Below are 55,155 nucleotides of genomic sequence, written 5' to 3'. Positions count from 1 at the left end.
CGGCCGGCCCCTCCTCAGCGGATCCGGGGCTCCGGTCCCGCCCCGCGCCGCCCGGCGAACAGTTCCGCCTGCCGCTCGGGCGGCAGGTTCCCCAGTGCCACCAGCCCCGGAGCCTGCGCCAGCGCCTGCGCCAGGGTGGCCTGCTTCGCCGCCCACAGGGACCGTACGGTGCCCTGCACGGCCTCCGACGGGAAGCCGGCCAGCGTCTCGGCCGCCCGCAGGGCCGCCGGGAGCAGCGCCTCGGGCTCCGCCAGCTCCGAGACCAGGCCGATCTCGTACGCCCGCCGCGCGGAGAGGCGTTCCGCCGTGCCCATCAGGGACATCCGGGCGGCCTCGCCGAAGGGCATGCGCTGCGCCATGTAGATCGCCTCGTAGGCGCTGACCATTCCGTAGCTGGTGTGCGGGTCGAAGTAGGTCGCGGAGGCGGAGGAGATGATGAACTCCGATTCGCCCAGCAGGTAGAACGCCCCGCCGCAGGCCATGCCGTTGACGGCGGCGACCACCGGCTTCCACAGGTCGTTGGCCTTCGGCCCGATGGCGACGAGCGGGTCGTCCACCGAGTACGGCGAGGAGGGCTGCGGCACCTCCACGCCCCGGTCGATGCCCGTGCAGAAGGCCGCCTGCCCGGCGCCCGTCAGCACGATCGCCCGTACCTCGTCCTCGTAGCGCAACTCCCGCCACACCCGGGCCAGTTCGGCCGCCGTCGCCAGGTCGATCGCGTTGTGCTTGCGCTCCCGGTCCAGGGTGACGACCGCGACCCCGGTGGTCTTGTCCCGCTCCACCCGCAGTCCCGGTGCCCGGTCGGCCGTCATGACTTCTCCAGCACCCAGCGCGGCACCGCCGTCCCGCCGGTCTCGCTGAACACCACCTGGACCCGCGCGCCGATGCGCAGCCGCGCCGGGTCCATCGAGTCCAGCGGGGCGTCGGCGGAGGTGACGAGGTTCCCGACGAGGCGGATCTGCGGGGCGTCGGCCAGCTCCACGAGGATCACGTTGTACGGGGCCTGCACGGCGTACGCGGGCAGCAGCGGCGGGTGCGGCTGTACGTACGACCAGATCCGGCCCCGGCCGCTCATCAGGCGCCATTCGGAGTCGAAGGACCGGCAGTGCGGGCAGCAGGGGCGGGGCGGGAAGCGCAGTTTCCCGCAGGTGGGCGCCGCGCAGGCCTGGACGCGGAGTTCGCCCTGGGCCGCGTACTCCCAGAAGGGGGCCCCGTCCTCGTCGGGGACGGGGAGGAGGAGTTCGTCCGTGGGCGTCGTGGGTGTCGCGGGTGTCGGCGGTGGCGTCGCGGGCGTGGTGGTGGACGTCGTCGTCATCGTATTCTTCAGCTCCTCGGGTCCTCAGGCGCGCAGCAGGATGGCGGACGTCGGGACACCCTCGCCCGCGGTCACCAGGCAGGTCGCGGCGTCGGGCACCTGGGCGGTGGAGATGCCGCGGAGCTGCTTGACGCCCTCGTTGATCAGGTTGAAGCCGTGCACGTAGGCCTCGCTGAGGCCGCCGCCGCCGGTGTTGATGGGGAGCCGGCCGCCGATCTCCAGGGCGCCGCCCTCGGTGAAGGAGGCGCCTTCGCCGCGCCCGCAGAAGCCGTAGCCCTCCAGGGAGAGCGGGATCAGGGGGGTGAAGGCGTCGTAGATCTGGGCGACGTCCACGTCCTGGGGCCCGAAGTCGGCCTGTTTCCACAGGTGTCGGGCGGCGGTCCAGGCGGGGCCGGACAGCGGGTCGTCGTTCCAGTAGTTGACCATGCCGTGGTGCTGGGAGGGCAGGCCCTGGGCGACGGAGTGGACGTAGACGGGCTTCTGCCGGCAGTCGCGGGCGCGCTCGGCGCTCACGATGACGCAGGCCAGCGCGCCGTCGGTCTCCAGGCAGTTGTCGAAGAGGCAGAGCGGGTCGCTGATCATGCGGGCGGTCATGTACATCTCGCGGGTCAGCGGGCGCTCGTACATCATCGCGGCCGGGTTCTCGTTGGCCCGGTTGCGGCAGGCCATCGCGACGTTGAAGAGGTGGTCGCGGGTGGCGCCGTACTCGTGCATGTAGCGGCGGGCCAGCATGCCGATCTCGTCGGCGGGGCGCAGCAGGCCGAAGGGGCGCGTCCACTGGCCGGGGGTGGGGAGCTGGACGGCGGTGTTCTTCCACGGCCGCGGCCCCGAGCCGCGCTTGCGCGAGCGCCAGGCGACGCCGACGCTCGCCTGGCCGGTGGCGACGGCGGCGGCCAGGTGGCCGACGGTGGCGCAGGAGCCGCCGCCGCCGTAGCCGATCTTGGAGAAGAAGGTGACGTCGCCGGCGCCGATGGCTTTGGCGACCTCCACCTCGTCGGTCTCCTCCATCGTGTAGGAGGAGAACGCGTCGACCTCGGACGGGTCTATGCCCGCGTCGTCGAGCGCCGCGAGTATGGCCCGGCAGGCCAGTTCCTTTTCGGACTGCGGCAGTTGTTTGGCAAAGGCGGTCTGCCCGATGCCGACTATCGCCGTAGCGTCCTTGAGTGTTGCCGCCATCGCCACCTCCGGGGTGCACCAGTACTGACAGCCGCGAAGGCTACAGCTAATCTGACGGATAGTCAGCTACTGGTGTTGCAGGGAGGGGCGGACGATGGCCGAGGACGCACACGGGCTCGCCGAGACGACGGGGGCGGGGGCGCCTCCGGCGCCGGGAGCGGGGCGGGGAGGGGGCCCGCGGGCCGGTACCGCCGCTGCGAGCGCCGGTCCCGCAGGCGGGTCCGCAGGCGGCGCCGCCGATCCGGGCGCCGAGTCCCGGCCCGGGACCGTGACCGGCGTCGCCGCCGGGCGGGAGCCGTGGGCCGCACCTGCCCCCAGGGGCGGGTCCGCCCCGGGCTCTGCGTCGGGTTCTGCCCCGGGGTCCGGAAGTGGCCCCGGGGCTGCGGCCGCAGCCGAGGGCCTGACAGGTTCGGCGGGCCCGACGGCCCGGGCCGTCGCCGCGGCCGGGGCCGAGCCCGCCCCGGTGGCCCCGGTGGCCCTGGTGGCCCCGGTGGCCCCGGGGGCCCTGGCCGCCCCCGCCGACTCCGGCCTGGAGCATCGTGGCGACCTCGCCTGGACCAGCATCGGCGGGCTCGTCCGCGATGCCGCCGCGCGCTTCGCCGGGCGTGAGGCCGTCGTCGACGGGCGGGTCCGGATCGACTACGCGCAGCTCGGCGAGCGTGTCGAGCGGGCCGCCGCCGCCTGCATGGCGGCCGGTGTGGAACCGGGGGACCGGGTTGCCGTCTGGGCGCCCAACACCCTCGAGTGGATCGTCTCCGCGCTCGGCGCCGTCTCCGCCGGAGCCGTCCTCGTGCCCCTCAACACCCGTTTCAAGGGCTCCGAAGCCGCCTACGTCCTCGAGCGCAGCCGCGCCCGGCTCCTCTTCGTCACCGGCACCTTCCTCGGTACCTCCTACGTCGCCTCCCTGCGCCGCGCCGCCGCCGAGGGCGAGGGCTCCGGCCCGCTGCCCGGCCTGCCGCACCTGGAGCAGGTCGTCGTCCTGTCCGAGGACGCCCCCAGCTGCTTCCGCACCTGGAAGGAGTTCCTGACCGGCGGCGATTCCATATCCGCCGAGGCCGTCCGCGCCCGCACGGACGCGATCCCCGCCACCGCCCCCTCGGACATCATCTTCACCTCGGGCACGACCGGCAGCCCCAAGGGCGCCGTCATCTCCCACGCCCAGACCCTGCGCTGCTACGAGGTCTGGAGCGAGCTCGCCGGACTGCGCGAGGGCGACCGCTACCTGATCGTGAACCCCTTCTTCCACACCTTCGGCTACAAGGCCGGGGTCATCGCCTGCCTGATGCGCGGGGCCACGATGGTCCCCCAGCCCGTCTTCAACGTGGACACCGTCCTCGCCAACATCGCCGCCGAGCGGATCTCCGTACTCCCCGGCCCGCCCACCCTGCACCAGTCCCTCCTCGACCACCCCCAGCGCGACCACCACGACCTCTCGGCCCTGCGCCTGGTCGTCACCGGCGCCGCCGTGGTCCCCCTCCAGCTCGTCGAACGGCTCCGCGGCGAGCTGCACATCGGCACCGTCCTCACCGCGTACGGACTCTCCGAGGCCAGCGGCATCGTCACGATGTGCCGCCGCGGCGACCCGGCGGAGATCATCGCTTCGACCTCGGGCCGGGCCATCCCCGGGACGGAGGTCAGGATCGTGGACCAGGCCGGCGGGCCGCAGCCCGCCGGCCGGGCCGGGGAGGTGTGGGTACGCGGCCACAACGTGATGCGGGGCTACTTCGAGGACCCGGCCGAAACCGCCGAGGCCATCACCCCCGAGGGCTGGCTCCGCACCGGCGACGTCGGCGTACTCGACGCCGCCGGGAACCTGCGCATCACCGACCGGATCAAGGACATGTTCATCGTCGGCGGCTTCAACGCCTACCCCGCCGAGATCGAGCAACTCCTCGGCCTGCACCCCGACATCGCCGACATCGCGGTGGTCGGCATCCCCGACCCGCGCCTGGGCGAAGTCGGCAAGGCGTACGCGGTGCGCCGCCCCGGCGCGGTCCTCACGGCCGACGACCTGATCGCCTGGTCCCGCCGGGAAATGGCCAACTACAAGGTCCCGAGGGAGGTGGAGTTCGTCTCCGAACTCCCGCGCAACGCGAGCGGAAAGGTCCTCAAACGCGAACTCCGCACCCGCTGAGGCGCCAAACAACGTCTCGGCGGCGCCCAGGAGTTCCGCGTGGCAGGCGTCGAGTCCCCGGCTCAGTCCGCCCCGAGGATGCGGCGCATGCGCCGCTGCGGCTCGCCGGTGGCGAAGCCGGCGCGATGGGAGGACCCGGCGGTGCGCTGCACCTCGCGGAACCCCTGGGCGTACGCCCGGTTCATATGGCGTTTGGTGACCCGGAACGCCGAAGCGTCGTACGTGCCGAACCGCCCGGCGAGCCGCAGCGCCGTGGCGAACAGGTCGATGTCGGGAACGACCTGGTGCAGCAGGCCGTCGCTCAGCGCGTCCTCCGCCGACCACGGCTCACCCGAGATCAGCATCTCCTGCATCAGGGACCGGCCGAGGGCACGCTCCAGGGCGTACCCGGCGTACACCCCGGCCATCCCCAGCCGGAACTGCGGCATCCGCAGCGAGCAGCTCTCGGCCCCGACGCGGTAGTCGCATGCGAGGGCGAGCAGCAGGCCGACACCCATCACATGGCCGTCCAGGGCCGCCACCACCGGTTTGGTGATCTCAAGGGCCGTGACGCACAGGTCGGCGATGTCGTCGCTCCACGCGTCGACCTCCGCACCGCCCACGAAATGCTGCATCTCGTGGAAGTCGCCGCCCACCGAGAAGGAGTACGTCTCGTCGGCGCGCAGCACCACGGCCCGCACTGCCGGGTCGGCCTCCAACTGTTGCAGCAGGTCCCGTAGTTCGCGCATGCGCCGCCGGCTCAGTGCATTCGCGTGGTGCGGGCCCGTCAGCACCACGACCGCCACCGGGCCGTGGCGCTCGCACCGGACCGTGTCCCGGTCGGACCGCACAGCGGGTTCCGTGCGGGGCGTGACCCCGGGCGGTGCGGTCGGGTCACCGGCAGGCATGCGGGCTCCAGGGGGAGAAGGGACGGGGCGGGGCGGTCGGGGACCGGACGATCCGTGCGGGGTCAGCTCCACGCGAGCAGCAGCACACTTCCCAGCGCGAGGACGACCCCGATGTGCTGCACCTTGCGGATGCGCTCCTTGAGCACGATCCGCGCCAGCAGCACCGTGCTGATCGGATACAGCGAAGCCAGCAGCCCGACGATGGCGAGGCTGCCCGACTTGACCGCGACCAGGAACAGGATGCTCGACCCCATGTCCAGCACCCCCGACAGCAGCGCGAGCCGGGCCGGAGTGGCCGGCATGCGGAGCGACGTGCGCCGTACCAGCGCCAGCACCAGCAGCAGGCTCAGCGAAGCACAGCGCGCCCACACCAGCGGCCACAGGCTGGAGTCGCTCGGGGTGTGCGCCAGCAGCACGAAGAACAGCCCGAACCCGGCGCCGGCCAGCAGCGCGAGACCCACGCTGCGGGCCATCTTGCGCCGGTCGGCCGCACCCTCGGAACCGTCCCCGGACAACGACACCATCAGCACCGCCGCGAGGGCGCACAGCACACCGATCACGGCCAGGCCGGTGAGCCGGTCACCCGACAGCACCCCGGCGATCACCGGCAGGGCGGCTGCCGCCGCCGCGGTCGTCGGGGCGACCAGGCTCATCACGCCGTTGGCCAGCGCGTGGTAGAGCAGGATCGCCCCCAGGCTGCCGCACAGTCCCGCGAGCCCGCCCCAGAGGGCCTCAGACCAGCTGGTCCCGCCACGGGAGAGGATCCCGGCGAACGCCAGGGCCGTCAGCAGACCGGCGGTGTTCGACCAGCAGACGACCACCGCCGCGCGGGCGTGTTTCGCCGCCAGACCGCCGACGAAGTCAGCAGAGCCGAGCACCATCGCGGACGCGAGGGCCAGGAACAGATTCACCGGTTACTCCTTGAAAGGTGCGGGAGGCGGTCCCCGGCGGGGGACCGCCTCGGTCAGCGTTCGCAGCGGTCGGCGTTCGCAGCGGTCAGGGTTCGCAGCGGCCGGACGCTACGGACGGCTCGTCAGATATCCGCCCATGGTGCGGAAGAACTCCACCCCGGACAGCTCCCGCCCGTCGTCGGTCCGGACCCGCTCCACCACCACTCCGTACTCCGTGCCACGGCGCGCGTCGGGCCCGCAGACCACGGCGACACCCTCACCCTCCGGCCGGAACACCCGGCCGACGGTTCCGCCGAGACGGAGCTTCGAGACCGAGGCGGCCAGGATCCGGATCCGCTCGCCCTTGTAGTACGCGAAGGCGTTGGGGTAAGGGTCCACTTGCGCCCGGACCAGGTTGCCGATGTCCCGCGCGGACCAGGTCCAGTCGACGCGGCTGTCCTCGATCGACCGCTTGTGGAAGAACGTGGCCTGTGCCGGGTCCTGCCTGGTCCATTCGGTACGGCCGGAACCGATCAGGTCGATGGCCTCCAGCGTCGCCGGCGCGAACAGCTCGACCGTCTTGTGGAACAGGTCCGTGACGGTGTCCTTTTCCTCCACCGCCACCCGCTGCTGCACCACGATGTCGCCGAGGTCGAAGTCCTCGTTCATGAAGTGCACGGTGACACCGACCTCGGACTCACCGTTGACCAGCGCCCAGTTCAACGGCGCGAAACCGCCGTAGCGCGGCAGCAGCGCGTCATGGACGTTGATGGCGCCGTAGGTGGCCAGCCCGTAGATCCGCGGCGCCACCCAGGTGCGCCAGTCCGAGGAGACCAGCAGGTCCGGCCGCAGCCGCTCCAGTTCCTCGGCCACCTCGTCGTCGTTGGCGTACTTCCGCTCCAGTACGGGTATGCCGTGCCGCTCGGCCAGCTGAACGACCGAGTCGTTCCAGATGGTCTCGTACACGTGGCCGCTGGCGGGATGGGTGATGACCAGCGGAACCTCGTGCCCGGAGGCCAGCAGGGCCTCCAGGACGCGGTGCCCCCAGGTCTGGTAACCCATGAAGACGATGCGCATCGGGTTGGCCTCGTTCCTTTCGTTCACAGTCGCGTTCACAGTCGCGGTCACAGTTGCGGTTGCGGTTGCGGTCGCAGTCACGGTCTCGGTCCCGGTCACGGGCGGGTCAGGGGCAGGGACCACACGTACGCGAAGCCCGCGCCCGACTTGTGGTCGAAGGTGTCGCCAGCCTCGTACGTGGCCAGCCGGCCGCTGTAGCGGGAGTTCTCGGAGCGGCGTCCCACCACCGTGGCCGAGCCCTTGTACAGCTCCATCGTGATCTCACCGGTCACCTGGGGCTGCAGCGTCGCGACGAAGCCGTCCAGGGCGCGGCGCAGGTCGGAGAACCAGTAGCCGTAGTAGGCGAGCTCGGAGTAGCGCAGGGCGAGGGACTGCTTGTGGTGGAGGGTCTCGCGGTCGAGGACGATCGCCTCCAGCTCCTCGTGCGCGGCCATCAGCACGGTCGCGGCGGGAGCCTCGTAGATGCCGCGGGTCTTGAAGCCCACGATGCGGCTCTCGACGATGTCGATCCGCCCCACCCCGTGCCGGGCGGCCTGCGCGTTCAGCCGCCGCACCAGCTCCACCAGGTCCAGCTTCTCCCCGTCGAGGGCGACCGGGACCCCGCCCTCGAAGCGGATGGTGACCTGCTCGGCCTGTTCCGGAGCGGACTTGGGGTCGGCGGTGAGCTGCCAGGCGCGCGGCGGGGGAGGCAGCTCGATGTCGTCCAGCTCGCCGCACTCGATGCTGGTGCCCCAGATGTTGGTGTCGATGCTGTACGGGTTCTCCTTGGTGACGGAGACCTCGATGCCGTGCTCGCGTGCGTACTCCAGCTCCGACTCACGGGTGGTCAGCTCCCAGTCGATGACGGGGGCGAGCACCTTCAGCCCGGAGTCGAGGGCGGTGACGCTGGTGTGGAAGCGCACCTGGTCGTTGCCCTTGCCGGTGGCGCCGTGCGCCACGGCGTCGGCGCCCTCGGCATGCGCGATCTCCACCATCCGCTGGGCGATCAGCGGCCGGGACAGCGGTGCGGCCACCAGGTACTTGTTCTCGTACCGGGCGTGCGCCTGCAGGGCCGGAAGGGCGAAGTCGGTCAGGAAACGCTCGGCGAGCGGCTCCATGTACACCTTCGACGCCCCGGTGCGCAGGGCGCGTTCCTTGACGGCTTCCAGGGATTCGAGCTGGCCGATGTCCGCGCAGAAGGCGATGATCTCGGCGTCGTACCGCTCCTTGAGCCAGTGCAGGGCCACGGAGGTGTCGAGGCCTCCGGAGTAGGCGAGAACGATCTTCATGGGTACTCCGTGGTGTGGTGTGTGATGTGGGCCGGGGACGCCGGGTCGGCCCCCGGGGACGGCCGGGGGACGCCGGGTCGACCCGGGGACGGCCCGGGGGCGGGGGCAGTGGGCCGGCCGAGCTGCCCCCGGACCGGAGCGGGTCAGCGCTGCTCGGTCAGCGGCAGGTCGGCGGTGACGGTGTCCAGGACCTTGGCGAAGTCCGCGCCGCCGGCGATCTCCCGGGCCGCCCGGAGGGTGGCGGCGTGTGCGGTGTCCAGCTTGCCGCGGGTGCTCTCCAGCCACTCCGCGTGCCCCTCCACTGCCTGCCGCAGCTCGGCGCGGACCGCCTCGACGCTCTGCGGGGAGGTCCCGCCGGGGCTGGTGTAGCTGGTCACCGCGTTGCGCGGGGCGAACAGCCCGGTGAGTGTCTGCGCGTCGACCGGGTGGCCGAGTTCGGCGAGGATCTCCGCGCCCGCCGCGGTGTCCCGCAGCGTCGCGCCGCGCTTGAGCAGGGCCCCGACCAGCGAACCGGCCACGTGGTGCGCCTCACGGAAGGGAAGGCCGCGGTCGGACACCAGGTAGTTGGCAAGCTCGGTCGCGGTGGAGAAGTTGTCCCAGCACAGGTCCTCGCCGCGCGCGCTGTTGAACCGCAGCCCCTTGGTCTGCCCGGCGACGATCCGCAGCGTCGACAGGTAGGTGTCGATGGCGTTCCACAGGTACGGCTTGTCGTCCTGCAGGTCGCAGCTGTAGCCGAGGGTGACGCCCTTCGCCATGGTGAGCAGCTGGACGAGGGTTCCGGCGGTACGGCCCGCCCGGCCCCGGGTGAGCTCGGCTACGACCGGGTTCTTCTTCTGCGGCATGATCGAGCTGCCGGTGGCGTACGCGTCGGGGACCTCGACCAGGCTGTACTCGTGCCCGCTCCACAGCACGATCTCCTCGGCCATCCGGGAGAGGTTGTTCCCGCCGATCGCGAAGGCCGCCGCGCTCTCGATCAGGTGGTCGCGGGCGCTGGTGGCGTCCAGCGCGTGGCTGAGCACCCCCCGGAAACCGAGCAGCCGGGCGGTCAGTTCCCGGTCCAGCGGGAAGGAGGTGCCGGCCAGTGCGCACGCGCCGAGCGCGGACTCGTCGGTCCGGTCGAAGACGCCGCGCAGTCGCCGTACGTCACGCAGCAGCATGCTCGCGTGCGCGGTCTTCCAGAAGCCCACCGAGACCGGCTGGGCCGCCTGGCTGTGCGTATAGCCGGGGAGGATCGCGAGGAGGTCCTCCTCCGGGAAGGACAGCAGTACGTCGACGAGCGCCAGGTTCGCGGCGACCGCGTCGAGCTGGACGCGGCGCAGGTACATGCGGGCATCGGTGGACACCTGGTCGTTGCGGGACCGGGCCGTGTGCATGTGGCCGCCGACCTCGCGGCCGAGCTCCTCGATGACCATCTGCTCGATGTTGAAGTGCACGTCCTCCAGCTCGGGACGCAGCCGCAGCTCACCTCGCTCGTGCCGCTCCCACAGCCCCAGCAGCGCGCCGAGGATGGCCCGTGCGTTCTCGACGGGGATGATCTCGCGGCGGCCGAGCATCAGAACGTGGGCGATGTCCTGCCACAGGTCGGCGAAGACGAGCCGTACATCGACATCGGTGGTGAGCGTGTAGTCGAGCACATCGGGGGTGATGTCCTCGTCGAACCGGCCGCCCCACAACTTGTCAGTCACTGTTGTCCCTTTACATACGTCACATACGTGAATGTCCGGGCCGGCCGCTCCGGCCGCTACGGCCGTGCCAGCTGTTCCAGCCGTCCGGGCGGCGCCGGAGGAACGGCCCGTACGGGGGTTCCTCCGGCGCTCAGCATCTCCGCCGACGGCTGCCCTGATTCTTGACGGGGTGACAACAGGCTGTCCACGGCGGTCCACTGGCCATGACCTGCCGTGTCCGCCTCCGGACAGTCACCAGCGCCTGGTCGGGGCCGGTGGGGCTGGGTGGGGAGTGGCCGGTTCCGGGCGGTCTGGGGGGCAACGGAGCGTGATTCAGACTGGTTTCGCCGGGGCGGGCCGGGCAGCATGGCCGCATCCGGCCATGGCCCTTTCTGGACGCCGACAGCCCTTTCGCCGGCCCGCCGCGAACGGCCAGCATCGGATCGCTACCGAAACGACCGCCTGGTGCGCTAACGCAAACACCAACCGAACCGACCGAACCGACCGAACCATGGGGGACACATGCGAGACGAGACGATCCACACCAGCCGGACCCACCGCACGCGGGGCGGCCGGTTCGCCACGCTCCTGGCGGGGGCGGCTCTGCTCGCGGCCCTGGCCGCCGTCGGCGCACAGACCACCGGCGGCGCCGGCGCCCACACCGTCACGGCCGCCGCCGAGGGCGACCTCGCCTGGGGCTGATCGGCAGCGGCACACCGGGACAGAGCGGGTCATCGCGCAGCCGGTGGCCCGCTCCGCTGTGCCCATCGGCACTTTGACCGCGACCCCGAAGCCATTTCACTGCATGAATGTGCGATAGTCTGCATGATTATGAAGGCTGACGGAATCCGGAAGCCGGAAGGCCGGGAGGGATGGATCGCGTGGGCTCCTCATGCTGACCGACCAGAGCCACCGTCTGCTGCGCCTGCTGCTCAGCGACACCTCGCTGGACCCGCGCGCCGCCGGTAGGGAGCTCGGCCTGTTCGAGGACGAACTCGACGGCGCCCTGCGCCAGCTGAGCAGTGCCGGACTGGTACGCCGACTGGCCGGCCACGGCGACGTGGTCATGCTCAGCCCCGACGCCGCCCTCGCCCGGATGGTCGCCCTCCAGGAGGAGGACGCCCGCGCACGCCTCGCCGAACTGGAGCGTGCCCAGGCCACCATGTCGGTACTCAGCGACTCGCTGATGCGACTGCACGCCGGAGGCGCCGGCACGTCCGTCGCCCACCGGCTCGTCGGGCAGCGCGAGATCTCGGTCGCCCTGGAAGGCAGCGCGGCCCAGGCCCGTACGGAAGTGCTGAGCATGCACCCCGGCTCGCCCCTCCCCTACACCATGCTGAAGGACAGCATGAAACGGAACCGCGAGGTGATCGACCGGGGCGTCACCATGCGCTCCATCCACCTGAGCACCATGCTCAAGGTCCCGCACGGCCGGGCCCACCTCGAGGAACTCCGCGAGGCGGGCGCCGAGGTGCGGGTGGCCTCCGTGCTGCCGTTCCGGCTGATCGTGGTCGACCGGGCGGTGGCCTACGTACCGGCCGGCACCGCGGATCCCGGCACGGAACCCGACCCGGACACCGTGACGGCCCTGGAGGTCCGCGACCCGGACCTGCTCGGCCTGTTCTCGTCGGTCTTCGAGTTCTGCTGGATCCACGGTGCCACCACCTCGGCGGCTGCCCAGCCGAGCGTCGAGGGCCCCAACGAGGACCTCGACGGCCGGGAGCTGTCCCTGGTGCGGATGCTCAGCCAGGGCATGAAGGACGACGCCATCGCCCGGTCCCTCGGAATCTCCTCACGGACCCTGCGCCGGATCATGATGGACCTCATGTACAAACTCAAGGCCGACTCCCGCTTCCAGGCCGGCGCCCACGCCGTAGCCCGGGGCTGGCTCAACCCCTGACCACGGGCGCTTGAGTCCCGCTACTCCAGTGGCCGTCTGCCGTCTGCCGTCTGCCGTCTGCCGCCTGTCATCTGCCGTCTGCCGTCTCCGGTCAGAGCCAGCCGCGCTGCGCCGCGCGCAGACCTGCCTCGAAGCGGCTGCGCGCGCCGAGCCGTTCCATCAGGGCCGCCATCGACCGGCGGACCGTGCTCAGCGAGACCCCCAGCTGGTGCGCGGCCGCCTGGTCGGTCATGCCCCGGCTCAGAAGCCGCAGCAATTCCCTCTCGGGCGGGGTCAGGCCGGTGGCCTCGTCGCGCGGCCGGTCGCAGCCCAGGGGCAGTGACGCCTCCCAGACCTGCTCGAAGAGCGCGGTCAGCGCGGCGACCGCGCCCGGCAGGCGCAGTACGACGGCTCCCGCCCGGGTGTCGGCCGGGTCCAGGGGCACCAGGGCGTGGGCCCGGTCGACGAGGATCATGCGCAGCGGGAGCGCGGGTACGGTCCGTACGCCGCCGCCGTTGTCGCTCAGCCAGCGGGCGTAGCCGAGGGTCGGCGGGTTTGCGCGGACACTGTCGAGGCAGACCGTGCGGACACCGACGCCCCGCCCGAGTAATCGGGAGTCGTTCTCCCGGGCCGCCTCGATGGCGGGAGCGGACTGGGCGCCGCCCGGCATGAAGGTGCAGATCTCCGACACGGCCTGGTCCGCGATGAGTTCGAGGTGCGCCTGGACGGCGTCGATGCCGATCAGCCGTTCCCCGCCGCCGCCCTCTCCGCCGTCGGTGGCCGGGCTCGGGCTCGGGCTCGGTCCGCGGCGCAGGTCGGAGATCATCCGGGACACCGCCTCGTGGGTCTCGGCGATCTCCCGCTGACGCCGGTCCAGGTCCTCCTGGTGCCGGCGGAGCATCAGCTGCATCCCGAGCTCCGGGCTGACCGCCCGCCAGGTCCCCGGTACCGCCCGCGATCTGCGCAGCAGCGAGGCCTCGGCGAGCCGGTCCAGGGCCGCGCGCACATCCGTCTCCGTGCTTCCGAGGTGCGCGGCGATCTGGTCGACTCCCCAGCCTTCCGGGCGGGTGGCCATCAGCTGGTAGACGGCTTCGGTGGACGGATCGAGCCCGAGCGTGGCGAACAAGATGATCCTCCGTGCGGAGAGGGCAGCGTGGGCCGAGCGTGACAAGCGGGTGCGCCCCTGTCTTGTCGAAATCGGCACGCGGCCGCCGCCGCGTTCGTGACAACAAGCGTTCAGGACAACTTGCTCTCACCCGGTACGTCTTCCGTGAGGATCCGCTCGCCGACGATGCTTCTGCTGCGGCCGGAGCGCAGGCCGGGAGCGGCGCACCTAGGCCGTCTAGGCACCGCGGAACCACGAGAGAACGAAGAGAAAGGGAGTGGCCCGCCATGTTCTTCGCCTTCTTCGGCCTGATCTGGGACTGACGCCCCCGTGTACCTAGCGATGGCGGCGGTGGAACTGACGGCGAGTCCGCAGGCCCCGCACCAGCGTCTCGACCAGCACGTGCTGACCGATGTGCTGTGGGCCTGCGCCGAACCGGCGGACAGACCCGAGCACGTGACCGTACTGGCCGGGGACGGACGGGCCGATCTGGTCCTCTACTCCCTCGCCGACTCCGAGCGAGCGGCCGGCGCCGCCGCACTGCAGGGCGTCATGCGCGCCCTCGCCACCTCCCCGATGCTGTCCGGCTGGACGGCCCGGGAGATCCCCCTCGACATGACCGGCGGCTTCGGCCCGACCGACCCGCCCGGTACGGAAGGGAACACCAGGCCGTGATGTGGACGAAGTTTTCGACCGAGCACCTGTCGGGCACCGATCGGTACGACTTCTGGGACGCCATGGTCTCGTCGTCGCTGTTCCGCACCACGGTGGCCTGCGATCACCGCGAGGACTTCGCGGCCGGCTCCGCGGCGCTGGACCTGGGCGACGTACAGACCTTCGCGCAGTACTACCCGTCGATGAAGGTGTCGAGGTCCCCGCTGCTGGTCCGGCAGCACGATCCCGAAGTGGTGCACCTCTGGCTCACGGTGCGCGGCAGGATCGGGATGACCCAGTCGGGCCGGGAGGTGGAGGTCGGCGAGGGCGACCTCCTGTTCTACGACTCGTCGAAGCCGTGGCAGGGCTGGACGGATGCCATGAACCGGCCCGATGTGTCCTCGCTGATCGTGCAAGTGCCGCGCACCGCACTGCCGTTGCATTCGAACACCCTGGACCGTCTCATCCATGCGCGCATCCCGGGACGGACGGGCATCGGGGGACTGCTGCGCCGCTACCTGACGGGTCTGATGGACCACGCGTCCGAGTACGAGGCCTGCGACGCACCGCGCCTGGCCCACACCACCCTGGACCTGCTCAGCGCGATGCTCGCCGAAGCCGCCCGAGCCCGGGAAGGGCTGTCCCCCGAGACGCAGCACAACGTGATGCGCATACGGATCAACGAGTTCATCCGGCGGCGCCTGGGCGACCCCGGCCTCTGCCCGGCAACGATCGCGGCGGCCCACCAGATCTCCCTGCGCACCCTGTACCGGTTGTTCCAGCAGCAGGGCACGACGGTGGCGGCTCGGATCCGCCACGAGCGGCTGGAGCGCTGCCGCGCCGATCTGGCCGATCCGCTGATGAGGTCGCGCAGCATCCACGCCATCGCCGCCGGCTGGGGTTTCACCCGTCCCGCCGACTTCACCCGCGCGTTCCGGGCGGCGTACGGGCTGCCCCCCAGCGACTACCGGCACCTCGCGGGCCGCGCTCCGGCGGACCTGCGCGCCCCACGGCCTGGCACGGATCGCCAACTGGTCGGCACGGGATGCCAACGACTTCCCGAACGCCTCCCCGCAGGCTGATGAGCGGGCGCACACAGCCCTTCACCAGGCCTCGACCAGGCCCGTTCAGGGGAGCAGCAGGATGCAGAAAATCCTTGCCAAGGCAGGAATCACGATGGGCGCACTCGCGCTGGCAGTCGGCAGTGTCACCGCCATGGCATCGACCGCGCAGGCGAACGGCGCTTCGGTCATCGCGAGCTTCGAAGGCAAGAAGATCGACCTGTCCAAGGGCTGGGGCGCCGCCCAGGCGTGCAACGTGAAGCGCGACGGCATCACCTGCTTCCGCACCACGGCGGAGAGCGAGGCCCAGGCCGCACGCAAGGCCGGGACCGCGAGCACCTTCGGTGCCCAGGGCTACTGCTCCACCCCGTTGCGCCTGTACGAGCACGGCAACTACAACCCCAACGGGGGCCGGGTGCTGTCCTTCTACGACAGCGGCTACTGGCAGAACCTCGGCGACTGGGGCTTCAACGACCAGACCTCCTCCTACCGGACCGGCAGCTGCGCCACCACCTTCGCCGAGCACAACTGGGGTGGCGGGGCCCAGGCGTACGTCGGTGCGTGGGTGAGCGACCCGGCCATGGGCAGCGGCTGGTGGAACGACAAGGTCAGTTCCATCTGGCTCCACTGACCCGAGTCCGCCGCGTAGCCGTGGAGGGGTGCCGCCGGGCCACCGGGCGGCACCCCTCTTCGGCGCGGCCCGAGCGGGCTGCCTCCCGACCCCGGCTGGTCCCCCGGCTGGTCCCCCAGCTGGTCCGATCGGTCGGATCTGCCGGTGGGTCGCGCCGGGACGCTCCGGGCGGCGCCGGAGCCGAGGTTATGAATGGTTCATCCGACCATCCATGAGCCCCAACCTCAGGAGCCACCCGATGCGCCCCATGCGCCCCATCAGAGCAGCCTGTCTCGGCACGGCCACCGCCCTGGTCAGCCTCCTCGCCTGCACCCCCGTCGCGGCCGCCGCGACGGACACCGGTTCCGCCCAGGCCAGGGACAAGGCCCGGATCATCACAGTCCTGGCCGAGGTGCAGCAGCTGACCCGCTTCCCCGTCACCCCCGGCAGCGTCTCGCAGGGCGATCGGGCCGTCGTCCGCTCGGACCTCTTCGACGAGGCGCACAACAAGGTCGGCGAGACCCACGGCGCCTGCACCACCACCCGGGGCGGCCCCGATGAAGCGCAGCAGTGCCTCGTGACCTACACCCTCCCGGGCGGCCAGCTCACCGTGCAGGGGATGTACTTCAACTACCTCGACCAGGGCCCCTTCGACAACGCGATCACCGGCGGCACCGGGGAGTACGAGAAGGCTCGCGGCTCGGTCCACGCCGACACGATCGCCACGAGCCCCAGGGTCGTGAGGCGCTTCACGATCGACCTGAAGCGCTGACCGAGGGGCTAAGGGCTGCAGCCCCTGCAGGTCCCGGGCGTCGGACTGCGGAAGGCGCGTTCGCACTTCGTGCAGATCACGAAGGGATCCGGTGGTACGAAGGCCTGCGCGCGGGCAAGCGGCACCAGCGGCGGTGGCAACTGGGCCGTGAGCCGGTGGGCGATGAGCCCGGCCGGATTGCGGAGCGGCTCCGGGAGCCGGGCGGACAAGACGGCGACCAGCGCCTCCACCCCGGCCCCGCGCTCCAGCCAGGCCTCGACCCCACCCGCGAGGTACCGGACGTCCTGCTCCCCGAGCAGCAGCCGCGGATCGGCCCGCCGCAACTCCGCCAGCACCTCACAGGCGACCCGCCGCCGCCCCGGGTCGCCCGGCTTCAGGGGCGCGGGCAGCCCAATCCCGGGCGCGACGCCCGCCCCGGCCGGGCTCTCCGCCTCCGGCCGGGGCGCGGGGGCGGGCTCCGCCGGGGACTCCGGCTGCGGCTCCGCCTCGGGTTCCGCCTCGGGTTCTACGTCCGCTCCTACGGCTGCCGCCCCCTCCGGCTCCTTCGGCACGGCGGGCTCCGGGACAGGCTCGGTCTCCGGCGGCGGTGGCACCGACGGGTGGCCCGCGGGAGGGGCGACGTGCCCGTGGCCCCGACGGGCCGCGACGACCAGGGCCGCCCGGGGATGGTTGAAGGACACCGTACGGGTGACGATCCGCCCACCCGGCAGGCTCTCCAGCGACCGGTCCAGGTACCCGAACGCCACCAGCTCCCGAAGCCCGTTGGCGATCGAGGTCTCCCCGAGCGGAAGCTGCTTGACCAGGTCCTTGATGCCGATGGGCGTCCCGGCCGGCAGCGACTGGATGTAGATCCCCAGCATGCGTGCGACCGCCGACATCTCGGGATGCTGAATGAGGTCGTTGCTCACCACGGTGAACCGCCCGGTGAGCTGGACGTTGGCGTGCCGAACCCCGTATGTCGCGCGCGAGGGCGCGGTAAAGTGCACCGAAGCCATGGGGAAGGTTTCGCTTCCTCGTTGGTCAGGCCCTCGATCGGGATTCGCAGTCCCGGCGGGGGCCGTCTCATGTCTGAGTTGTCGGGGCGAGCATATGCCAGCCAACCACCGCGAAATCCACCCCAGTTGGCTGATTCACCCTTGTGGGTGAGAGCCCGCCCGGCGGGAGGCTGGAGGGGTGTGGAAGAGGTTCTTTCCCCAGGTACTTCAGCCAAAAGAAGCTTCGCGCCCCACCGGGACGCGTCCGCACGCGTCCCGGTGGCTCCTGTCTCCAGCACCCGAGTTCGAGTCGCGGGACGGCACCCAGCGGTACTGCTCAGAAGAGGGCGGCGTGCTTGTGGTGCGTGACGTTCGCGAGGATCTCGCGCAGCCACGGGCTGCGGACGGCAGGCAATCGGGCCAGCGTGTGCCGGAAGGTTCCCGAGTCGGCCCGGAACGGGTAGTGGGGGAGCGGTGCGGGCGGGTGGTCGCGGAGTACGCCGTCGGGCATGAGCCCCGACGCGGGGCGGCGTAGGTCCGGCTCGGGGAAGGCCATCCACCTCCACACCCCGAACGGCAGCGGCACCGAGTGTGCCCATGCGTCCGGGGCGGCCGGGCTCCAGAGCTCTCCCGTCTGCGGATGGGCCGGCACGAGGATGATGTCGGCGCCCGTGTCGGGGGCGGGCAGTCCCGGTCCGGCCAGGAGGGCGCGCCTGGCCGGCTGACCCGCGGGCAGCAGGGCGTCCAGGGCGCGTTGGAACACGTCCGCGATCAGGCCGTGCGGGACGGTCACCGGTCTGCCGTCCGAAGCTGCCAGCAGGTGGGCCAGGGCCCGGCCGGCCGCCGCCTCCCACTGCGGGCTCCATGACCACGAGTGGTCCAGCCCGCGCGGCGAGCCCCATCGGGTGACCGGCTCGATCGGGGGTGTGCCCTTCCCCTCCGCCAGCAGTTCCGCCCAGGAGAGCACTGCGTCGCCGTCGTCGACGGGGAGGCGGTGCACGGCATCGGGCGCGAGCCAGACCGCCTGCCACACCGAGCAGTCGTCGATCCGGCTCGCCACGGGCAGACCGCACGCCTCGCAGGCCATGTTGGGGCCGTCACCCCGGCCGAGGCCGCAGCAGTAGCCGTCGCCTGCCTCCGGGACGAGCACGGTGCCGCGGGTGTCCCCGGGTGCGATGACGATGCTGCCGGGCGCGCCGTCGGACAACACGTGGACCGGAGCGTGGACGCCGCGTGCCGCCGCCTCGCCCGGATCGATCTCCTGCCACCTCCGCCACGGCGGCCCCCAGGGTTCCGGTTCCACGGCGAACGTGCCCGACTCCATGAGAGCCGGCAGCTGGATCCCGTTCCCGTACGTCTGATGGGCGTGGGCCGGGAGCGCGACTTGGGACAGCGGGATGGTCAGCCTTGCGCCACAGCCGGCACATGCAAAAACGAACAAATGTCCTCCGCGAGAGCAGCAGAGGAGGCATCGTCGCAGCTCAGCGCCGCCCCGGCCACCGTGTTTCTCACGCGCTCAGTCCGCCCGGCGCGCCAGTACCAGCCGCCAGCGCGGCGTCCCGTCCGGCCGGCGGCCGAAGTGGTCCAGGGGGAGGGTCTCCACCGTGAAGCCGGCCGCGCGCAGGTCGGTGCGTACGCCGCCCAGCGGGAAGGTGCGGTAGTACATGACGAACGGCGGGCGCCAGACGGCATTGCGCACCCGCATCACCGCGTCGAAGCCGGACAGGGCCCACCACGCCGGGCGGCTCGGCGGGATCGGGGCGCCGATCGGGAAGGCGAACACGCCGCCGGGGCGCAGGGCCCCGTAGACCCCGGAGAAGACGGCGGGGCGCTCGGCCGGGAGGAAGTGGCCGAAGGCGCCGAAGCTGACCGCCAGGTCGTACGAGTTCCCGAGCGCGGCGGGCAGGGAGCGCGCGTCGGCCCGCAGGAGGTCCACCCGCTCCTCGGGGTGGGCGAGCCCGGCCTCGGCGAGCATGCCCGAGCTCAGGTCCACTCCGGTCACCCGCCCCCGGCACAGCCGCCGCAGCATGCCGAGGCCGGCGCCCGTACCGCAGCACACGTCGAGTCCGGTGTCGAAGGGGCCCTCGTGGCGGGCGAGCGTCTCCTCGACCGCGTCGAGCATCCGGTCGGGGGTGCGGAAGGGGGTCTGGTCGAACTTCGGGGCCAGCAGGTCGTAGCCCCGCTCGATGGAGGACAGGGCCTGTACGGCCAGTTCGCGGAGGGTCGGACCCTGGGAGGTGAACACACGGTCAGCCTAGTCAGCGAGGGGGCGGGCGGACGGCATTTCGGGCCCTTCGGCCCCGGGCAAAACGGGCATCCCGTGCCGTAGGGTGAATCGATACGTTTTGCCAATCCTTGGGGATTCCGTGGTCAATGCCATACGAAGTGAGGTGCCGGGCCAGGGCGCGCCACAAGGCGTCGGCCGGAGTTCCCGGGCCGGCAGCAGCGCGCTGGAGAAGACCCTGCGGATCACGGAGGCGCTGACCGCGTTCGGCGGGCCGCACCGGCTCGCCGAACTGTCGGCCGCCGCCGGGGTCCCCAAGTCCAGCACGTACCGGATCCTGGTCTCCCTCGTCGAGCAGGGCTACGCCGTCACCGACGGCGAGGGCAGCTACGGGGTGGGCCTGCGGCTGCGCACCCTGGCCGCCGAGGTCTCCGCCGACCGGCCCGAGGGCATCGTCGAGCTGCTCGAATTCCTCCAGAAGTGCACCGGCCAGGCCGTCCACCTGGCCCTGCGCAGCGGCAACGCGCTCACCTACATCCGCACGATCGAGAGCGCCCGGTCCCACCGGACCTCCTCGCGCGTCGGCGCGCGGATCCCCCTGCACGCCACCGCGATCGGCAAGGCCGTCCTCGCGCACCTGCCGCCCGAGGAGGCCGAGGGCATCCTCCGGGCCACCGGGATGCCCGCCCTGACCCGGCAGACCCACACCGACCGGGAGGTCCTCGCGGCCGAACTGCGGACGGTCCGGTTGCGCGGCTACGCCGTCGACGACCAGGAGTACGAGCCCTCGGTCCGCTGCCTGGGCGCGCCGGTCTTCGACCGCGCGGGCGTGCCGGTGGGCGGGGTCAGCCTGACCGCCGCCGCCTTCCTGAGCACGCGGGCGGAGCTGGAGCGGTTCTCGCCGGCGCTGCTGGAGGCCGCGCGGGGCGTACAGCGGCTGCTCCAGCTCGGCGGCTGAGGCGTCCCGCTGGAAACCTGGCCCTCGTCGGCCCTCGTCGGCCCTCGTCGGCCCTCGTCGGCCACGCCGCCCGTACGCGCACGTGCGGCGGCCGCGGTGGTCCCCCTCCTGGCCACCGCGGCCGCCGTTCCCCCGTACCCCCCCATCGGGTCCCCCGTACCCCCGTACCCCCGTGGGTCCCCCGTGGTCGTGTGCCGCCGTTAGGGCAGCGTGCCGGTCGCGTGGTTGTCGAGCGTCACGATCTGCTCGTCCGCCGCGTCCGGTGCCGCCGCGAGCGGTTCGCCCGTGGCGTGGTTGTCCAGCGGCTTGATCTCGATGCCGGTGGCGTGGTTGTCCATCGGCTGCAGGTCGCCGTCGTTCGGCAGGACGTTCTCGTTCGTCGTCATCACGCACTCCTGAAGGTGGATTGGACCCGTTCGGCGATTCCCCCGCGGACCGCCGAACGGGCGGTCCATCCGACCCGCTTGCCCCCGACGTGACGAGTCGATGCACTTACTGTGACCCGGGGCGATAAACGAACGATGAACGTCTCATTCAGCGGACGGGGTCAGGCCGCGATCTCGGCCGCCAACAGTGCCCGCACCTCGGCGAGTTCGGACGAGCCCAGCTGCGCGAAGACCGCCTCCGCGTCCCGCCAGCACACCCGCGCCCGGTCCCGCTGGCCCAGCCGCCGCAGCGCCCGCCCCAGGACCATCAGGACGCATGCCCGCCGCCACTCGCCGCCCATCACGCGCAGTGCGACGGCCTGTTCGGCGTGCGCGGCCGCCAGCGTGGCCCGGCCCGCCGACAGGTGGACCTCCGCCAGCCTGAAGTGGGTGATGCCCTCCCACAGCGGCTGGCGGTTGTCGTGGAACAGCGCCAGCGCGGCGGTCAACTGTTCGAGCGCCTCGGTGGTCAGACCCGCCTGGGTGAGGGCGATGCCCAGCGCGTAGCGGCCGTTGGCCAGGCGCAGGGTGAGTCCCATCCGGTCGTAGATGGCGATGCCCTGCTGGGCCAGGTCTATGGCGCTGGTGAGCCGGCCCAGCTCCACGTGGATGCGGGAGAGGTTGCACAGGGCGCTGGCCTCGCCCACGTAGTTGGCGTCCGCCCGGAAGTTGGCGATGGCCTCCAGCAGGTAGCGCTCGCCGTCCTGGTAGCGGCCCTCGTAGAGGGCGATGATCCCGCGGTCGTTGGGCGCCCAGCAGCTGGGCAGCGGGTCCCCGGCGGCGCGGGCGAGCAGCATGGCCTGGCGGGCCTCGTCGTCGGCCTCGGTGAACCGGCCCGCAACCAGGTGGGTGTTGGTGAGGGTGGTCCGGGCGCGGCCCTCGGCGTACGGGTCCTTCGCAGCGTGCGCGGCCTCGCACAGCGCGGTCGCGGCCGACTCGTACTGCTTGGAGTTGGCGCCGGACTCGGCGAGGTCCTTGGCCGCCCACAGCAGGTCCACGGCCCGGCGCAGCAGGTCCTGGCGCCCGGTCGTTCGCACGGACGCCTGCCGGACGCACGCGAGCAGCGGGTCGGCTTCGGCGTACAGCCAGTCCTGGGCGGAATGCGGCTCGGTGAAGACCAGACCGGGGTGGCGGGTGGCCGACAGGTGGGCCACGAGCCGGTCGCCGGGCCGTTCCAGGCCGTACACCCCGGCGGCGGTGGCCAGGTAGAAGTCCAGCACCCGGTCCAGGGCGGCGTCGCGCGCGCCGGGCGGCTGCTCGTCGCGCTCGGCGCAGGCACGCGCGTAGAGGCGTACGAGGTCGTGGAAGCGGTAGCGGCCGGGCGCGGCCGATTCGAGGAGGGAGCAGTCGACCAAGGCTTCGAGCAGGTCCTCGGTGTCGTGCTCCGGCCGGTCGAGTACGGCCGCTGCGGCCGCGAGGGAGATGTCCGGCCCGTCGGGCAGCCCCAGCAGGCGGAACGCACGCTGCTGCGCGGGCTCCAACTGCCCGTAACCCAGCTCGAAGGTGGCCTTGACGGCGAGGTCGCCGGCCTGGAGCTCGTCCAGGCGGCGGCGCTCGTCGGCGAGCTTCGCGGCGAGCACGGAGACGGTCCAGGTGCGGCGGGCGGCGAGCCGGGAGGCGGCGATGCGGATGGCCAGCGGCAGGAACCCGCAGGCGCCGACCACGTCGAGGGCGGCCTGCCGCTCGGCGCCGACCCGCTCGGCGCCCACGATCCGGGTGAACAGCTGGAGCGCCTCGTCGGGGCTCATCACGTCGAGGTCGACGAGGTGTGCGCCGGCCAGGCCGGCCATCCGGACCCGGCTGGTGACGAGGGCGGCGCAGCCCTCGGTGCCCGGCAGGAGCGGGCGGACCTGGGCCGCGTCGCGGGCGTTGTCGAGGAGGACCAGGACGCGGCGGCCGTCGAGGGTGGAGCGGTAGAGCGCGGCCCGTTCGGCGGGGGAGTCGGGGATGGAGGAGTCGGGGGTCCCGAGGGCGCGCAGGAAGGAGCCGAGGACGGCCTCGGGCTCGGCGGGGCGGGCCTCGGTGCCCTGGAGGTCGACGTAGAGCTGCCCGTCGGGGAAGTGCGGGCGGGCGGCGTGCGCGACGTGCACGGCGAGGGTGGTCTTGCCGACGCCCCCGATGCCGGCGAGGGCGGAGACCGCCATCACTTGGCCCTCGGCGCCCGCGAGGATCTGGCCGAGGTCCCGGACGAAGCTGGACCGGCCCGTGAAGTCGGAGACGGTGGCGGGCAGTTGGGCGGGCTTCACGTGGACGGGCGCGGCGGCGGGTGCCGGGTCTTCGGCGCGGGCCAGTTCGGAGTCGGCCCGCAGGATGCGCTGCTGGAGCCCGGCGAGTTCGGGGCGCGGGTCGACGCCGAGTTCGTCGGCGAGGAGCCGGCGGGTGTCGGCGTACACGGCGAGGGCCTCGGCCTGGCGGCCGCTGCGGTAGAGGGCGAGCATCAGCAGCTCGCGCAGCCGCTCCCGCAGCGGGTGGGCGGCGGTGAGTGCGGTGAGCTCGGAGACGGCCTCGGCGTGGTGGCCGAGCTCCAGGTCCAGGTCGAGGCGGGTCTCCAGCAGCTGGAGGCGCCACTCGGCGAGCCGGGTGCGCTCGGTTTCGGCGTGCGGTCCGGGTACGCCGGCCAGCGGTTCGCCGTCCCAGACGTCCAGGGCGCGGGCCAGCAGCGTACGGGCGAGCGCGCGGTCGCCCTTGCCGGCGGGGGTGCCGGGGGTGCTGGGGGTGCCGGGGCTGCCGGGGGCGCCCTTCCCGGCGCCGCCCCTGTCGCTGCCGCGCTTCGCCGTCCCGGCGCGTGCGGCCTCGGCGTCGGCGGCGAGGGCCCGGGCGATGCCGAGGTCGAGGGCCTCGGGGTGGGGCAGGCGGATCGCGTAGCCGCCGGACTCGCTGACGAGGAGCCCGGGTTCGAGGATCTTGCGCAGGCGGGAGGCGTACGTTCGGATGGTCGCGAGGGCCTGCTGCGGCGGGTCCTCGCCCCAGATGGCGTCGATGAGCTCGGGCGCGGTCGCGGTGCGGCCGTCGCGGAGCAGCAGCACGGCGAGGAGCGCCCGCTGCTGCGGGGTCCCGGAGCTCAGCGCCTCGCCGCCGCGCCAGGCCCGGATGGGCCCGAGCACGGCGAACCGGTTGCCTCCGGCGGTGGAGGGGGACTGGGTCCCGGTGGCGGCTTCGGTCCCGGGCCCCGCGGCGGGCGCTGCTTCGACTCCGGGTCCGGCGGCTGCGGCAATGGCGGTGTCACCGGACTCGGGGTGGTTCCGCTGGTGCGGGATGGCCGGTGTGCCGTCCATCTGGTCTCCCCCCTGCCTTCCCTAGGTGTAAGGGCCAGTCTGCCCTGTGTTGCGCGTACACGTCAGTCCGTAACGGACCCAGTCCTTACGGATCCGGGCCCCGTTGCGCACGGATCCGGGCCCCGGCCCGTACGGATCGGGGATCCCGCCCCGCCCAACTAGCTGACGGTTCGTCAGATTGACGCTACCGTGAGGACATGGAGACCTTCCCGAAGATCATCTCGGTGGACGACCACACGGTTGAGCCCCCCAACGTCTGGCGGGACCGGCTCCCGTCCAAGTACCACGACGTCGGCCCCCGCGTCGTCCGCGCCCCTCTGAAGGAAATGACCTTCCTCGGAGGCAAGTTCGCCCCCGTGATGGGGGCCAAGGGCGACGACGGACCGATAGGCGACTGGTGGGTGTACGAGGACCTGCACCGACCCCTCACCCGCCTCGACACGGCCGTCGGCTACGACCGCGACGAGATCAAGCTCGAAGTCATCACGTACGAGCAGATGCGCCCGGGGTCCTTCTCGGTTCCCGACCGGCTCGCCGACATGGACGTCAACCACGTCCAGTCCGCCCTCTGTTTCCCCACCTTCCCGCGCTTCTGCGGCCAGACCTTCACCGAGGCCAAGGACCGCGAGCTCGGCCTGCTCGGCGTGCGCGCGTACAACGACTGGATGGTGGAGGACTGGTGCGGCCCCGACGCCGGCGGCCGCCTCATCCCGCTCACCCTCATCCCGCTCTGGGACGCCCGTCTGGCCGCCGCCGAGGTCCGCCGCAACGCGGCCCGCGGCGTCCGCGCGGTCGCCTTCTCGGAGATCCCGCCCCACCTCGGGCTCCCCTCCATCCACACGGACGAGTGGGACCCCTTCCTGGAGGCGTGCAACGAGACCGGCACGGTCATCGCCATGCACATCGGCTCCTCCTCGCGCATGCCCTCCACCTCGGCGGACGCCCCGCCGGCCGTCGGCTCCACCATCACCTTCGCCAACTGCTGCTTCTCGATGGTGGACTGGCTGATGAGCGGCAAGTTCGAGCGCTTCCCGAACCTCAAGATCATGTACGCGGAGGGCCAGATCGGCTGGATCCCGTACATCCTGGAGCGCGCGAACGTGGTCTGGGAGGAGAACCGCGGCTGGGGAGGCGTCGCCGACAAGGTGCTGCGCCCGCCGTCGGAGCTCTTCGCGGAGCACGTCTTCGGCTGCTTCTTCGACGACGCCTTCGGCCTGAAGAACCTCGACTCCATCGGCGTCGCCAACGTCCTCTACGAGACCGACTACCCCCACTCCGACTCCACGTGGCCCAAGTCCCGCGAGGTCGGCGAGTCCCAGATGGGCCACCTGGCCCCGGACGTGGTGGACCGCATCGTCCGCGGCAACGCGATCGACCTCCTGGGCCTGACCCCGGAAGGCCTCTGGCCGGGGGCGTAGCGGCCCGAGCCCGCACCAGCGGACAGCCCCGACCGGATTCGCTCCGGCCGGGGCTGCCTGGCATGGACCTGTCTGCAGAAACGATATCTCTTGACGTCGATCTTGATATCGTTTAAGTGGACAGGGGCCGGTCGGCCCCTCGCTGAGGAGGTTCACGATGGCCAGAACCGTGATCGACGTCGACGACGCCCTGCTGGCGGAGGCCGCCGAGCTCTTCGGTACGAAGACGAAGGTGGCGACGGTGAACGCGGCCCTTCAGGACGTGGTCAACCGGCGCAAGAGGGAAGACTTCCTGAACTGGATCGCCGAGGGTGGGCTGCCCGACCTGACGGGTCCGGTCGAGCCGGCCACCGGGACCTTCGCGGATGAGGAGCACGTTCAGGACAGGGCGGCATGACCGAGCGCTTTCTGATCGACAAGTCTGTCCTGGCGCGCTACCCCAAGCCTGCCGTGCACAAGGTCGTCTTTCCGCTCCACGTGGCGGGAGTCCTTGCCGTGTGCGGAGCCGTGGAGCTGGAGGTGATGTACAGCGCCCGCTCGAAGGCCGATGCGGAGCGGGTCCGCAAAGGCATGGGCGCCTTCGACTGGCTCCCCACTCCCGATGAGACGTGGGACCGGGCCTTGAGCGTGCAGAGAAAGCTCATCGAGGGGGGCAACTGGAAGGCGCTCTCCCTCCCCGACCTGATCATCGCGGCGACCGCCGAACGGCACGGAGCCACCGTCCTGCACTACGACGGCGACTACGACATGATCGCCGAGGTCACCGGCCAGCCGACGCGGTGGGTCGTACCGCGGGGAACGGCCGACTGAGGCCGGTCGCCTGAGCCCGGAGCGGCTCCTTCACGTGCTGCGGTGGCGCTCGGCGGTGACCACCGGGCGGACGTGGGTCAGCAGGAGGTCCAGGAAGCGGTCCGGGCGGCTGAACGAGGCGAAGTGGCTGCAGCCCTCGATGAGGGCGAACCGCTTCACCGGGGCCTCGACCTCGTCGAAGAAGGCCCTGGCGGCCGCCGGCGGAGTGAGGACGTCGTGCTCGCCCTGGAAGACGAAGAACGGGATCTCGAAGCGCGTGCCGTCGGCCCGGTCGTCGAGCCCCGCCGTCCCCTCCGTGATCCGCTCCGAGAAGGACTGCCCGCGGAAGAAGTCCCGCAGATCGCGCAGCGAGTGCAGCGGCGACAGCCACATCGAACCCAGGACGACCTTCTTGAGCGCGGTCAGCGTCAGAGGGTCGCTCTGCGCGCTGAGCTTGGCGTACGCCGCCCGCTGCTGCGGGGTCCACGCGTGCGGGTCCGGCCCGATCGCCTCGGCCTGCGCCAGCCGCTTCGCCTTCCCGGCGGCACGCAGCCGCTCCAGTAGGCCGTCGTGGGCGGAAGTGTCGCGGCCGCCGGTCTGGATGTTCTGGTCGGTGCCCACGTACGCGGAGTAGAGCTCGGGGTGGTTTCGGGCCAGCCGCAGCCCGAAGACGCTGCCGTAGGAGTTGGCCAGGAGCGCCACCCGGTCGGCGCCCAGCCGGTCCCGGGCGTGCCGGGTGACCTCCAGGGCGTCCTCGTAGAGCCGCCCGAAGGTGGCCTCGCCCTGGCCCTGCGGGCCGCCGTGGCCGAAGGTCTTGCCGGCGCCGCGCATGTCCCAGCGGACGATCGTGAAGTGCCGCTCCCAACTGCGCGTGCGGGCCGTGTAGATGGAGTTGGCGGCGCCGGGGCCGCCGTGGATCTCGACGAGGACCGGATTGGCCCGGTCCTCGCCGCGGACCGAGATCCACTGGTCGATGCCGCCGATGCGGACGAAGCCCTGCTCGTCGATGCCGTGCGGGGACTCGATCCGCAGGGTCTTGGCGGCCTGCGAGCGGCGCAGGGCGCGGTGGGTCAGGAGGGTGAGGAGGGCGGCCGCGGGGGTGGCGAGGGCGGTGACGGCGGTGACGGCGGCAAAGGTGGCGATCATTCTGCGTCCTCCATAAACTGTATCCAGTGGATACGGAAAAGTGTGGAGGGAGGCCGGGATGGTGTCAACTGTGGGGAGCGGGCACCCCGCGCAGGGGTCCCTCTTGCGGGGTTCCCGCAGGCAAGTCATGCTCCGCCGGAGCACATTGGGGAGGGTCGTCTGTGATGGACAAGCGGGCCGTGGTGACCGCGGTGTTGTGTGCGGTGGCGGCGCTGGGTGCGTCCGCGGCCATGACGAAGGTGGTCCCGGCCGATGACGGCAAGGCCTCCGCGCACGCGCACGCGACACCTCCCGAGACGTCCTCCACGGCCCGCCCGTCGCAGTCGCAGTCGCAGTCGCCGTCGCAATCGCCGAGACAGGCCCGGCCGTCCGATGGGCCGACCCCCGGACCGTCCGTGTCACCTTCCGCGCCGGGCGGGCCCGCGGCCTTCGCCGGGGCGCTGTTCGAGGGCGATGTGACCGGCGATCACTTCTGTACCGCGACCGTCGTGCACAGTCCCGGGCGGAACCTGATCGTCACCGCCGGCCACTGCCTGCGCGCCGGCCGGGCCGGTGAGGGCGCAGCCTCCTTCGCACCCGCGTACACGGACGGGCGGGCCCCGCACGGCACCTGGAAGATCGCGGAGGTCTTCGAGGACCCGCGCTGGTCCGAGGGGACGAACGACGACTACGACCTGGCCTTCGCCCGCCTCGCCCCCGACGCCTCGGGCCGCAACGTCGAGGACGTCACCGGCGCCGCCGTCCTGGACACCACGGGCCGCACGGACGAGCAGGTCACGGTGACGGGCTACCCGTCGGACCGCAAGGTCCCGCGGACCTGCCTGTCCCGCGCGGTGCGGCTGAGCGCCACGGAACAGCGCTTCGACTGCGCGGACTTCCCCGGCGGCACGAGCGGCAGCTCGTGGATCGCCGCCGACGGAAAAATCATCGGCGTCCTGACCGGCGGGGAAACGGACGACGTCTCGACCAGCACGATCCTGGCCGACTACGCGGCGCAGCTGTACGCCCGGGCGGCGGCCGGGGCGACGGGCGGGGCGACGGCTGGGGCGACGGGCGGGGCCACGGCTGGGGCGACGGGCGGGGCCACGGCTGGGGCCACGGCTGGGGGGACCGGCCGGTGAGTCAGTACTACGACCTCGGCGACGAAACGCTCTGGAATCCCTCGAACGGCGCCGCCCGCCTCTTCCACTGCCAAGTGGCCCTCTTTGAGGCGGAACTCGGCGTCCCGTCGGGTATCGGCCCGATGGAGAACGACGAGTGCCAGATCGACCCGGCCGCCCTCGGCTCCTTCGCCGAAGCCCTCGTCGCCCGCTACGGACTCACCGGCCACACCGTGATCCGCGCCCTCTCCGAGGGCTTCGTGGCCACCGTGCTGGTGCTGGCGGAACGGGCGGGGGTGCGGGTGAACTGGCCGCGGCCTCCTGCTGGTTCACCGGAGGGGGCCCGGGACGTCCAGGTCCCGCTCCCGGGCTCCTGCGAGTCCTTGGCGGAGTCCGCGCTGCGCGCGTTCGCCCGGGAGCTGTCCCGGCGGATGCCGCGCTGAGCTCAGGCGATGAGCCCCAAGTGCACCGGCTCGGAGGGGACTTCATCGAGCAGCTCGGCGAGGCGCGGCGGCCACAGGGGTTCGCCGAGGGTGGCGAGGTTCCGCGGGGACAGCCACCGCCAGTGGGCCTCGGGGTACTCCGGTACCGGATCGCGGTGCGGGCCGGAGGTCACGTAGATGTGCTCGTGCTGGCGTACGGGGATGCCCTGGTGGGTGAAGTCGTGCTCCCAGGTGCAGAGCAGCCGCTCCGGCTCCAGGTCCGTCCAGCCCGTCTCTTCCCGCAACTCCCGCCGCACGCACTCCTCGGGCGTCTCCCCGGGATCGATGCCACCGCCGGGCGGCAGCCAGTGGACGCCGACTTCCACGTTGTTCTCGCGGAACAGGAACACGGATCCGGCGGGGTTGAGGACGACGATTCTTGCTGCCTGCCGTGGAGTTCGCATCAGACCAGCGTACGACGGGGGGTGCGCGGGGCGGGAGGGGTTTGATGGGGGCGAGGGCCGGGCGGGGACCGGGGCGTTGGGCCGGCCCGGGGGATCAGAGGCGGCGGGACGCCGGAGGCCCGTCCCAGGCGGGGGAGCGTTTCTGGGTGAAGGCCCGGGCGCCCTCCGTGGCGGCGGTGGTGGCGAACACGGGCGTGCTGAGCGGGTCCTGGACCGAGTAGGCGGCGTGGTCGTCCAGGCCGCGGGTGTTCTGGACGATCTGCTTCGTGAGGTGGACGGCGTCGGGGGAGTGGGCCTGGATGCGGGCGCTCAGCGCGAGGGCCGCTTCGAGGGCCCGGCCCTCGGGGGTGAGGCGGTTGACCAGCCCGTAACGGGCGGCGTCGGCGGCGGACAGGGGAGCGGCCGTCAGGAGCATCTCCATGGCCACGTGGTACGGGAGCCGGCCGGGCAGGCGGATCGCTCCGCCTTCGGCGGCGATGAGTCCGCGGGCCACCTCGGGCAGGGCGAAGAACGCGGTGTCGGCCGCGGTGATGAGGTCGCAGGCGAGGGCCAGTTCGAAGCCCCCGGCGACGGCCGCACCCTCGACGGCGGCGATGAGCGGCTTGCGCAGCCGGGCACGGGTCAGCCCCGCCAGCCCGCGCCCGGCGACGACGGGGACGCCTTCGGTGGGGAAGGCCTTGAGGTCCATGCCCGAGCAGAAGTGGCCCTCCGCACCGGTGAGGATGCCGACGGCCAGCGACGCATCGTCCTCCAGCCGGGTGAGGGCCGCGTCCAGGGCCTCGGCGAGGGGCCGGTCCACGGCGTTGCGGACGCGGGGCCTGTTGAGGGTGATGAGCAGAACGCCCGGGGCGGGTTCGGCCAGGACGACGGGATCGGGAATGTGGGGCATGCGGCTGCACTCCTGTGCTCCTGGGTGGGGAGGCCGGTTCCGGATGGTCAGTTTCGTACGACGGGGAGTGCGGCCAGGCCGCGCATGACCCGGGCCGGCCGCCAGGGGAGTTCTTCGGTGGGCTTGGCCAGCGCGACGCTGCCCAGCCGCCGGAGGAGCAGGGGAAACGCGACGGCACCCTCGAGGCGGGCCAGAGCGGCACCGATGCAGAAGTGCGGCCCGTAGCCGAAGGCGAGATGGTCATTGGGCGTCCGCCCCAGATCGAGCCGGTCCGGCTCGGGGAACCGGAGGCCGTCCCGGTTCGCCGATCCGATCAGGAGGCTGACGATGTCCCCCTCGTCGATCACCTGCCCGTGGAGGGTGATCGATTCTGCTGCGCAGCGGAAGGTCGCGTCGCGCACCGGGGAGTCGTAGCGCAGGAGCTCTTCGACGGCCGTGGTGACGAGCCCCGGTGCGGCGAGCCGGGCCGCCTCGGCGGGGTTGCGGAGCAGGGCGAGCGTGCCGTTGCCGATGAGGTTCATGGTGGTGTCGTGTCCGACCAGCAGCAGGAGGTACGCGGTGGACCGCAGCTCCTCCTCGCTCATCGCGCCGCTTTCGTCGCCGGCCCGTACGAGAGCGCCCAGCAGGTCCACTCCGCTCTGCTCGCCCCCCGTACGTTTCGTGGCGACGAGCCGGTCGAGCAGCGCGTGCAGCGCGTCGTCCACCCGGGCCTGATCCACTCCCGGAGCGGGAGCGATGGTGGCCATCAGGGTGTCCCGGGTCCTTGCGTTGTCCAGTTCCCCGGGGACCCCGAGGATCGCGCAGATCATCCGGAACGTCAGGGGCGCGGCGAAGTCCCCGATCACGTCCACATGCGCATGGCCCTCGACCCGGTCCAGCAGCAGGTGCGCGGTGTCCGTGATGAAAGGTTCCAGCTGGGCGATGCGACGGGGCGCGAAGGCCGTGTTCACCAGGGTCCGCAGCCGGGTGTGATCCGGCGGATCGGAATGGACCAGGTGCCGGTTCAACCCGGCCGGCCCCGCAACATAGCCGGGCACCCGACCCGGGTCCTTGCTCAGCCGCTCGTCGGTGAGCAGCGCCAGCACGTCCTCGTGGCGGGAGATCTGCCACACGGTGGGACGCCCGTCCCGGCGCTCCGCACGGACGGGCGCATGCCGGCGCAGCCAGGCGAAGTAGGGGTACGGGTCCCGGACCCGGGCGGCCAGCAGGTCGGGGGGCGGGGAGGACGGGGAAGGAGCGGGCACAGAAACTCCGGAATCGGCAACCGACAAGGACACCGCTTCAACGGACTGGACATGAGGAAGATGCGGAACGGACGTGGGTTCGATGGGGGGCGACGGCAACTTCTAAGATCTGCGGCATGCCAACAAGACTTGTGCAGATCAACATGAAGGCCCAAGACGACTCCGCGCTCGGCCGGTTCTGGGCGGAGGCACTCGGTTGGGGTGTCGACAGCGAGGGACCCGGCGTCACCAACCTCGAACCCGTGGGCTTCGCCTACCCCGACCCCGTGGCGGTCTGCATCGACCTCGTCGCCCGCCCGGAACCCAAAACGGTCAAGAACCGCGTACACCTTGATCTGGCCACCACCTCGACCGCCCACCAAGCGGAGTTGGTCGCGCGCCTGAAGGATCTCGGCGCGACGCTCGCCGACGTGGGCCAGGGCGACGTCCCCTGGACGGTCATGGCCGACCCGGAGGGCAACGAGTTCTGCGTCCTGGAGCCCCGCCCGATCTACCGGGACACCGGGCCGATCGCCGCGGTAGTGGTCGACTGCACCGACCCACGGGGGATGGCCCGGTTCTGGGATCAGGCGATGGACTGGACGCTGCACGAGGTCACCGACGACCAGGCGACCATGCGATCCGCCGAAGGCGTCGGCCCCTACCTGGAGTTCGTCCGCACCCCCGACACCAAGAGCGTGTGGAACCGCGTCCACCTCGACGTCTGCCCCTACCCCGGTGACGACCTGGAAGCGGAAGAAGCCCGACTGCGCGCCCTGGGCGCCACCGACCCCGGTTTCGACCGGTCCGCAATCTCCTGGACGGTACTGGCCGACCCGGAAGGCAACGAGTTCTGCCTCCTCAGTCCTCGCTGACCTTTCTGACCTGCCCCTTCGGCTGTTGTCAGTAGTCGGGGATAGGTTGTTGGGATGGCAACGACACCGATCGCGGGGAACTCCGGGTACGCCCGGTGGACCTTCCGTCTGCGTGTGTCGTCCACCGCTCTCGGCCTGCTCCTTGCGGAGTGGGACCGGTGCCGGTGGATCTGGAACGAGTGCTGCGCGAAGTCGAAGCAGACGCACCTTTGGAACAAGCGTCGACCCGAGGGTATGGACAAGCGGACGTGTGGTCCGGGGCAGCTCGACAAGATGCTGACCGAGGCCCGCAAGACGAACACCTGGCTCCGTGAGGGCTCCAGCGTTCCGCAGCAGCAGTTGATCCGGGATTTCGGGAAGTCCCGCGCGAAGGCGCAGAAGGACATCAAGGACCGTCTGCCGATGCGGCAGCGGGCGGGGATGCCCAAGTGGAAGAAGAAGCGCGAAACGCGCCCCTCGATGAACTACAACCGCAACGGCTTCCGCCTCAAGGGCGGGAAGCTCCACCTGGCGGGCGGAATCGCCCTGACGGTGGTGTGGTCGCGGGACCTTCCTGCCGACCCGTCCAGCGTGCGTGTCTGTCAGGACAGCCTCGGGCATTGGTATTGCTCCTTCGTCGTTCCCGCCGAGGTGCAGCCGCTCCCGGAGACGGGCGCGGTGATCGGGATCGACTGGGGTGTGAAGGAGACGGCGACTACCACATCAGACGACCACGATCTCCCGCATGCCGAGCACGGCAAGACGGCCGCCGTCAGGCTCGCCCGCTATCAGCGGATGATGGCCCGCCGTAAGCCGCCGAAGGGCAAGCCCGGGTCGAAGGGCTACCAGCGGGCGAAGAAGCTGGCGGCGAAGCTGCACAAGAAAGTGGCCCGGCAGCGGCAGGACACGGGCCGCAAGTGGGGCAAGCGCGTGGTCCGTGATCACGACGCCCTGGCGGTGGAGGACTTCCGGCCGAAGTTCCTCGCCAAGTCCAGCATGGCCCGCAAGGCGGCCGACGCGGCGATCTCCGCGACGAAGGTGGCTCTGGTCGAGATGGGCCGAAAGCACGGGCGGGCCGTGCACCTGGTACACCCCGCGCATACCACCATGGACTGCGCGCAGTGCGGAGCGAGAACCAAGCACGCGCTACCTCTCTCAGAACGAACGTACACCTGCACCGTGTGCGGAGCTGTATCCCCCAGGGATAAGAACTCCGCCCGTGTGATGCTGGTCCGGGCTGGTCTCAACCCGGCTGGTGCTGAGGGTGTAAGACCACCTGGGGCGCTGTCCCAAGTGGCTGCCTGAGCTGGAAATCCCCGATCAGCCCTGGAGGGTGAGGAATCCCCTCCCTTCAGGGAGGGGAGGATTCAAACCGTGATCGTCACCGTGCTTCTCGTTCACCGCACGCGCTTTGGGGTCCCCCAACGCAGCCAGCTCGGCCATCACCTCGGCCAGTACCGTCTCAGCCACCGCAGCCTCCTCTCTCTCACGCACGAGATTCACCCTACGAGGGAATCGGCCGCAGCCACCTCTCCAGATCAGTCACCCCGCTGGATCAGCCACGGACGGCCGGTGGTCGCCAAGCCGAGACTGCGTAGCGATCTGTCGCGCCCACCGACCCCGAGGGCCTTCCTTCACCCTCTCGCTCGGGGTGTCAGTCAAACCCGCAGCTCAGGACCCCCTACCCAGCCTGCAGCGCCAGCGTCGGCGACAGCTTCGCCGCGCGGACCGCCGGGTAGAGGCCCGCCACCGTGCCGATGGCCAGGGTTGCTGCGAAGCCGCCTGTGACGGCCCAGAGGGGGACCACCCAGGGGAGGTCGCCGGCTCGGGCGTACACCGCCGTGGCCGCGCCGCCCAGGGCGATGCCTGCCAGGCCGCCCAGGCCCGACAGGAGCAGGGACTCCGTGACGAACTGGATGCGGATCTGGCCCTTGGTGGCGCCCAGGGAGCGGCGCAGGCCGATCTCGTGGCGGCGTTCCAGGACCGAGATGATCATGGTGTTGGCCACCCCGACCCCGCCCACCAGCAGGGCGATGCCGCCCAGGCCGAGGAGGAGGGTGCTGAAGGCGCCCTCGGTGGCGGCCTTCGCCTGGAGGGCCGCCGACGGGTCCGTGACCGAGACCGTGCTCGGGCTCTCGGGGTTGGCCGTCTTGGCGATGAGGTCCCGGACCTCCCGGACGCGGTCGTCGGCGGAGCGCTCGTAGACGGACGTGGGATGGCCGTCGAAGCCCAGGAGGCTCTGCGCGGCGTCCCAGCCGATCAGCGCCGAGCGTTCGATCTCCGGCGCCAGCGGGATGGGCTCCAGGACGCCGATGACGGTGAAGTACTGCCCGCCGATGAAGACCTGCCCGCCCGGCCCCGTGATGCCCAGGCGCTCGGCGGTGACGTGCCCGAGGACCACGGACGGGTAGCGGCCGGTCGCGTCGTTGAGCCAGCTCCCGCTGTGCATCCGGGCCCTCAGCGTCTTGAGCAGCTCGTCCTTCGCCGCCTTGAGGGCGATGCCGTTCGTCTCCTCCTTCGGGATGTTCTCGCTGCGGCGGACGGACTCCATCACCTCGCCCGTCGTGCCGACCGATTCGACCCCGTCGATCCGGGCGATCATGCCGGGGGCGTCCTTCGGCAGCTTGGTGTCCTGTCCGGAGAACATCGACGGGGCTGGTGTCGCGACCATCATGTTCGTGCCGAGCTTGTCGAGTTCCTGGAGCAGCTTGGCCTGGCTCGACGAGGAGATGCCGACGACCGCGATCATCGTCGCGATGCCGATGGCGATCCCGAGCGCGGACAGGAAGACGCGCATGGGCCGCGAGCGCAGCCCCGCCGATCCGACGTGGAACACGTCGCGGGGGCCCAGCCGGGGCGGTGACAGCTTGCGCGCCTTCTTGCCGGCAGCGCGTGACTTCGTACGGGAACCGGAACCCACTACGCACCCACCCCCAGCGCGTCCGTGTCCGTGTCCACGTTCCACACGTCCGCCACGATCTCGCCGTCGCGGATGCGGACCTGCCGGGGCAGGCTCGCCGCGATCTCGTTGTCGTGGGTGATCACGGCGATGGTGGCCCCGTCCTGGTTGAGCTCGTGCAGCAGTTCCATCACCGACTCGCCGGACGCCGTGTCCAGGGCGCCCGTTGGCTCGTCGGCGAGCAGCAGGTCCGGTTCGCCCGCCACCGCGCGGGCGATCGCCACGCGCTGCTTCTGTCCGCCGGACAGTTCGTGCGGCCGGTGGTCCATGCGGTCGCCGAGGCCGACGCGCTCCAGGGCGCGTTCCGCCCGCCGTCCGCGTTCGGCGCGGGACAGGCCGGAGTACAGCAGTCCCTCGGCGACGTTGGCCCGGGCGCTGATGCCGGGGACCAGGTGGAAGGACTGGAAGACGAAGCCGACGTGGCGGGAGCGCAGGGCGGAGAGGGACCGGTCGGAGAGGCTCGCGATGTCGTACCCGGCGATGGCGACGCGGCCGGCGGTCGGCCGGTCCAGCGTCCCCACGATGTGCAGGAGCGTGGACTTCCCCGATCCCGACGGTCCTACGATGGCGAGGAGTTCGCCGTTCAGGACGGTGAGGTCGACTCCGCGCAGGGCCGCGACCCCGCCGGGGTACTCCTTGGTGACCCCGGTCAGTTCGACGACGGCGTGGGCGTGTTCGTTCATGACGCGGGGACTCCCACGAGCATGCCTTCCTTGAGGGCGTCCCCCTTCACCTCCACCCGGCCCTGGCCGAACATGCCGAGCTCGACCCTGACCTCGCGGACCGTGCCGTCCTCGACGACCTGGACTCCGAAGCCGCCTTCGGCGAGGGCGAGGAGCGAGTTGACCGGTACGGAGAGCACCGCCTTGCGGACCTCGCCCGTCAGGCTCACCGAGACCGGGGACCGGTCGGGGCCCGTGGCCTCGGCGGGGTTGTCGAGGGCGATCTCGACGTCGACCTTCGGCTTCTTGTCCCCGCCACCGCCACCGCCGCCGCCGCCACCACCCCCTCCCCCCGAGGACGGGTCGTCGCCGTTGGCGGTGGCGCCGACCGAGCTGATCTTGCCCTTGGCGGTGCTGCCCCCGCCGGGCAGGCTCACGGTCACCGGGTCGCCGGTCTTGACCTTGCCCGCCTTGGCCACGTCCAGCTGCACGCGGACCATCCGCTCGGTGCCGGTCAGGGTCATGACGGGCTTGCCGGCGGCGGCCTCGTCGCCGACGGCCATGTCGTTCTTCTGGATCCGCTGGGGTCCGGAGGCGAAGGCGATGTCGTCCTTGCCGACCTCGCCCGTCTCCTTCACCTTGTGGGACTTCTGCCAGCGCTTGACGGCGGTGGCCGTCCCGGCGGTGAAGGTGCCGTCCGAGGTGTCCAGGCCGGTGCCGAAGCCGAGGGCCTGGAGGTTCTGCTTGAGCTGTTTGACGTCCTCGCCCTTGTCCCCGGACTTCAGGGACCGGTACACGGGCGTGGCGCCGTACATCAGGCGCACCGGCTTGCCGTTGACCTCGTAGAGCTTGCCGTCGCGCACGACGGAGGATCCGGCGGGTGCCACCCAGGTCAGGGTCGCGGAGCCGGAGCCCGCCCCGCCCGCACCCACCATGTTGAGCTTGCGTTCCTTCGCGAAGCCGAGCGTCCCGTCGACCTTGAACCCGGAGCTCAGGTCTCCGCGCGTGACCGGCGACGTGGCCCCCGGCAGCCCGTCCGTGCGGCCCTGCTTCGAGCCACCGCTGCTCCCGCCGCCGCCGCTCCCGCCGCTCCCACGACTCCCACCACTCCCGCCGTCCGTCCCGGCCTGGGCGACGACCGCGTACCCGCCGCCCGTGACGGCGAGCACGACGGCCAGCGAGCCCAGGAGCCACCTCCCGCGCTTCCTCACTGGTCGGCGCTGCACTTGTTCAGCTGGGCCATGAAGGCGTCCTTGTCGGCCCCCTCGGGTATGGACATCCCGGTCCGCGCGTTGCCGTTGAACTCCGGGTCCGGCATGTCGAAGCCGTTGTCCCGCATGCACTTGGCCTGCTTCAGGGCCTTGTCCTTCTCCGCCTGCGAGACCTCGCCGCCGGAGCCGGGACCCTTCATCCCGCACTTGTCCATGGCCTTCTTCAGGACCTCCTGGTCCGTGCCCGCGCCGAGCGTCATGCCGCGCGGGTCCTCGCCGGGCTTCGGGTCCGGCATGTCGACGCCGTTCTCGCGCAGGCACTTGCGCATCTTGAGGGCGTTGTCGGCGTCCGCACCGCCACCGCCACCGCTGCCGCCCGTACCGCTGGAGTTCGAGGAGTCGTTCTTCTCGTCCTTCTTTCCGTCCGAGCCGCCGGCGCCGCCCGTGCACGCGGTGACGAAGAGGGTGAGGCCGGTGAGGAGCGCGGCCGTGGTCATGGTCATGGTCGTGGATCGCTTCATGGGCCCGAGACTGCGCGAACAGCGGCTTTCGCTTCTCTAACGGCTCGTGCTTACAACGGCGAAATGCCCCTCTCCGGTAAAGAGGACGCCATGCGAGTTCTGGTGGTGGAGGACGAGGAGTTCCTGCGGGAGATGATTGCCGAGGGGCTGCGCGGCGACGCGCTGGCCGTCGACGAGGCGAGCGACGGCCTGGAGGCCCTGAGCCGGCTGCGCCGGGGCGCGTACGACGTCCTGATCCTCGACCGAGACCTGCCCGGCCTGCACGGCGACGAGGTCTGCCGCCAGGTGGTGCGCGAGCGGCTGCTGACCCGCGTGCTGATGCTGACGGCCTCCGGGACCGTACGCGACCGGGTGGAGGGCCTCGGCCTCGGCGCCGACGACTACCTCACCAAGCCCTTCGCCTACGACGAGCTGCTCGCCCGCGTCCTGGCGCTGGGGCGGCGCGCCCAGCCGGCCCTGCCGCCGGTGCTGGAGCGGGCCGGGGTGGCCGTGGACGTCGCGCGGCGCACCGCGACCCGCGAGGGGCGCAGGCTGGCGCTGTCCCGCAAGGAGTTCGCCGTGCTGGAGTCGCTGCTGCGCGCCGAGGGCGCGGTCCTCAGCAGCGACGACCTGATCGAGCAGGTGTGGGAGGAGGACACCTCGTACAGCACCAACGCGGTACGGGTGACCCTGAGCAAGCTGCGGGCCAAGCTGGGGGAGCCGCCGCTGATCGAGACGGTCCCCGGCGCCGGATACCGGATCGGTGATCCACGATGAGAGCAGTGCTCCACTCCGAGCGCGCCCGTCTCACCGTCCTCTACGGCTCGCTGCTGCTCCTCGCGGGCGGCGGCCTCATCGCACTGATCAACATCCTGCTCCGCAACGGTCTCTACAGCCGCATCAGCGGCGCCGTCATGACCACCAGGCCCGGTTATACCGCCCAGCTGCCCAACGTGGTCCCGGGCCAGCGGACCCCCGTACCCGCCGAGAGGTTCGATGCGGGCACTGGCCTCATCCCGGGCCCCGGCACCGGCCCCACGATCAGGCCCAGTGCCGAGCAGCTCAAACAATGGCAGGCCACCCAGAACCTGACCACCGCCGTCGAACAGGCCACCCTCCACGAGCTCCTGATCGTCTCCCTCCTCGCCCTCGCCGTCTTCGCCGTCCTGTCCATCTGGCTGGCCTGGTGGATGGCCGGCCGCGTCCTGCGCCCCGTCGGCGTGATCACCGAGACGGCCCGGCGCCTGTCCGGTGCGAACCTCCACGAGCGGATCGGCCTCCGGGCCCCGCCCGGCGAACTCAAACGGCTGGCGGACACCTTCGACGGGATGCTCGACCGGATGGAGGACCTGGTCGGGGCACAGCGCCGGTTCGCCGCGAACGCCGCCCACGAGCTGCGCACCCCGCTCGCCGTCCAGCGGGCGGCCGCCGAGATCGGGCTGGCGGGGGAGCCGCCGCCGGAGAAGGTGGCCCGGATCCGGTCGAAGCTCATCGAGGTCGCGGACTCCAGTCAGCACCTCGTCGAGTCGCTGCTCCTGCTCGCCGTCTCGGAGGAGGGCCTCGAGGCGACGGAGCCCGTGGACCTGGCGGAGCTCGCGGGGGCGGAGCTGGCGGGCATCGAGGCGACGGCCCCTCAGGACCTGGCGGTCGTACGGGATCTCGCGCCGCTGACCGTCGCGGGCGACCGGACGCTGCTCGGGCACCTCGTACGGAACCTGCTGGCCAATGCCGTACGTCACAACCGCGCGGGCGGCCGCCTGGAGGTGGCGACTTCCCGGGAGGGGGTGCTGACGGTCTCCAACACCGGTCCGGTGATCGAGCCGGGGGACGTGCCGCGGCTGCTGGAGCCCTTCCGGCGGCGGGCGGAGCGGCAGCATACGGCGGGCGAGGGCGCCGGGTTGGGGCTCTCGATCGTCGCGTCGATCGCGCGGGCGCACGGCGCGGCACTGACGGCGCGGGCCAACCCGGCGCCCGGCGGCGGGCTGACGGTCCGGGTCTGGTTCCCGGCCGAGTCGCCGGCGCCCCCGGCGGCGCGACCCGCCGATGAAACGCCGGGAGCTTGACCGGTCAACAAAAATGAAGATCGGCTGTGTACGGTCGGGTCAATGAGCAAGCACGCCCGAGCCGGCTCCCGCGCGTCCCGTCCGTCCCGCACACCCGGGGCGTCCCGCCCGACCCCGCGCTCCCGCGCCGGAGGTGCGCGGCGCGCCGGCGGTGTCCCGCGCGGTTCCCGCGCTTCCCGGGGGTCCCGCGGCTCGCGCCCGCTCGCCTTCGCGGCCGCCCTGGGACTGCTCGGCTTCGGCGCGGGCTGGGCGTACCTCGCCCAGGACCCGCCGGCCAACGCCGCGGCCCTGGCCGCCTCCGACGCCCGGCCCCCGGCCGAGGAGCGGGCCGGGCGGGCCGCCGAGCGCGACCCCTTCCAGGGCCTGCCCGAGGTCAGCGAGCAGACCCGGGCGAAGATCCCCGCGGACGCCCGCCAGCTGATCCTGGTCACCGGCAAGGCCAAGGGTTCGTCGGAGTCCACCGCGGCCCTGTACACCCGCCCGGCGACCGGCGCCGACTGGCTGAAGAGCGACAGCTGGCCCGCGCGCAACGGAGCCAAGGGCTGGTCCACGGAGCGTACGTACGGGGACCTGACCTCCCCCGAGGGCGTGTTCGCGCTGACCGACGCGGGCGGGCTGCTGGCGAAGCCGGCGGGCACCAAGTTCCCGTACGACCAGGACGGCTCCTTCGTGGCGACGGGCCGCGGGGTCAACGGCGAGTCGCTGCGCGGCTCCTTCGACTACGTCGTCGCCATCGACTTCAACCGCAAGACCGGGGTGAGTCCCCTCGACCCGACGAAGCCGGAGGGCGAGGAGAAGGGCGGCAACATCTGGCTCCACGTGGACCACGACGGCCCCTCGCAGGGCTGCGTGGGCATCCCGAAGGCCGCGATGCAGAAGGTCCTGGCGACCCTCGACCCGGCGGCGAAGCCGGTCATCGTGATGGGGCCGCGGGGCTTCTGAGGTCCGCCTTCCCGAGGTCCGCCTCCCCGCCCGCCGGGTTCCCGGCCAGCAGCGCGATGTACGCGAGATCGAAGACGGCGCACAGCAGCCCCAGCCCGAGGATGAACGGCGCGTCCTCCATGACCCCGAAGAGGAAGGTCGGCGCGAGCGTGCCGAGCCATTTGGCGACCGCGATGACGAGGGACTGTCCGAGCGGGCCGCGCCGGCTCGCGTAGAGGGCGATGAACAGCCCGGACATCAGCAGGTTCTGCAGGAACGCCGAGTACCGGCTCGCGTCGTGCGCGCCGAAGTGGGCGAGGAAGAGCCACTGCACGGCGAAGGCGCTCGCGAAGACGAGCACGCTCCAGAAGGCGAACAGCGGCCGGGTCACGAAGCGGGGCAGCTCGGCCCGCCCGTAGCGCAGGTATGTGTACACGATGACGATGTCGGCGACGGCCCACACCACGTTGACGACGCCCTGGGCCGAAAGGCCGGTACGGAACTCGTTGACGGCGTAGGTCGATTCCCACGCGAAGTTCAGCGCGAGCGCCGCGACCGGCATCGCGTACGTCCGGTCCCGCAGCCCCACCCGGATCGCCTCGACGTACACGAGGGTCCACGCCACTCCGCTGACCAGGGTCAGAAACAGTTCCACGCGCGGCACCCTAGCGGTCGGCCCCGCGTACGGACATCCCTTCGTGCGCCGCTTTCCGCGGCTCCGCCGTCAGGCCCTGACGCCGCTGGCCCACGGGTCCCGGCGGAAACAGGCCAGGGCTAGAATCCACACACTCGAATCCGCGTTCCAGGGGGGCCGGCTCCTGCGGGCCTATGCGAACGCGGCTGTTCCACACACATCCGGGGGGATCTGTGACCCTTTCCGTTCCGCGCGCCGTCCGCGGCGCGCTCCTCGCCGCCGCCACGGCGCTCGCCACCACCGCAGGCCTGCTGGGCGGCGCCTCGGCCGCGCAGGCGGCCAGCGGTTACGACCGCTGCCCCTGGGGCGAGGTCTGCGTGTTCAGCGGGCCCGTCGGCACCGGCGACATGAAGATCGTCAAGAGCAGCCTGGCCCGCCTCGGCACCTGGGACAACCGCATCAGCTCGCTCACCAACTACAGCGACCACACGGTGTGCGTCAGCCCCGAGCCCGACTACGGCTGGGAGGCCGCCACGCACTACTACAGCGGTCATGTGTCCTTCGACGAGAGCACGCGCCCGGACCTGGACAACGCCGTCAGCTCGATCGAGCTCCTGCCGGACGCCGAGGACTGCGGCAGCTTCGCCACCCACCCGTGGTGGTGGTGGAACGAGGAGCCGCAGACGCGTCCCGCGCCCACGGCCGCCGAGACGGCCTTCGGCGACCTCGACGGCGACGGCCGCACCGACCTGCTGGGCCGCAACCGGTACGGCGCGCTGTGGACCGTGAACGCGGCGGAGGACAACAAGACCCACCGCCTCGGCACCGGCTGGAACGGGATGACCCAGCTGCTGCGCCACGGCGACTACAACACGGACGCCAGGGAAGACGTCTTCGCCCGGGACAAGGACGGCGCCCTGTGGTTCTACCCGGGCACCGGCTCGGCCCTCGGTACGCGCGTCGGCCTCGGTGGCGGCTGGAACGCGATGCGGGACCTCGCCGCGGCAGGCGACCTCACCGGTGACGGCAAGCGGGACCTGCTCGCCCGCGACACCGCCGGTGTGCTGTGGCTGTACCCCGGCAACGGCAAGGGCGGTTTCGGCACGCGCAAGAACCTCGGCGGCGGCTGGGGCGTGATGAACGAGCTCGTCGGCGCCGGCGACCTGAACTCCGACCGAGTCTCCGACCTCGTGGCCCGTGACACGTCCGGGCGGCTCTGGTTCTACCCGGGCAACGGCCGCGGCGGCTTCGGTGCGCGCAGCCTGATCGGCACCGGCGGGTGGAACGGCTTCAAGGAGCTGGCGGGCATCGGCGACTACAACGGCGACGGGCGACCCGACCTCCTCACGCACTCGCACAGCGACAACTACCTGCGCCTGTACCCCGGGACGGGCGCGAAGGACGGCCACCTCGGCGCCGCGAAGGTCATCGGCAGCGCCTCGGACGCGCACCTCGTGTTCTGACCATCCGGCCATCCGGCCATCCGGTTCGCACCACCCCCATTCAGACGTCGGACTTCGCACTTCAGTTCAGAACGGACTGCCTTCCTCATGACCCGACCCGGTTCCGGATCCCGTCCCCCGCGCCGTCCCCTGCGCCGCATCCTCGGCGCGGCGATCGCCACGGCCGCCTCGGTGGCCGCCCTGGTCACCGCCGCGCCCACCGCCGCCGCGGCCGAGAACTACGAGCGCTGCCCGGCGGGCAAGTTCTGCGTCTTCGCCGGCGACTACTACACGGGCGAGATGAAGACCTTCTCGTCCCCCCAGGCCTCGCTCGGCACCTGGAACAACAAGATCTCCTCGCTGGTCAACAACAGCGGCCTGTACGCGGCCGTGTACCCGGACGCGAACTTCGCGGGCGACTACCTCTACGTGACCCCGTACAACGGCCCCAACGACCTCAACGGCTCGATCATGGGCCGGTTCGACAACGCGATCAGCTCCATCCGGATCGCCACCACCGCCTACGAGGCCACCCAGGGCGTCCCGTACATGGACTGGGCTCCCTGGCCCGACCAGCCGCGGCCCGCGCCGGTTCCGGCCGTCGCGAACTTCGCCGACCTCAACAACGACCGCATCGCCGACCTGCTGGAGCGTGCCGACGACGGCCGCCTGTGGTTCCTGCCCGGCAAGAGGGACGCCCAGGGGCGTACGCAGGGCAAGTTCCTCGGCGGCGGCTGGAACGCCATGACCCAGCTCGTCCGCCACGGCGACTACAACTCGGACGGCAAGGAGGACGTCTACGCCCGTGACACGGCCGGCGCCCTGTGGTTCTACCCGGGCCTCGGCACCGGCGCCCTCGGTACGCGGCTGGGCCTGGGCGCCGGCTGGAACGCCATGCGCGAGATCAGCGCGGCCGGCGACCTGACCGGTGACGGGCGCGGCGACCTGCTCGCCCGCGACAAGGCCGGCGTGCTGTGGATGTACCCGGGCAACGGCAAGGGCTCGTTCGCCGCGCGCAAGAACCTGGGCGCCGGCTGGGGCGTCATGAACCAGCTCGTCTCGCCGGGCGACCTGTCCGGCGACGGCCGGGCCGACCTCGTGGCCCGGGACGGCTCGCGACGACTGTGGCTCTACCCGGGCAACGGCGCGGGCGGTTTCGGCGCGCGCAAGCAGCTGCCGTACGCCTGGCCGTTGGACGCCCCGATCGTGGCCACCGGCGACTCCACCGCCGATGGCATCAGCGATCTGATGCGACCCATCGACTGGCATCAGGCCTTCGTGTACCCGGGCACCGGGACCGGCAGCCTGCGCGGCCCGGAGGGCAACATGGGCTGGGACACGGCCGACCGGGTTCGCGTCTTCTGACCCGGGGGACCGCGTCCCCGAGCATCGAGACCCCGCGCCTCCGGGCGCGGGGTCTCGTGCGTGTCGGGGCCCGGTCCACGGCCGGCCCGCCGCACAAGATCGCCCGCTCGGCTTCGACGGCCACCGGACGCCACCGGGCCGTCGTCTTCGCACCGACCCCTTGCCTGACGACCCGTCAGCTACGACGATGGCCCGGCACCGGTATGACGAATCGGCAGTCGAGGACGAGGCGGGTACGGCCCATGGCGCGCGTGTTTCCGGAAGGTCGGCTGGTCTACGGGATGCAGCTCCCGATCCAGTCGCAGAGCACCATCTACGCCGAGCCCTGGGAGGCCACGGCCGGCGCGGCCGATCTCGCCGCGGTGGCCAGGGCGGCCGACCGGTCCGGCTTCGGCTACGTCGCCACCTGCGACCACGTGGCCATCCCGCGGCACATGGCCGGCCCCATGAGCACCATCTGGTACGACCCGGTGGCCACCCTCTCCTTCCTGGCCGGGATCACCGAGAACGTCCGGCTGCTGAGCCACGTGGCGATCCTGGGCCTGCGCCACCCGCTGCTCAGCGCCAAGCAGTACGCCACCGTCGACCACCTCTCCGGCGGCCGGCTGATCCTCGGCGTCGGCGCCGGGCACGTGAAGGAGGAGTTCGAGGTGCTCGGCGTGGACTTCGCGCGCCGCGGGGCCGTCCTCGACGAGACGCTCGACGCGCTGCGCGCCGCGCTGGGCCCCGAGGAGTACCCGGAGTTCGAGGGCGAACTGTTCTCCTTCAAGGACCTCGGGCAGCTTCCCCGCCCCGTCCAGCCCCGGATCCCCGTCTGGGTCGGCGGTTCCTCGCCCGCCGCCGTCCGCCGGGCAGCCGTGCGCGGCGACGGCTGGCTGCCGCAGGGCGACCCGCTCGACAAGCTCCCGGCACAGATCGCCCGGATCAAGGAACTCCGCGCCGAGGCCGGGGTCACCGGACCCGTGGAGTTCGGCGCGATCACCGCCCCGCTGTACGTCGGCGAGCCCGGCTGGGACACCGGCCGGCGGACCCTCACCGGCAAGGCGGAGGCGCTCGCCGAGTCGCTGCGCGCGTACAAGGCGATCGGCATCGACCAGATCCAGGTCCGCTTCCGCAACCGCGACCGGGCCGAACTCATCGACCAGATCACGGCTTTCGGGTCCGAAGTGGGACCCCTCCTCAACGACTAACGACTTAGGGGTAGGCATGGGCAAGCCAGGCAAGCTGGACGGCCGCGTCGTCATCATCACGGGCGCCGCGCGCGGCCAGGGAGAGCAGGAGGCCCGGCTCTTCGCCTCGGAGGGCGCCAAGGTGCTCCTGGGCGACGTACTGGACGAGCAGGGCGCGGCGGTCGCGAAGGAGATCGGCGAGGACCGGGCCCGGTACGTACGGATGGACGTGAGCCGGGAGGAGGACTGGGCGGCCGCCATCGCGGCGGCGAAGGAGGCCTTCGGCCCGGTCGACGGCCTGGTCAACAACGCGGGCATCCTGCGCTTCAACGAGCTGACCGCGACCCCGCTGGAGGAGTTCCAGCAGGTGGTGCAGGTCAACCAGGTCGGTGCCTTCCTCGGCATCAAGTCGGTGGCCCCGGAGATCGAGGCGGCCGGCGGCGGCACGATCGTCAACACCTCCTCGTACACAGGCCTGACGGGCATGGCGTACGTGGGCACGTACGCGGCGACCAAGGCGGCGATCCTCGGCCTGACCCGGGTGGCCGCGCTGGAGCTCGCCGCGAAGAACATCCGGGTCAACGCGATGTGCCCGGGGGCGGTGGACACGGCGATGGCCACCCCCGGGAACACGAATCCGGCGGACCTGCCCCAGGAGGCCCGGGACGCCATGGCGGAGCTCTACAAGCGCGTCGTGCCGATGGGCCGGGTGGGGCAGCCCGAGGAGATAGCCAAACTGGCCCTGTTCCTGACCAGCGAGGACTCCTCGTACATCACCGGCCAGCCGTTCGTCATCGACGGCGGCTGGATGGCGGGCGTCAGCATCGTCTAGCGGCCGTCGAGTGCCCCCGTGGCTCTATCTGATGGAGCGTCAGGTATTGACGCTCCCGCCCTCGCGGTGGAACAGTCGTGACATCGAATCTGACGCAACGTCAGAAACAGAAGGACGGTGAATCCCCTTGGAATTCGGGCTCTTTGTGCAGGGATACGTGCCTGAGGCACGGTCCAAGGTCGACCCCGAGGCAGAGCACAAGGCGCTGATCGAGGAGACCGAGTACGTCATCCAGGCGGACAAGTCCGGGTTCAAGTACGCCTGGGCCTCCGAGCACCACTTCCTGGAGGAGTACTCGCACCTTTCGGCGAACGAGGTGTTCCTCGGGTACCTCGCCCACGCCACCGAGCGCATCCACCTCGGCTCCGGCATCTTCAACCCGCTCGCCCCGGTCAACCACCCGGTCAAGGTGGCCGAGAAGGTCGCCATGCTCGACCACCTCTCCAAGGGGCGCTTCGAGTTCGGCACCGGCCGCGGCGCCGGCAGCCACGAGATCCTCGGCTTCCTTCCCGGCATCGAGGACATGAACGGCACCAAGGAGATCTGGGAAGAGACCATCGCCGAGTTCCCCAAGATGTTCCTCCAGGAGGAGTACGAGGGGTTCCAGGGAAAGCACTGGTCGCTCCCGCCGCGCAAGATCTTCCCCAAGCCGTACGGTAAGGCCCACCCGGCCATGTGGTACGCCGCCGGCTCGCCCTCCTCGTACGCGATGGCCGCCAAGAAGGGCCTCGGAGTCCTCGGCTTCAGCGTCCAGAAGGTCTCCGACATGGCCTGGGTGCTGGAGCAGTACAAGACCGCGATCCAGGAGGCGAAGGCCATCGGCGCCTTCGTCAACGACAACGTCATGGTCACCTCGACCGCGATCTGCGCCGAGACCCACGACAAGGCCGTCGAGATCGCCGTCAACGCCAACATGAACCGCTTCCAGTCGCTGGTCTTCCGCTACCACGACACCTTCCCGCGCCCCGAGATGATCCCCGAGTGGCCCGAGATCCTCCCCGAGTACAACGCGGAGATCATCGAGCTGCTGATCGCCGAGGAACTGCTCATCTGCGGCGACCCCTCCGAGGTCCGCGCGCAGTGCAAGCGCTGGGAGGAGGCCGGCGCCGACCAGCTCTCCTTCGGCCTGCCGACCGGCGTCTCGCCCGAGGACACGATGACCACCATCAAGCTCATCGGCGAGCACGTCATCCCGCACATCGACACCGACCCGGTGCACCGCACCACGCGCTTCCGCGAGGCCGTCTGACCCGGCGGGGGAACTCGGGGCGGTGTCTTCCCGGACCGCCGCCCCGCAACCGGCCCCGGCCGGAGCCATGCCGAGGCCGCGGCCGGCCCGGCGGACTCCGGCCGGGGCCCTGGCCTGCGGCGCTGCACGTGCGGCGCCGTCGCCGGGGACCAGCCCCCGGACCCCCGCGCCTCAAACGCCGGCGGGGGCCGGATGTGCCTCCGGCGGCGCCTCAAACGCCGGCGAGGCTGGATTTGGCCGGCGTCGGCCTGCACGTGCGTGCAGTGCATCGTGCGAGCCGGCAGGGCGATCCAAGCCTCGCGAGGGCGCGCAGGCACTGGGCGTACGAAGGCCGGACGCCGGCCAAAATCCAGCCCCTCCGGCGTTTGAGGAGCGGGGTCTGGGGCGGAGCCCCAGGGCACGCGCGCAACGCGAGAACCGGCAGAGAGGACGTCATGCTCGACCATCTGATCAAGGGCGCCACCGTCGTGGACGGCACCGGCGCACCCGCCCGCGTGGCCGACGTAGGGATACGCGACGGCCGGATCGCCGTCATCGCCGAGCCAGGCACGGTCACCGAAGAGGCCAGGAGCACCGAGGACGCGACCGGCCTCGTCCTGACCCCCGGGTTCATCGACCCCCACACGCACTACGACGCCCAGCTGTTCTGGGACCCGTACGCGACCCCCTCCATGAACCACGGAGTGACCACCGTCGCGGGCGGCAACTGCGGATTCACCCTGGCACCCCTCAACCCCGCCCGCCCCGAGGACGCCGACTACACCCGCCGCATGATGAGCAAGGTCGAGGGCATGGCCCTGGCCGCACTCGAGGAGGGCGTCGACTGGACCTGGTCCACCTTCGGCGAGTACCTCGACGCGCTCGACGGCCGCATCGCCGTCAACGCCGGTTTCATGGTCGGCCACTGCGCGCTGCGCCGGCACGTCATGGGCGAGGACGCCGTCGGCGGCCAGCCCACCGAAGAGCAGATGCAGGCGATGCTCGACCTGTTCCACGACGCCATGAACGCCGGCGCCTGGGGCCTGTCGACCACCCAGTCCTCCACGCACTCCGACGGCTCCGGCGCCCCCGTCGCCTCCCGGCACGCCAAGCCCGAGGAGCTCCTCGCGCTGTCCCGGGCGGTCTCCGAGCACGAGGGCACCCAGCTCGAAGCGATCGTCGCGGGCTGCCTCGACCAGTTCGCCGACGAGGAGATCGACCTCTTCGTCGAGATGAGCGCGGCCGCCGGACGGCCCCTGAACTGGAACGTGCTCACCATCGACGCCTCCGTCCCCGAGCGCGTGCCGCGCCAGCTGATCCCCAGCGAGCGAGCCCGCAAGGCCGGCGGCCGGATCGTCGCGCTGACGATGCCGATCCTGACCCCCATGAACATGTCGCTGGGCACCTTCTGCGCCCTCAACCTCATCCCCGGCTGGGGCGAGGTCCTGGCCCTGCCCGTCCCCGAGCGCATCGCGAAGCTGCGCGACGCGCAGGTGCGCGCCGAGATGCTGCGCCGCGCGGCCAGCAAGGAGGCCGGGGTGTTCCGGCGCCTGGCCAACTTCGGCCGCTACGTCATCGGCGACACCTACAGCGAGGCCAACGAGGGCCTGTCCGGGCGCGTCGTCAACGACATCGCGGCCGAGCGCGGCCAGGACGCCTTCCAGTGCCTGGTGGAGATCTGCGCCAACGACGACCTGCGTACGGTGCTCTGGCCCATGCCGACCGACAACGACCCGGCGAGCTGGGCGCTGCGCGCCGAGACCTGGCAGCACGAGGACGTCATGCTCGGCGGCTCCGACGCCGGCGCCCACCTGGACCGCATGTGCGGAGCCCCGTACACGACGCGCTTCCTCGGGGACTGCCTGCGCGGCCGCAAGCTGGTGCCGCTGGAGCAGGCGGTACGGATGCTCACCGACGACCCGGCCCAGCTGTTCGGGCTGCGCGAGCGCGGCCGGATCACCGAGGGGTTCCACGCGGACCTGGTGCTCTTCGACCCGGAGCGCATCGAGGCGGGGCCTGCGACGCTCGTGCACGACCTGCCGGGGGACAGCCCGCGGCTGGACGCGCGGGCGATCGGCATGGTGTCCGTACGCGTCAACGGCGTGGAGACCATCCGCGACGACGAGGTCACGGGGGCGATCCCGGGGATCGTGCTCCGTTCGGGCCGGGACACGAGGACGGTGAGCACGCGATGAGCTCCGAAGCCCCCCAGAAGCTCTACATCGGCGGCGAGTGGGTCGAGCCGGCCCGCGGTCATTACGAGGTGGTCGACCCGGCCGACGAATCCGTCGTCGGCCTGGCCCCCGAGGCCTCGCGCGGCCAGGTCGAGGACGCGGCGCGCGCCGCGGCAGCGGCCTTCGAGGGCTGGTCCCGGACGAAACCGGAGGAGCGCGCCGCGATCCTGGACCGGGCCGCGGACATCATCCAGCGGGAGTACGAGCCCTGGGCGGCGCTCGCCCGGGCCGAGACGGGCGCCCCCACCGGGATCGCGCGCGGCATGCAGGTCGGGGTGGGCGTGGCCCGCTTCCGCCGGTACGCGAAGGGCGCGCTGGAACCGGTCGAGCGCGGGCTGCCGCCGCAGGTCACCGAGGCGGGCCCGATGGGTGCGGCGAGCATCCTCGGCGCCCTGGAGGTGCGCCAGCCGGTCGGGGTCGTCACCTGCATCACCTCGTACAACAACCCGTGGGCCAATCCGGCGGGCAAGGTGGCCCCGGCGCTGGCCATGGGTAACACGGTCGTCGTGAAGCCGGCTCCGCAGGACCCGCTGTCGGTGTTCCGGATGGCCGAGGCCCTGCACGAGGCCGGGGTCCCGGCGGGCGTGGTGAACGTGGTCTCCGGCACCTCGGTGGAGGTCGGCGAGGCGGCCGTGGACTCCCCGGACGTGGACATGGTGTCCTTCACCGGTTCCACGGGCGTCGGGCAGCGCATCGCCGAGGTCTGCGGCCGCACGATGAAGCGGCAGCTGATGGAGCTGGGCGGCAAGGGTGCGGCGATCGTCCTCGCGGACGCCGACCTGGACGCGGCGGTGATGGGGATCGGCACCACCTTCTCCTTCTACTCCGGGCAGATCTGCACGGCTCCGACCCGGGTGATCGTCCACCGGTCGGTGTACGAGCAGCTGGTGGAGAAGCTGCAGGGCTACCTGGCCTTCATGAAGGTCGGCGACCCGTCGGTGCGCGGCACCGTGGTGGGCCCGGTCATCTCGGCGGCGCACCGGGACCGCGTGGAGTCGTACATCGAGCTGGGCAGGAAGGAGGGCGCCCGGATCGCCTTCGGCGGCGAGCGGCCGGTGGTGGGCGAGGGTGCTGCGGCGGGCAAGGGCTTCTACGTGGCCCCGACCCTCCTCGTCGACTGCACGAACGACATGCGCGTGGTCCGAGAGGAGATCTTCGGGCCGGTCGTGGTCGTGGTCCCCTTCGACGGGGACGAGGACGAGGCAGTGGCGCTGGCCAACGACAGCGACTTCGGCCTGATCAGCTACGTGTGGTCCGCGGACGCGGCGCGCGCCTTCCGCGTGGCGCGGCGGCTGCGGGCGGGCGGCGTCGGCGTGAACACCATCGGGCGGAACATGGAGGCGCCGTTCGGCGGCTTCAAGCGCTCGGGGGTCGGCCGGGACGTGGGCTCGTACGCACTGCACGCCTACAGCGAGATGCAGTCGATCGTCTGGGGTTGACGCAAAACTCCGGGCTTGACCAAATATTGACCTGGAAAGTTTGAAACCGGTCAAAACGGACAGTGCTGCGGTTTCCGCATAGTGAAATCAAAGGTCCAGGCCTGCCGAAACGATGATCGGCAGGCCTGTGAACCTTGTATTACATCCTCGTGAAGACTCTCGGCCTCGAGATTCCAAGGACTTTGGGCGCGTGGCGGACTGGACTTTGGTCCTCCAGATGTGGAAAACGCAGCGTCTAACGTCCTGACGTATGACACAGCTGGACGCCCGGCCCCCGGTCGGAGACACGGTAAGCGGAGCCACCCCCCGGGGTGGCTCCGATGGTGATGTGCGCGGCAAGGGCCTCGGCAAGGGCTCCGTCGGCCTCGTGGGAAGCGCCGTCATCGGCATCTCCACCGTCGCCCCCGTCTACTGCCTGACCTCGACCCTCGGCTCCACCGCAGGTGAGGTCGGCGTGCAGATGCCGGCCGTCTTCCTGGCCGGCTTCCTGCCGATGCTGCTGGTCGCCTTCGCGTACCGCGAGCTCAACAAGGCCATGCCGGACTGCGGCACCTCCTTCACCTGGACCGTGAAGGCCTTCGGGCCTCGGATCGGCTGGATGTGCGGCTGGGGCCTGGTGATCGCCACGATCATCGTGCTCTCCAACCTGGCCGGCGTGGCCACCTCCTACTTCTGGCTGCTGGCCGGCGAGATCACGAACAACCCGGCGATCGCCGCCCTGGACGACAACAAGCTCGTCCACATCAGCACCTGTCTCACCCTGATCGCCGTCGCGACCGCCATCAGCTACCGCGGCATGACGGCCACCAAGGGCGTCCAGTACGCGCTGGTCGGCCTTCAGCTCGCCGTCCTCGCCATCTTCGTGGCGATGGCCTTCCAGAAGGCCTCCGCGGGCACCTTCGACACCGGCCTGGACTTCTCCTGGTCCTGGATGAACCCCTTCGCGGTCGAGTCCATGGCGGCCTTCACCGCCGGCCTCTCGCTCTCGATCTTCATGTACTGGGGCTGGGACGCCTGCCTGGCCACCAACGAGGAGACCACCGGCTCCGCGAAGACCCCCGGCCGCGCCTCGCTCATCGCGATGGTCGTCCTGGTGGGCTCGTACCTGGCCACCGGCATCGCCGCCCAGATGGCCGTCGGCTCCGGCACCGTCGGCTTCGGCCTCGGCAACCCGGAGACCTCCGGCAACGTCTTTGCCGCCCTCGCCGGCCCCGTGATGGGCCCGATGCTCGGCATCCTGCTCTTCGTCGCCGTCCTCGCCTCCGCGACGGCCTCCCTGCAGACCACCTTCATCCCGGTGGCCCGCACGGTCCTGGCCATGTCCACGTACGAGGCGCTGCCGCCCTCCTACGCCAAGGTCCACCCGAAGTTCAAGACCCCCGGCCGCGCCACGATCATGGCGGGCGTCGCGACCGGCCTCTTCTACACGGTCATGACCCTGGTCAGCGAGAACGTCCTGACCGACACGATCTTCGCGCTCGGCCTGATGATCTGCTTCTACTACTCGCTGACGGCCTTCGCCTGCGTCTGGTACTTCCGCAAGGACCTGCGCAACTCCGCCCGCGACCTGTTCTTCAAGGGCGTCTTCCCGATCCTGGGCGGCGTGCTGCTGGCCTCGGTCTTCTTCAAGACCCTGTACGACGCCTGGGACCCGTCCTACGGCTCCGGCTCCACGCTCCCCGGCCTCGACGTCGGCAACGTCTTCGTCATCGGCGTCGGCCTGCTGGCCCTCGGCCTGGTCGTCATGTTCGTCACCGAACGCCGCAGCCCGGCCTTCTTCCGCGGCGAGGTCCTGACGAAGTCCACCCCGTCCCTGGTCGTCCAGGACTGACCCCGGGGGCCTGACGCCCCCACCCCCGCTGTGTCATGCACGCCCGCGGCCCCGGATCGATCCTCCGATCCGGGGCCGCGGGCGTTGTCAGCCGTAGGTCAGCCGAGGGTGTACTGCTCGTCGCCGAACTCGGCGACGATCTTCAGTTTGCCGCCGAGCGCACGGACGTAGGCGGCAAGGGTCTCGACCTCGCTGCGCTCCAGCTCGCCGTTCTCGATCCGGGAGACGCGTGCCTGCGTGACCCCCATGGCTTCCGCGACCTGGACCTGGGTGGTGTGCTGCCGCTTGCGGACTTCCGCCAGCCGGTGGGCGCGCACGACGGAGATCATCTCCGCCGCGCCACGGTCGATCTCCGCCTGCTCGGCGGGCGAGAAGCCGAACTCCTCGACGAGGTCGTCCCAGCGGGCTGCCTTGGCGCCGCGGTCGGGTGTCGGGCTCACCGGGTGTCCTCCTCCTGCTGTGTCACGTAATCCTGGTACGCCGCCTCGGCCAGTGGGATGGACGAGCGGTACCAACCATGCCAGTCGCCGGCCTTGTCTCCGCCGACCAGGAAGACCGCCCGCCTCAGCGGGTCGAAGACGAACAGGAAGCGCACCTCGGCCGATCGCTCTGGCGCAGAGTGTGCAGCCACGAGAGAGCGGGCTCCACGACGATCACTTCCCAGTCCGCGTACCTTCCCTTCAAGTATGACCTGTGCGGCATATTACGCAAGGGGCATATTTCTGGGGTGTGGGCGGATCCGGTCTCACTCCAAAGTGGGCCGGAGTGGTGACTCGGGGTGCGGCGGGGTCGTTGGGCCTGGCATGAACGCCATCAAGCGCAGCTTCGCCGCCCTCGTCCTGTCCGGGGGAGCGGCCCTCGCCCTCAGTCCCGCCGTCGCGCACGCCGCCGACGAGCCCGCCATCCAGGGGCCCCCGATCACCCAGCGCGTCGGCGAGATCGTCGACCACCCCGGGGGCGCCGTCAAGGACGCGAAGACGGCGGTGGAGATCACCGCCTCGGCCGCCGGGTCCGCCTCGAAGGCGACCGACGCCTCCCTCGGCGGAGCCGGGACCGCGCTGTCGTCCGGGCTGCCGAAGGCGCCGAAGGTGCGTGCCTGAGGGCTTGGGCGCCTGAGGTTCAGCCGTCGGTGCGGGTGACCAGGACCAGCGGGACCTCGCGGCCGGCCGTCCGCGAGGCCGCGTCCCGGTAGGCCGCGTACGAGGGCATCGCGGCCACCACCACCGGCCACAGCCGCTCCGCCTCCGACGGGGTCGCGGGGCGGGCGAGCGCCGCGAAGGTCTCGGCGCCGACCTGGAGGGTGACGGCCGGGTCGGCGCTCAGGTTCAGGTACCAGGCCGGGTGGTGCCCGGCCCCCGCGTTGGACGCCGTGAGGACGTAGGAGTCCCCGTACGGGACGTACGCCAGCGCCGTGCGCCGCAGCACCCCGGAGCGGCGCCCCCGCGTGGTCAGCAGCAGATCGCTGACCCCGGGGCGCGGTACCCCGCCGGTCTCCTCGAAGCGGCGGATGTGGTCCGCCACCCAGGGGTGGGTGCTGTTGGTTCTTTTGTTCATTCTTGTGAGTGATAGTGCATTTGGGTGAGTGTCGTTACGGTCGGGTGTGTGAACCTCAAGGAGTGGGCGAAGGCGCAGGGTGTGCATCCGCAGACCGCGTATCGCTGGTTTCGTGAGGGCAGTTTGCCGGTTCCGGCCGAGCGTGTGGGGCCACGCACGATCCTGGTGAACGTGGAGGCGAATGCCGTGCCGGAAAGGGTCGGTGGTGTCGGGTTGTATGCCCGGGTCTGCTCTCACGATCAGAAGCCGGATCTGGAGCGTCAGACTGCCAGGTTGTCGGCGTGGGCGGTGAAGGCCGGGCATCGGGTGGTGCGGATCGAATCCGAGGTCGCGTCCGGGGTGAACGGATCTCGTAGCAAAGCACGTCGTCTGTTGGCAGAACCGGACGTCACGACCGTGGTGGTGGAGCGCAAGGACCGCCTTGGCCGTATGAACGTCGAACTCGTCGAAGCGGCCCT

54 protein-coding genes and 1 pseudogene are annotated in these 55,155 nt (G+C 71.5%); 28 read left to right on the top strand and 27 right to left on the bottom strand.

What is annotated here, in order from left to right; translation table 11 throughout:
- Nucleotides 1-14 precede the first annotated feature (14 nt).
- The 3 genes from MTF69_RS29865 to MTF69_RS29855 are packed head-to-tail and all read right to left on the bottom strand — an operon-like array spanning nt 15 to nt 2,491.
- Nucleotides 15-812, bottom strand: a complete 798-nt coding sequence (locus MTF69_RS29865; protein WP_243339292.1) for an enoyl-CoA hydratase/isomerase family protein — start codon at nt 810-812, stop codon at nt 15-17.
- The gene (locus MTF69_RS29860) at nt 809-1,315 is read right to left on the bottom strand and encodes a Zn-ribbon domain-containing OB-fold protein (RefSeq protein WP_243339291.1); all 507 of its coding nucleotides are present in this window, start codon (nt 1,313-1,315) and stop codon (nt 809-811) included. Before MTF69_RS29860 ends, MTF69_RS29865 begins: the two co-directional genes overlap by 4 nt.
- Nucleotides 1,316-1,339: 24 nt before the next feature.
- Nucleotides 1,340-2,491, bottom strand: coding sequence for a lipid-transfer protein (locus MTF69_RS29855; protein WP_243339290.1), 1,152 nt, complete (start codon nt 2,489-2,491; stop codon nt 1,340-1,342).
- 529 nt (nt 2,492-3,020) lie between these two features.
- On the opposite strand from MTF69_RS29855, the gene MTF69_RS29850 reads away from it, so the two are divergent.
- Nucleotides 3,021-4,625: a FadD3 family acyl-CoA ligase gene (locus MTF69_RS29850; protein ID WP_243339398.1), complete on the top strand. Its 1,605-nt coding sequence runs from the start codon at nt 3,021-3,023 to the stop codon at nt 4,623-4,625.
- A gap of 62 nt (nt 4,626-4,687) precedes the next feature.
- Here the strand turns inward: MTF69_RS29850 and MTF69_RS29845 are convergent, their stop codons facing one another.
- The 5 genes from MTF69_RS29845 to argH form a co-directional block, all read right to left on the bottom strand.
- Complete coding sequence (locus tag MTF69_RS29845) at nt 4,688-5,455, bottom strand: enoyl-CoA hydratase/isomerase family protein (RefSeq protein ID WP_243339289.1); 768 nt, start codon at nt 5,453-5,455, stop codon at nt 4,688-4,690.
- A 119-nt stretch (nt 5,456-5,574) separates the two neighbouring features.
- On the bottom strand, nt 5,575-6,423 hold the full coding sequence (locus MTF69_RS29840; RefSeq protein ID WP_243339288.1) for a DMT family transporter: 849 nt from the start codon (nt 6,421-6,423) through the stop codon (nt 5,575-5,577).
- A gap of 108 nt (nt 6,424-6,531) precedes the next feature.
- Entirely contained in the window at nt 6,532-7,479 is a 948-nt protein-coding gene (locus MTF69_RS29835; protein WP_243339397.1) for a methionyl-tRNA formyltransferase, read from the bottom strand.
- A gap of 95 nt (nt 7,480-7,574) precedes the next feature.
- Complete coding sequence (locus tag MTF69_RS29830) at nt 7,575-8,747, bottom strand: argininosuccinate synthase (RefSeq protein ID WP_243339287.1); 1,173 nt, start codon at nt 8,745-8,747, stop codon at nt 7,575-7,577.
- A 143-nt stretch (nt 8,748-8,890) separates the two neighbouring features.
- Nucleotides 8,891-10,432, bottom strand: coding sequence for an argininosuccinate lyase (gene argH / locus MTF69_RS29825; protein ID WP_243339286.1), 1,542 nt, complete (start codon nt 10,430-10,432; stop codon nt 8,891-8,893).
- A gap of 501 nt (nt 10,433-10,933) precedes the next feature.
- Between argH and MTF69_RS29820 the strand changes: the two genes are divergently transcribed.
- Together MTF69_RS29820 and MTF69_RS43075 are read left to right on the top strand one after the other, a co-directional pair.
- Complete coding sequence (locus MTF69_RS29820; RefSeq protein ID WP_243339285.1) at nt 10,934-11,113, top strand: hypothetical protein; 180 nt, start codon at nt 10,934-10,936, stop codon at nt 11,111-11,113.
- A 190-nt stretch (nt 11,114-11,303) separates the two neighbouring features.
- The gene (locus tag MTF69_RS43075) at nt 11,304-12,311 is read left to right on the top strand and encodes a helix-turn-helix transcriptional regulator (RefSeq protein ID WP_279346434.1); all 1,008 of its coding nucleotides are present in this window, start codon (nt 11,304-11,306) and stop codon (nt 12,309-12,311) included.
- Nucleotides 12,312-12,402: 91 nt separating this feature from the next.
- Here the strand turns inward: MTF69_RS43075 and MTF69_RS29805 are convergent, their stop codons facing one another.
- Entirely contained in the window at nt 12,403-13,416 is a 1,014-nt protein-coding gene (locus MTF69_RS29805; RefSeq protein WP_243339284.1) for a LuxR C-terminal-related transcriptional regulator, read from the bottom strand.
- Nucleotides 13,417-13,725: 309 nt separating this feature from the next.
- Here MTF69_RS29805 and MTF69_RS29800 point away from each other — a divergent pair, with 309 nt between their 5' ends.
- The 4 genes from MTF69_RS29800 to MTF69_RS29785 all read left to right on the top strand — a co-directional run bounded on the left by MTF69_RS29800 (nt 13,726) and on the right by MTF69_RS29785 (nt 16,492).
- The gene (locus tag MTF69_RS29800) at nt 13,726-14,070 is read left to right on the top strand and encodes a hypothetical protein (protein WP_243339283.1); all 345 of its coding nucleotides are present in this window, start codon (nt 13,726-13,728) and stop codon (nt 14,068-14,070) included.
- On the top strand, nt 14,070-15,131 hold the full coding sequence (locus MTF69_RS29795) for a helix-turn-helix domain-containing protein (protein ID WP_243339282.1): 1,062 nt from the start codon (nt 14,070-14,072) through the stop codon (nt 15,129-15,131). Before MTF69_RS29800 ends, MTF69_RS29795 begins: the two co-directional genes overlap by 1 nt.
- Nucleotides 15,132-15,192: 61 nt before the next feature.
- Nucleotides 15,193-15,741 carry a hypothetical protein gene (locus MTF69_RS29790; protein WP_243339281.1) on the top strand — a complete coding sequence of 183 codons (549 nt, stop codon included), beginning with the start codon at nt 15,193-15,195 and terminating at the stop codon, nt 15,739-15,741.
- A 238-nt stretch (nt 15,742-15,979) separates the two neighbouring features.
- A complete protein-coding gene (locus MTF69_RS29785; protein ID WP_243339280.1) occupies nt 15,980-16,492 on the top strand; it encodes a hypothetical protein in 513 nt (170 codons plus the stop codon).
- A gap of 8 nt (nt 16,493-16,500) precedes the next feature.
- Here the strand turns inward: MTF69_RS29785 and MTF69_RS29780 are convergent, their stop codons facing one another.
- From MTF69_RS29780 to MTF69_RS29770, 3 genes are all read right to left on the bottom strand, one after another.
- Nucleotides 16,501-17,487 carry a helix-turn-helix domain-containing protein gene (locus MTF69_RS29780; RefSeq protein ID WP_243339279.1) on the bottom strand — a complete coding sequence of 329 codons (987 nt, stop codon included), beginning with the start codon at nt 17,485-17,487 and terminating at the stop codon, nt 16,501-16,503.
- Between the two features lie 316 nt (nt 17,488-17,803).
- Nucleotides 17,804-18,907 carry a hypothetical protein gene (locus MTF69_RS29775; RefSeq protein ID WP_243339278.1) on the bottom strand — a complete coding sequence of 368 codons (1,104 nt, stop codon included), beginning with the start codon at nt 18,905-18,907 and terminating at the stop codon, nt 17,804-17,806.
- Between the two features lie 75 nt (nt 18,908-18,982).
- Nucleotides 18,983-19,711, bottom strand: coding sequence for a class I SAM-dependent methyltransferase (locus tag MTF69_RS29770; RefSeq protein WP_243339277.1), 729 nt, complete (start codon nt 19,709-19,711; stop codon nt 18,983-18,985).
- Between the two features lie 145 nt (nt 19,712-19,856).
- On the opposite strand from MTF69_RS29770, the gene MTF69_RS29765 reads away from it, so the two are divergent.
- The gene (locus tag MTF69_RS29765) at nt 19,857-20,648 is read left to right on the top strand and encodes an IclR family transcriptional regulator (protein WP_243339276.1); all 792 of its coding nucleotides are present in this window, start codon (nt 19,857-19,859) and stop codon (nt 20,646-20,648) included.
- A gap of 200 nt (nt 20,649-20,848) precedes the next feature.
- Here MTF69_RS29765 and MTF69_RS29760 read toward each other — a convergent pair whose 3' ends face one another.
- Both MTF69_RS29760 and MTF69_RS29755 read right to left on the bottom strand, forming a co-directional pair.
- Entirely contained in the window at nt 20,849-21,034 is a 186-nt protein-coding gene (locus tag MTF69_RS29760; protein WP_243339275.1) for a hypothetical protein, read from the bottom strand.
- A 161-nt stretch (nt 21,035-21,195) separates the two neighbouring features.
- Nucleotides 21,196-24,348, bottom strand: a complete 3,153-nt coding sequence (locus MTF69_RS29755) for a BTAD domain-containing putative transcriptional regulator (protein ID WP_243339274.1) — start codon at nt 24,346-24,348, stop codon at nt 21,196-21,198.
- Nucleotides 24,349-24,545: 197 nt separating this feature from the next.
- On the opposite strand from MTF69_RS29755, the gene MTF69_RS29750 reads away from it, so the two are divergent.
- From MTF69_RS29750 to MTF69_RS29740, 3 genes are all read left to right on the top strand, one after another.
- Entirely contained in the window at nt 24,546-25,766 is a 1,221-nt protein-coding gene (locus MTF69_RS29750; protein ID WP_243339273.1) for an amidohydrolase family protein, read from the top strand.
- A gap of 157 nt (nt 25,767-25,923) precedes the next feature.
- Complete coding sequence (locus tag MTF69_RS29745) at nt 25,924-26,163, top strand: type II toxin-antitoxin system VapB family antitoxin (RefSeq protein ID WP_243339272.1); 240 nt, start codon at nt 25,924-25,926, stop codon at nt 26,161-26,163.
- On the top strand, nt 26,160-26,576 hold the full coding sequence (locus tag MTF69_RS29740; RefSeq protein WP_243339271.1) for a PIN domain nuclease: 417 nt from the start codon (nt 26,160-26,162) through the stop codon (nt 26,574-26,576). The genes MTF69_RS29745 and MTF69_RS29740 overlap by 4 nt, the downstream gene beginning before the upstream one ends.
- Nucleotides 26,577-26,606: 30 nt before the next feature.
- Here MTF69_RS29740 and MTF69_RS29735 read toward each other — a convergent pair whose 3' ends face one another.
- Entirely contained in the window at nt 26,607-27,701 is a 1,095-nt protein-coding gene (locus MTF69_RS29735; RefSeq protein ID WP_243339270.1) for an alpha/beta fold hydrolase, read from the bottom strand.
- Between the two features lie 164 nt (nt 27,702-27,865).
- Here MTF69_RS29735 and MTF69_RS29730 point away from each other — a divergent pair, with 164 nt between their 5' ends.
- Both MTF69_RS29730 and MTF69_RS29725 read left to right on the top strand, forming a co-directional pair.
- Nucleotides 27,866-28,822 carry a serine protease gene (locus tag MTF69_RS29730; protein ID WP_243339269.1) on the top strand — a complete coding sequence of 319 codons (957 nt, stop codon included), beginning with the start codon at nt 27,866-27,868 and terminating at the stop codon, nt 28,820-28,822.
- Complete coding sequence (locus tag MTF69_RS29725; RefSeq protein WP_243339268.1) at nt 28,819-29,244, top strand: DUF6086 family protein; 426 nt, start codon at nt 28,819-28,821, stop codon at nt 29,242-29,244. The genes MTF69_RS29730 and MTF69_RS29725 overlap by 4 nt, the downstream gene beginning before the upstream one ends.
- 2 nt (nt 29,245-29,246) lie before the next feature.
- Here the strand turns inward: MTF69_RS29725 and MTF69_RS29720 are convergent, their stop codons facing one another.
- The 3 genes from MTF69_RS29720 to MTF69_RS43510 form a co-directional block, all read right to left on the bottom strand.
- Entirely contained in the window at nt 29,247-29,687 is a 441-nt protein-coding gene (locus MTF69_RS29720) for an NUDIX hydrolase (RefSeq protein ID WP_243339267.1), read from the bottom strand.
- A gap of 94 nt (nt 29,688-29,781) precedes the next feature.
- Nucleotides 29,782-30,576 carry a crotonase/enoyl-CoA hydratase family protein gene (locus tag MTF69_RS29715; protein ID WP_243339266.1) on the bottom strand — a complete coding sequence of 265 codons (795 nt, stop codon included), beginning with the start codon at nt 30,574-30,576 and terminating at the stop codon, nt 29,782-29,784.
- A gap of 47 nt (nt 30,577-30,623) precedes the next feature.
- A complete protein-coding gene (locus MTF69_RS43510; protein WP_243339265.1) occupies nt 30,624-31,820 on the bottom strand; it encodes a cytochrome P450 in 1,197 nt (398 codons plus the stop codon).
- 116 nt (nt 31,821-31,936) lie between these two features.
- Between MTF69_RS43510 and MTF69_RS29705 the strand changes: the two genes are divergently transcribed.
- Nucleotides 31,937-32,674, top strand: a complete 738-nt coding sequence (locus MTF69_RS29705; RefSeq protein ID WP_243339264.1) for a VOC family protein — start codon at nt 31,937-31,939, stop codon at nt 32,672-32,674.
- A 54-nt stretch (nt 32,675-32,728) separates the two neighbouring features.
- The gene (locus tag MTF69_RS29700; RefSeq protein WP_243339263.1) at nt 32,729-33,958 is read left to right on the top strand and encodes a transposase; all 1,230 of its coding nucleotides are present in this window, start codon (nt 32,729-32,731) and stop codon (nt 33,956-33,958) included.
- Between the two features lie 60 nt (nt 33,959-34,018).
- Here MTF69_RS29700 and MTF69_RS29695 read toward each other — a convergent pair.
- The 5 genes and pseudogenes from MTF69_RS29695 to MTF69_RS29675 form a co-directional block, all read right to left on the bottom strand.
- Nucleotides 34,019-34,123, bottom strand: a pseudogene (locus MTF69_RS29695) (DNA alkylation repair protein); the annotation flags it as partial.
- A 211-nt stretch (nt 34,124-34,334) separates the two neighbouring features.
- Nucleotides 34,335-35,573, bottom strand: a complete 1,239-nt coding sequence (locus tag MTF69_RS29690; RefSeq protein ID WP_374324279.1) for an ABC transporter permease — start codon at nt 35,571-35,573, stop codon at nt 34,335-34,337.
- A complete protein-coding gene (locus MTF69_RS29685; protein ID WP_243339262.1) occupies nt 35,573-36,295 on the bottom strand; it encodes an ABC transporter ATP-binding protein in 723 nt (240 codons plus the stop codon). Before MTF69_RS29685 ends, MTF69_RS29690 begins: the two co-directional genes overlap by 1 nt.
- Complete coding sequence (locus MTF69_RS29680) at nt 36,292-37,485, bottom strand: peptidoglycan-binding protein (protein ID WP_243339261.1); 1,194 nt, start codon at nt 37,483-37,485, stop codon at nt 36,292-36,294. The genes MTF69_RS29685 and MTF69_RS29680 overlap by 4 nt, the downstream gene beginning before the upstream one ends.
- On the bottom strand, nt 37,482-38,006 hold the full coding sequence (locus MTF69_RS29675; RefSeq protein ID WP_243339260.1) for a hypothetical protein: 525 nt from the start codon (nt 38,004-38,006) through the stop codon (nt 37,482-37,484). Before MTF69_RS29675 ends, MTF69_RS29680 begins: the two co-directional genes overlap by 4 nt.
- A 90-nt stretch (nt 38,007-38,096) precedes the next feature.
- Here MTF69_RS29675 and MTF69_RS29670 point away from each other — a divergent pair, with 90 nt between their 5' ends.
- The 3 genes from MTF69_RS29670 to MTF69_RS29660 are packed head-to-tail and all read left to right on the top strand — an operon-like array spanning nt 38,097 to nt 40,990.
- Nucleotides 38,097-38,762, top strand: a complete 666-nt coding sequence (locus MTF69_RS29670) for a response regulator transcription factor (protein WP_243339259.1) — start codon at nt 38,097-38,099, stop codon at nt 38,760-38,762.
- A complete protein-coding gene (locus MTF69_RS29665) occupies nt 38,759-40,048 on the top strand; it encodes a HAMP domain-containing sensor histidine kinase (protein ID WP_243339258.1) in 1,290 nt (429 codons plus the stop codon). The genes MTF69_RS29670 and MTF69_RS29665 overlap by 4 nt, the downstream gene beginning before the upstream one ends.
- Before the next feature lie 42 nt (nt 40,049-40,090).
- The gene (locus MTF69_RS29660; RefSeq protein ID WP_243339257.1) at nt 40,091-40,990 is read left to right on the top strand and encodes a hypothetical protein; all 900 of its coding nucleotides are present in this window, start codon (nt 40,091-40,093) and stop codon (nt 40,988-40,990) included.
- On the opposite strand, the gene MTF69_RS29655 is transcribed toward MTF69_RS29660, so the two are convergent.
- Nucleotides 40,962-41,624: a hypothetical protein gene (locus MTF69_RS29655; protein WP_243339256.1), complete on the bottom strand. Its 663-nt coding sequence runs from the start codon at nt 41,622-41,624 to the stop codon at nt 40,962-40,964. The genes MTF69_RS29660 and MTF69_RS29655 overlap by 29 nt on opposite strands.
- A gap of 212 nt (nt 41,625-41,836) precedes the next feature.
- Here MTF69_RS29655 and MTF69_RS29650 point away from each other — a divergent pair, with 212 nt between their 5' ends.
- The 8 genes from MTF69_RS29650 to MTF69_RS29615 all read left to right on the top strand — a co-directional run bounded on the left by MTF69_RS29650 (nt 41,837) and on the right by MTF69_RS29615 (nt 53,143).
- Complete coding sequence (locus MTF69_RS29650) at nt 41,837-43,066, top strand: FG-GAP-like repeat-containing protein (RefSeq protein WP_243339255.1); 1,230 nt, start codon at nt 41,837-41,839, stop codon at nt 43,064-43,066.
- 87 nt (nt 43,067-43,153) lie between these two features.
- On the top strand, nt 43,154-44,410 hold the full coding sequence (locus MTF69_RS29645; RefSeq protein WP_243339254.1) for an FG-GAP-like repeat-containing protein: 1,257 nt from the start codon (nt 43,154-43,156) through the stop codon (nt 44,408-44,410).
- Nucleotides 44,411-44,652: 242 nt separating this feature from the next.
- Entirely contained in the window at nt 44,653-45,600 is a 948-nt protein-coding gene (locus MTF69_RS29640) for an LLM class F420-dependent oxidoreductase (RefSeq protein ID WP_243339253.1), read from the top strand.
- 16 nt (nt 45,601-45,616) lie between these two features.
- Entirely contained in the window at nt 45,617-46,411 is a 795-nt protein-coding gene (locus MTF69_RS29635; protein WP_243339252.1) for an SDR family NAD(P)-dependent oxidoreductase, read from the top strand.
- 127 nt (nt 46,412-46,538) lie between these two features.
- Nucleotides 46,539-47,660: an LLM class flavin-dependent oxidoreductase gene (locus MTF69_RS29630; RefSeq protein ID WP_243339251.1), complete on the top strand. Its 1,122-nt coding sequence runs from the start codon at nt 46,539-46,541 to the stop codon at nt 47,658-47,660.
- Between the two features lie 434 nt (nt 47,661-48,094).
- Nucleotides 48,095-49,834 (top strand): amidohydrolase family protein, encoded by a 1,740-nt coding sequence (locus MTF69_RS29625; protein WP_243339250.1) that lies wholly within the window; start codon nt 48,095-48,097, stop codon nt 49,832-49,834.
- Nucleotides 49,831-51,312, top strand: coding sequence for an aldehyde dehydrogenase family protein (locus MTF69_RS29620; RefSeq protein ID WP_243339249.1), 1,482 nt, complete (start codon nt 49,831-49,833; stop codon nt 51,310-51,312). The genes MTF69_RS29625 and MTF69_RS29620 overlap by 4 nt, the downstream gene beginning before the upstream one ends.
- Before the next feature lie 250 nt (nt 51,313-51,562).
- The gene (locus MTF69_RS29615) at nt 51,563-53,143 is read left to right on the top strand and encodes an APC family permease (RefSeq protein ID WP_243339248.1); all 1,581 of its coding nucleotides are present in this window, start codon (nt 51,563-51,565) and stop codon (nt 53,141-53,143) included.
- A 98-nt stretch (nt 53,144-53,241) separates the two neighbouring features.
- Here the strand turns inward: MTF69_RS29615 and MTF69_RS29610 are convergent, their stop codons facing one another.
- Nucleotides 53,242-53,583 carry a helix-turn-helix domain-containing protein gene (locus MTF69_RS29610; RefSeq protein ID WP_243339247.1) on the bottom strand — a complete coding sequence of 114 codons (342 nt, stop codon included), beginning with the start codon at nt 53,581-53,583 and terminating at the stop codon, nt 53,242-53,244.
- Nucleotides 53,580-53,774, bottom strand: coding sequence for a type II toxin-antitoxin system RelE/ParE family toxin (locus MTF69_RS29605; protein WP_243339246.1), 195 nt, complete (start codon nt 53,772-53,774; stop codon nt 53,580-53,582). The genes MTF69_RS29610 and MTF69_RS29605 overlap by 4 nt, the downstream gene beginning before the upstream one ends.
- Before the next feature lie 172 nt (nt 53,775-53,946).
- On the opposite strand from MTF69_RS29605, the gene MTF69_RS29600 reads away from it, so the two are divergent.
- Nucleotides 53,947-54,243, top strand: a complete 297-nt coding sequence (locus MTF69_RS29600) for a hypothetical protein (RefSeq protein WP_243339245.1) — start codon at nt 53,947-53,949, stop codon at nt 54,241-54,243.
- Nucleotides 54,244-54,262: 19 nt separating this feature from the next.
- Here the strand turns inward: MTF69_RS29600 and MTF69_RS29595 are convergent, their stop codons facing one another.
- A complete protein-coding gene (locus MTF69_RS29595; RefSeq protein WP_243339244.1) occupies nt 54,263-54,697 on the bottom strand; it encodes a nitroreductase/quinone reductase family protein in 435 nt (144 codons plus the stop codon).
- 48 nt (nt 54,698-54,745) lie between these two features.
- Here MTF69_RS29595 and MTF69_RS29590 point away from each other — a divergent pair.
- Nucleotides 54,746-55,155: IS607 family transposase (locus MTF69_RS29590; protein WP_243339243.1), on the top strand; the 410-nt coding region annotated here is incomplete at its 3' end.

It is taken from the genome of Streptomyces sp. AP-93, from assembly GCF_022808175.1.
Lineage (GTDB): Bacteria > Actinomycetota > Actinomycetes > Streptomycetales > Streptomycetaceae > Streptomyces.
The sequence above is the reverse complement of the archived record's forward strand: the minus strand, read 5'-3'. Positions and strand labels throughout refer to the sequence as shown.

Bases quoted from the DNA above. Each gene is read 5' to 3' on its own strand.
- MTF69_RS29750 (WP_243339273.1), top strand. From the start codon at position 24,546: ATGGAGACCTTCCCGAAGATCATCTCGGTGGACGACCACACGGTTGAG.
- MTF69_RS29820 (WP_243339285.1), top strand. From the start codon at position 10,934: ATGCGAGACGAGACGATCCACACCAGCCGGACCCACCGCACGCGGGGC.
- MTF69_RS29735 (WP_243339270.1), bottom strand. From the start codon at position 27,701: ATGATCGCCACCTTTGCCGCCGTCACCGCCGTCACCGCCCTCGCCACC.
- MTF69_RS29665 (WP_243339258.1), top strand. From the start codon at position 38,759: ATGAGAGCAGTGCTCCACTCCGAGCGCGCCCGTCTCACCGTCCTCTAC.
- MTF69_RS29620 (WP_243339249.1), top strand. From the start codon at position 49,831: ATGAGCTCCGAAGCCCCCCAGAAGCTCTACATCGGCGGCGAGTGGGTC.
- MTF69_RS29835 (WP_243339397.1), bottom strand. From the start codon at position 7,479: ATGCGCATCGTCTTCATGGGTTACCAGACCTGGGGGCACCGCGTCCTG.
- MTF69_RS29795 (WP_243339282.1), top strand. From the start codon at position 14,070: ATGTGGACGAAGTTTTCGACCGAGCACCTGTCGGGCACCGATCGGTAC.
- MTF69_RS29595 (WP_243339244.1), bottom strand. From the start codon at position 54,697: ATGAACAAAAGAACCAACAGCACCCACCCCTGGGTGGCGGACCACATC.
- MTF69_RS29745 (WP_243339272.1), top strand. From the start codon at position 25,924: ATGGCCAGAACCGTGATCGACGTCGACGACGCCCTGCTGGCGGAGGCC.
- MTF69_RS29660 (WP_243339257.1), top strand. From the start codon at position 40,091: ATGAGCAAGCACGCCCGAGCCGGCTCCCGCGCGTCCCGTCCGTCCCGC.
- MTF69_RS29600 (WP_243339245.1), top strand. From the start codon at position 53,947: ATGAACGCCATCAAGCGCAGCTTCGCCGCCCTCGTCCTGTCCGGGGGA.
- MTF69_RS29615 (WP_243339248.1), top strand. From the start codon at position 51,563: ATGACACAGCTGGACGCCCGGCCCCCGGTCGGAGACACGGTAAGCGGA.
- MTF69_RS29730 (WP_243339269.1), top strand. From the start codon at position 27,866: ATGGACAAGCGGGCCGTGGTGACCGCGGTGTTGTGTGCGGTGGCGGCG.
- MTF69_RS29625 (WP_243339250.1), top strand. From the start codon at position 48,095: ATGCTCGACCATCTGATCAAGGGCGCCACCGTCGTGGACGGCACCGGC.
- MTF69_RS29755 (WP_243339274.1), bottom strand. From the start codon at position 24,348: ATGGACGGCACACCGGCCATCCCGCACCAGCGGAACCACCCCGAGTCC.
- MTF69_RS29860 (WP_243339291.1), bottom strand. From the start codon at position 1,315: ATGACGACGACGTCCACCACCACGCCCGCGACGCCACCGCCGACACCC.
- MTF69_RS29785 (WP_243339280.1), top strand. From the start codon at position 15,980: ATGCGCCCCATGCGCCCCATCAGAGCAGCCTGTCTCGGCACGGCCACC.
- MTF69_RS29645 (WP_243339254.1), top strand. From the start codon at position 43,154: ATGACCCGACCCGGTTCCGGATCCCGTCCCCCGCGCCGTCCCCTGCGC.
- MTF69_RS29675 (WP_243339260.1), bottom strand. From the start codon at position 38,006: ATGAAGCGATCCACGACCATGACCATGACCACGGCCGCGCTCCTCACC.
- MTF69_RS43075 (WP_279346434.1), top strand. From the start codon at position 11,304: ATGCTGACCGACCAGAGCCACCGTCTGCTGCGCCTGCTGCTCAGCGAC.
- MTF69_RS29780 (WP_243339279.1), bottom strand. From the start codon at position 17,487: ATGGCTTCGGTGCACTTTACCGCGCCCTCGCGCGCGACATACGGGGTT.
- MTF69_RS29830 (WP_243339287.1), bottom strand. From the start codon at position 8,747: ATGAAGATCGTTCTCGCCTACTCCGGAGGCCTCGACACCTCCGTGGCC.
- MTF69_RS29790 (WP_243339281.1), top strand. From the start codon at position 15,193: ATGCAGAAAATCCTTGCCAAGGCAGGAATCACGATGGGCGCACTCGCG.
- MTF69_RS29720 (WP_243339267.1), bottom strand. From the start codon at position 29,687: ATGCGAACTCCACGGCAGGCAGCAAGAATCGTCGTCCTCAACCCCGCC.
- MTF69_RS29715 (WP_243339266.1), bottom strand. From the start codon at position 30,576: ATGCCCCACATTCCCGATCCCGTCGTCCTGGCCGAACCCGCCCCGGGC.
- MTF69_RS29635 (WP_243339252.1), top strand. From the start codon at position 45,617: ATGGGCAAGCCAGGCAAGCTGGACGGCCGCGTCGTCATCATCACGGGC.
- MTF69_RS29760 (WP_243339275.1), bottom strand. From the start codon at position 21,034: ATGACGACGAACGAGAACGTCCTGCCGAACGACGGCGACCTGCAGCCG.
- MTF69_RS29640 (WP_243339253.1), top strand. From the start codon at position 44,653: ATGGCGCGCGTGTTTCCGGAAGGTCGGCTGGTCTACGGGATGCAGCTC.
- MTF69_RS29855 (WP_243339290.1), bottom strand. From the start codon at position 2,491: ATGGCGGCAACACTCAAGGACGCTACGGCGATAGTCGGCATCGGGCAG.
- MTF69_RS29740 (WP_243339271.1), top strand. From the start codon at position 26,160: ATGACCGAGCGCTTTCTGATCGACAAGTCTGTCCTGGCGCGCTACCCC.
- MTF69_RS29865 (WP_243339292.1), bottom strand. From the start codon at position 812: ATGACGGCCGACCGGGCACCGGGACTGCGGGTGGAGCGGGACAAGACC.
- MTF69_RS29685 (WP_243339262.1), bottom strand. From the start codon at position 36,295: ATGAACGAACACGCCCACGCCGTCGTCGAACTGACCGGGGTCACCAAG.
- MTF69_RS29670 (WP_243339259.1), top strand. From the start codon at position 38,097: ATGCGAGTTCTGGTGGTGGAGGACGAGGAGTTCCTGCGGGAGATGATT.
- MTF69_RS29705 (WP_243339264.1), top strand. From the start codon at position 31,937: ATGCCAACAAGACTTGTGCAGATCAACATGAAGGCCCAAGACGACTCC.
- MTF69_RS29700 (WP_243339263.1), top strand. From the start codon at position 32,729: ATGGCAACGACACCGATCGCGGGGAACTCCGGGTACGCCCGGTGGACC.